Here is a 54,688-nt window from a genome sequence, read left to right on the forward strand (position 1 = left end):
CCAGGCGGCATTCCCACGCAGAGCGTGGGAACGATCATGTCGGTGTCGAGCTCGTCCCCACGCTCCGCGTGGGAACGAGCTGTTACCTCAGGCCTTACGTTTTACAAACAGATCCACCATCAAGAACAGCGCCCCGGCGGTAATCGCAATATCTGCGATATTGAACACCCCGGTATGCGTCGGCCCCACGTTCAACACCATGTAGTCAACGACATGACCGTCGCGAAAGACACGGTCGATCAAGTTGGCGATACCACCGAGGGCAATGGCATAAAGCGGCAAGACTTTACGCAGGGGTTGATTCCAGTTGGACAGCGACCACCCCATCGCCCAGGCCACCACGACGGCAACCCCCACGATAAAAACCAGTTGTTTGACCTGAGGGGGGAGGGCAGCGCCCAGACTCAGGAATGCGCCGGGATTCAGGCTCAGCTCCAACGCAAGGTTGAACGGGGTGGAGCCGATTTTGAAACTGTTGGCTTGTAGTGAAACCAAAGCCAGAAGTTTCACCAACTGGTCCACGGCAATAAAGGTGATGCCGGCGAGGAGGGCGAAGGTGCGGCCTCGCAGTAGGGACGATGTGCTCAAGCGGTAACTTCCTGTTCCGGGTCTGTCGGGAGGGCGCCCGAAGATAGCTCAGGCGCCTGGTGCCGTCCACGCTCACGCCGCTAGGTGAGTGAGATCGTCCCCACGCTCCGCGTGGGAACGCATCCCGTGACGCTCTGCGTCACCACTGCGCGTGATTCGAACCTCGTACTAAGCGACGGGACGCGGAGCGTCCCAGGCGGCATTCCCACGCAGAGCGTGGAAACGATCAGGCGTGACCGCGTAAAGCGCCTGTCGGCCAAGATCGTCCCCACGCTCCGCGTGGGAACGCATCCCGTGACGCTCCGCGTCACCACTGCGCGTGATTCAACCTCGCACTAACTGATGGGACGCGGAGCGTCCCAGGCGGCATTCCCACGCAGAGCGTGGGAACGATCATCTCAGCGTGATGGGGGCTCCACCCAAAAAAATGCGCCCCTGAGGGCGCATTTTTTGTTCAGTCAGCAATTGCTATCAAGCAATCGCATCCCATGCACGATCACCGTGCTCATCCTTGATTCGGGTCGGCAACCCCATCACGTCCAGCGCCTTCAAGAACGGCTCAGCCGGCAGTTCCTCGACGTTGACCATGTGTTTCACATCCCACTCGCCACGGGCAACCAGCAGCGCGGCGGCTACCGGTGGCACGCCTGCGGTGTAGGAGATGCCCTGGCTGTCCGTCTCGGCAAAGGCTTCTTCATGGCACGCCACGTTGTAGATGAACATCTCGTGGGGCTGGCCATCCTTGGTGCCTTTGACCAGGTCACCGATGCAGGTCTTGCCGGTGTAGCCCGGAGCGAGCGACGACGGGTCGGGCAGCACGGCCTTGACCACTTTCAATGGCACCACTTCCACGCCTTCGGCGGTGGTGACCGGCTTTTCCGAAAGCAGGCCGAGGTTTTTCAGTACGGTGAACACGTTGATGTAGTGTTCGCCGAAGCTCATCCAGAAGCGCACATTGGGCACGTCGAGGTTTTTCGACAGCGAGTGCACTTCATCGTGGCCGGTCAGGTATAGGTTTTGCGAGCCGACGACGGGCAGGTCGTCAGTGCGCTTGACTTCGAACATGGTGTTGCTGGTCCACTGGCTGTTCTGCCAGCTCCACACCTGTCCGGTGAACTCACGGAAGTTGATTTCCGGATCAAAATTGGTGGCGAAGTATTTGCCATGGGAGCCGGCATTGACGTCGAGAATGTCGATCGAATCAATGCGGTCAAAATGCTGTTGCTGCGCCAGCGCGGCATACGCGTTGACGACACCCGGGTCGAAGCCCACGCCAAGGATGGCCGTGATGTTCTTCTGTTTGCACTCTTCCAGGTGGTTCCATTCGTAGTTGCCGTACCACGGCGGGGTCTCGCAGACCTTGCCCGGCTCTTCGTGGATGGCGGTGTCGAGGTAGGCAACGCCCGTATCGATGCAGGCGCGCAGCACCGACATGTTGAGGAACGCGGAACCTACGTTGATGACGATCTGCGATTGGGTCTCGCGGATCAGGGTCTTGGTCGCTTCCACGTCCAGGGCGTTCAGCGCGAAGGCTTGGATGTCGGCGGGAACCTTGAGGCTACCCTTGGCCTTGACGCTGTCGATGATGGCCTGGCATTTGGAGATGTTGCGCGACGCGATAGCAATACGACCGAGTTCGTCGTTGTGCTGCGCGCACTTGTGGGCCACCACCTTGGCGACACCTCCTGCACCAATGATAAGAACGTTCTTTTTCAATTGCTTTATCTCTCCTTTATCCGCCAGCTTACGAAAGGCTGGACAGGTAGTCGTCGTAACCAAATTCACGAACCACTTCGACGGTACCGTCGAGTTGTTTCACTACGATGGACGGCATTTTCAGGCCGTTGAACCAGTTTTTCTTGACCATGGTGTAGCCTGCGGTGTCGATGAACGACAGCCGATCGCCGATGGCCAGCGGACGATCAAATTGATACTCGCCGAAGATGTCACCGGCCAGGCAGGATTTGCCGCACACCATGTAGGTGTGGTCACCCTCGCTCGGCGCCAGCTTGGCGTTGAGGCGGTAGATCAGCAGGTCCAGCAGGTGGGCTTCGATGGAGCTGTCTACCACGGCGAGGTGCTTGCCGTTGTAGAGGGTGTCGAGCACGGTCACTTCCAGGGAGGCGCTGTTGGTGATCGCCGCTTCGCCGGGTTCCAGGTACACCTGCACGCCGTATTTCTCGGAGAAGGCTTTCAAGCGCGCGCAGAACGCGTCCAGCGCATAGCCTTCACCGGTAAAGTGGATGCCGCCGCCGAGGCTGACCCACTGGACCTTGTGCAGCAGCTCACCGAAGCGTTCTTCGATGGTGCCCAGCATCTTGTCGAAGAGGCTGAAGTCGCCGTTCTCGCAGTTGTTGTGGAACATGAAGCCGCTGATCTGCTCGATCACGCCTTCGATCTTCACCGGGTCCCACTCGCCGAGGCGGCTGAACGGACGCGCCGGGTCGGCCAGCAGGTAGTCGGAGCTGCTCACTTGCGGGTTGACGCGCAGGCCGCGGGTCTTGCCTTCGCTGCGCTCGGCAAAACGCTGCAGTTGGCTGATGGAGTTGAAGATGATCTTGTCGCAGTTATCCAGCATCTCTTCGATTTCATCGTCGGCCCAGGCCACGCTGTAGGCGTGCGCCTCGCCTTCGAACTTCTGGCGACCGAGCTTCAACTCATACAGCGACGACGAGGTGGTGCCGTCCATGTATTGCTGCATCAGGTCGAACACCGACCAGGTGGCGAAGCACTTGAGGGCCAGCAACGCCTTGGCGCCGGACTGCTCGCGCACGTAAGCAATCTTCTGCATGTTGACCAGAAGTTTCTGTTTATCGATGAGGTAGTACGGCGTTTTGATCATTTTTGAGAGCCTGCGGCGGTGCCTGCCAAAAAAGGACACGCATTGTGCCCGCACTTGGATCAGATCGAAAGGTTAGCGAGCGGAATTCACCGCGCGCGTTTGCAAGTTACGCAGCTTGTGTGACTTTCTATCGCTATGATGGTCCGCCTGGGCACGTGGTCCTGGAGTTGTCGACGGGAGGTCATGATGGATGCATGGACGTTGCACTGGCTGGAGGCGTCTGGCTCCCTGGCAGAGTTTCATCAGGTGTTGAAGGAGGAGTTCGAGCTGGCCTACCGTGCGATTGCCCGCCGTATGCCGCCGCCGCGACTGGATGTGCTGGTCCAGCGATTGCCCGGCGAAACCATCGCTGAACTCGGTCTGGTCGGGCGAGCCTACCGCAGCACGATGTTCTCCATGACCCTGGATCCCGACAATCCGAATTTTGCCGCCAGCCTCAAAGGCGGGGCCGTGCGTCGGCATATCGTTCACGAGGTGCATCATTGCCTGCGCATGGCGGGGCCGGGTTACGGCTGGACGCTGGGTGAAGCACTGGTCAGCGAAGGGCTGGCCGGGCAGTTTGTGCAGCATGTACTGGGTAGCGAGCCGGAGCCTTGGGAGTGCGCGCATGGCCTCGAAGCACTGCAAGCTGCGCCGGTGAGCCTGAGTGAGCTTGAAGCGACTTACTATGATCACAACGCGTGGTTTTTCGGCACGGGAGACAAGCCCAGATGGCTGGGGTACGCGTTGGGTCATCAGATGGTCGGGCGATGGTTGGCGACAACGGGAGCGCCTGACGCGGCCGCCTGGGTCGAGGTGCCCGCAAAAGACATTATCGCCATAGCGATTGATGAAGGACTGCTGCACAACGCCTCAACCTGAATACCTGCGTTCGCCGAACAAACCGAAGGGCTCAACCCAAGCTCCCCGGCGTGCTAACGTCTGCTCCTCTGAATCAGCCTGCGCCCACGTCTTTATGAAAATGCCCGACATAGAAGCTATCCAGGCGTTTGTCCTGGTTGCCGAACTCCAGAGCTTTACCCGTGCCGCCGATGTGATTGGCGGCACCCAGGCGGCCATCAGCCTGAAGATCAAGCGCCTGGAAGAAACCCTCGGCCATAAGTTGCTGGAGCGCACGCCGCGCAAGGTTACGTTGTCTGCCCATGGCCAGATGTTCGTGGCCAATGCCCGGCAATTGCTCGATCACTACCAGAACACATTGAAGTGCTTTGGGCGGCAGAAGCGCACCTTGCGCGTGGGGGTCAGCCATCACATCGTGGGCGCCGACCTCAGTGTCTGGTTGCGCCGCCTGGCCAGCGTCGATCCTGAGGTGGTGGTTGCATTCAGCCTGGGCACCTCGCGTGACATGCTGGTGAACTATGAGCAGGGCAAATTGGATGTGGCAATGATCCTGCGCCATGACAATCGGCGCCAGGACGGAGAAGTGGTGGGGGTCGAGCATTTCGGTTGGATGGCCGCCGAAGGCTTCACGCTGCGCCGGGGTGATGCGTTGCCATTGGCTATCCAGCCCGAGCCCTGCGGGATGCGCAGTATGGCCCTGAGCGCGCTGCAACTGTGCAACCGCGCCTGGGAGGAGGCATTCGTCGGCAGCGGAATTCTTGCCATCGGTGCTGCGGTAGTCGCTGGCATCGGGGTAGGGGTGATGGTGGAGCGCATGGCGCCGAAGGGATGCGTGGATGCGCAGCAGCGGTTTGATCTGCCACCGCTGCCCGCACGTGAGGTGGTGCTTTATACCGCACAGCGCGATGCTCAGGCGCAGGCGCTGATCCAGGCGTTGAGTGCCGACATTCCGGCTTAAAGCCACAGGCGCCCGAGCGAGGCGATCAGCCAGGTAAGGCTGCCGATGCCAAGCAGGGTGGCAGCGAGTGCGGCGAAGTGGGCCAGTAGCATGCTCATCGGTGACATCACGTATTTCCTTACGGGGGAGGAAGTACGAGTATGAAAATCGCCGAGTAGCTGAAACAGCCGCGTCGCGCTATTTCAATGATAAGTAAAACGATGGGTTGCAGGGTGCGCTGCACCCCATCGCCATAAAAGCTTCATCTTCCTGGCACCGTCCTGCCACATTGCGCCGCTACTGTCCTCGCCAATGAGATCGATCTCAAGCGAGCGACAATGACTGACTTGAAAGACGTAGCAAGGCTGGCTGGCGTATCACGCGCCACCGCCGCGCGCACTTTTGCTTCCCCCGACCAGGTGCGACCAGCCACCCGTGAACAGGTGTTCGCCGCGGCCCGTGAGCTGGGGTTCCGTCCCAATCTGCTGGGCCGCCAACTGCGCCTGCAAACCACCCGGTTGATCGGCGTGGTGGTGCCCAACTTGCTCAACCCGGTGTTCGCCGAACAGTTTCAGGCGATGGAGCGTGCGGCACGGCTGCGCGGTTACAGCCTGCTGTTGGCGACCACCGACTACAGCAGCGAGCGCGAAAGCAGTGTGGTGGAAGAGCTGCTGCGCCAACGGGTCGACGGCTTGGTGCTGACCGTCACCGATGCCGAAAGCAATGCGGTGCTCAGTAGCCTGAATACCGAGAAAACCCCGTTTGTGCTGGCGTATCACCAACCGGGCAATCCCGATTACAGCGCTGTGTCGGTGGACAACCGCGCGGGCATGGCGCTGGCCACCCGCTATTTGCTCGAGGCGGGCCACCGACGCATCAGCATGGTCGCCGGTCCCGCGTTGCAGTCGGACCGTGCGCGCTTGCGTTACGCCGGTTATTGCGACGCGATGCAGGAATACGGCCTGCGCATCCGTCCGGTCATCGAAATGCCCGCCCACACCCAGGCCGAATACGCGGTGATCGCGCCGTTTCTGCAAGGCGCGCAGGCGCCCAGCGCACTGGTGTGTTCCAACGACTTCCTGGCCATCAGCCTGATCGCCGAGCTGCGCCGCAACGCCTGGAACGTGCCCGAACAGTTGTCGGTGATGGGCTTTGACGGGATTGCCCTCGGCACCCAGATGCACCCGACTCTGTGCAGCGTGGTGCAGCCCATCGCGCTGCTCGCCAGCACCGTGATTGATCAATTGTTGGCGCAGATCGCAGGTCTTGCCCCGACGTCCCATTGCCTGCCTTGCCATATCCGGCCGGGCGAAAGTACTCAACCCCATCAGGAGACTCTTAATGCGCACACTGCGTAAAACCCTGGCCGCCGTGCTGCTGTTCGGCACCGCCAGCCTGGCCCAGGCCGCCGAGACCGCGATTTGCTACAACTGCCCGCCGGACTGGGCCGATTGGGGCACTCAGTTGCAGGCCATCGCCGACAGCACGGGGGTGCACGTGCCGCTGGACAACAAAAATTCCGGGCAGTCGCTGGCGCAACTGGTGGCTGAAAAAGCCGCACCGGTAGCGGACGTCGTCTACTACGGAGTGACGTTCGGCCTGCAGGCGCAAAAAGCTGCAGTGGTCGACGCCTACAAACCCAAGGCCTGGGAACAAATCCCGGCCGGTCTGAAGGACCCGGCCGGTCACTGGTTCGCGATCCACTCCGGCACCTTGGGCATCATGGTCAATGTTGATGCACTCGGTGGCCTGCCGGTCCCGCAAAGCTGGGCCGACCTGCTCAAGCCGCAATACAAAGGCATGGTCGGTTACCTTGACCCGTCCAGCGCTTTCGTCGGCTACGTGTCGGCGGTCGCGATCAACCGCGCCATGGGCGGCGACCTGGACAACTTCGCCCCGGCCATCGACTACTTCCAGAAACTGGCAAAAAACGCCCCCATCGTGCCCAAGCAAACTGCGTACGCACGGGTGCTGTCCGGCGAGTTGCCGATCCTGGTGGACTACGACTTCAACGCCTACCGTGCGCGCTACAAGGACAAGGCCAATGTCGCCTTCGTGATCCCCCAGGAAGGCAGCATCAGCGTGCCGTATGTCATGAGCCTGGTCGCCAACGCGCCGCACCGCGGCAATGCCGAGAAGGTCCTCGATTTCGTGCTGTCGGACCAAGGCCAGGCACTCTGGGCCAAGGCTTACCTGCGCCCGGTACGGGCGATGAAAATGCCCGCCGATGTTGCCGCGCAGTTCCTGCCCGACAGCGACTACGCCCGCGCCGGGGTGGTGGACTACGCAAAAATGGCCGCCGTGCAGGAAGCTTTCGCCGCCCGTTATTTGAACGAGGTCAAGTAAGTGGCAGCAAAACGCATGACCTGGCCGCTCGCGCCGGCCCTCGCGCTACTGCTCGCGTTCTGGCTATTACCGCTGGCGCATCTGATGCTGCTCGGCGCCGAGAGCCGTGACGGCCAGGGCAGTGGTTACTGGCAGGTGCTCAGCAGCGCGCAGTATCTGGGCAGCCTTGGGCAAACCCTGGTCCTGGCCGTGGTGGTGACAGCGGTCGCGCTGGTGATCGGTGGCATCAGCGGCGTATTCCTCGCTCGCCAGCAATTCTTCGGGCGTTCGGCGCTGGTCGCGTTGCTCACCTTTCCGTTGGCGTTTCCCGGCGTGGTCGTGGGGTTCCTGGTGATCCTGTTGGCCGGGCGCCAAGGACTGTTCGCCGCACTGGGCCTGCAACTGGCCGGTGAGCGTTGGATCTTTGCCTACTCGCTGGCGGGGCTGTTCGTGGGTTACCTGTACTTCTCGATCCCACGGGTGATCCTCACGGTGATGGCGGCGTGCGAGAGCCTCGACCGCAGCCTGGAAGAAGCGGCCCACTCGCTGGGCGCCGGGCACTGGCGCGTGGTGTGCGATGTGATCGTGCCGGGCCTGGCGCCCGCGTTGGCGTCCTGCGGGGCGATCTGTTTTGCCACGTCCATGGGGGCCTTCGGTACGGCCTTTACCTTGGGCACACGACTGAATGTCACCCCGGTGGCGATCTACAACGTATTCACCAACTACGCCAACTTTGCCGTCGCCGCTGCGCTGTCGGTGGTGCTCGGCGCGGTGACCTGGGCGGTGTTGTTGCTCACGCGACGCCTGGTGAAGAACTCGGGGACTGTGCTGTGAAGCGTTCATCTCTGTTTGTCATTCAATTGCTGTTCACCCTGCTGGTATGCGCCTTCATGTTGGTGCCGGTGCTGATGTCGTTGCTGGCCGGGCTGACGCGCAACTTCTTCGTGGGCTTGTCCAGCGGCTTGACCTTCGATTGGTTGCTCCAGGTGTGGCAGGCCTATTCGCCCACGGTGTGGTTGTCGCTGCAACTGGCCCTGGCCTGCGCGGTCGCTGTCTGCGTGATTGGCGTACCTGCGGCCTATGCCTTGGTGCGCATGAACAACCGCTTCAGCCGCGCCTTCGAAGAGTTGATGGTGCTGCCGGTGGCGATGCCGGGGTTGGCCAGTGCGTTGGCGTTGCTGCTGACCTACGGCCAGTTCGGCAGCTTTCGCAGCAGCTCGTTGTTCATCCTGGTCGGCCACGTGCTGTTCACCTTGCCGTTCCTGGTCCGCCCGGTGATGGCGGTGATGCAGCGCCAGCAACTGCCGGTACTGGAGGAGGCCGCGGCAAGCCTTGGCGCGGGGCCGCTCAAGCGTTTCTTCAGCGTGGTGGTGCCCAATTGCCGGGCAGGGATCCTCGCGGGTGTGCTGATGGTGGTCACCCTGTCCCTGGGTGAGTTCAACCTGACCTGGATGCTCCACACACCGATGACCAAGACCTTGCCCGTTGGCCTGGCCGACAGCTACGCCTCGGCGCGTCTGGAAATAGCCAGTGCCTACACCCTTATCTTTTTGCTGATGATCGTGCCGCTGTTGATTGCGTTGCAGGCCATCAGTGCTCGTTTGTCCCGTGGAGAGCGTCGATGACCGCTATCACCCTTGATCTGAAAGGCTGTCGCAAGGCGTTCGCCGACGGCACCGTGGCCGTGCATGACTTGAACCTGACCGTCGAGGGCGGTGAAACCCTGGCGATTCTCGGGCCTTCCGGATGCGGCAAAACCACCACGCTGCGCCTGATCGCGGGGCTTGAGCGCCCGGATGTGGGCCAGGTGTTTTTCGGCGATCAGGATGTCACCCGCCTGCCCATCGAACGTCGCGACGTGGGCATGGTGTTCCAGAACTATGCGCTGTTTCCCAACCTGGATGTGGCCGGGAACATTGTCTATGGCCTGAAGATTCGCGGCCTGTCGGCGCCCGAGCGCAATAAGCGCTGCGAAGAGTTGCTGGAATTGGTGGGCTTGCAGCACCACGGCAAACGCAGCATTCACGAACTCTCCGGCGGCCAGCGTCAGCGGGTGGCACTGGCCCGTGCCTTGGCGCCACGCCCGAAGGTGTTGCTGCTGGATGAGCCGTTGGCAGCCCTCGACGCGCAACTGCGTGAACGCCTGCGCAGTGAGCTGAATGAACTGCTGCGTGGCCTCGGTATCACCAGCGTGTTTGTCACCCACGACCAGGGCGAAGCCATGGCTCTGGGCGATCGCATCCTGGTGATGGAACACGGCCGTGTCGCCCAGCTGGCCAGCCCCCGCGACATCTACCAGAAGCCGGCCAACGCCTTCGTCGCCGGGTTTGTCGGCAACCTCAATGCCTTCTCGGTGCTCGGGCAAACGCCGCACCGCCTGAAAGTGTGTGGCGGTGAACTGCCGTGGCAGGCGTCCGACCAGCCCGGCACGGTGTATTGCCGCCCCGAACACCTGCGGGTGATGGAAGGCGAAGGGCACTTGTACGGCCACGTGGTGGCGCAGTTTTTCCAGGGCGCGCAAAGCCGCCTGATCGTCGAAGTGGGCGGCCCGCAACCGCTGCTGGTCGACAGCCAGGATAACCAGTTGCATGCCGTTGGCGCGCCGATTGCCCTGGCGATCGCCCCGCACATGTTGTTCACCCTGAATGCTTGAGAATTTATGTTGAATCGTCCGTTTCTAGTCGCGCAGATCAGTGACCTGCACCTCAAAGCCGGCCAGCGCCTCACCTATGGCGTAGTCGATACCCTGGGCGCGCTGCGCCGTGCCGTCGACCACTTGAACGCCGCCCACCCACGGCCCGACATCGTGGTGGTCAGCGGCGACCTGGTGGACTTCGGCCGCGCCGATGAATACGCCGTGCTGCGCCCCGAACTCGCGCGCCTGCTCATGCCGTGCTACCTGGTGCCCGGCAATCATGACAACCGCGGGGCGCTGTTGGATGCATTCCCCGAGCATGCCTACCTGCCGGTGTCGGCGGATGGCCCATTGGATTGGGTGGTGGATGAATATCCGCTGCGTTTGATCGGGCTTGACTCCACGATTCCCGGCGGCCATGGCGGCCAGTTGCTGGACAGCCAGTTGCAATGGCTCGACGAGCAATTGTCGTTACGCCCGCACGCGCCGACTTTGCTGATCCTGCACCACCCGCCGTTTATCAGCGGTATTGGCCATATGGACCGTGAGCCCTTCATCAATGCCGCAGCCCTGGAACAACTCGTCTCGCGCCATCCGCAAGTCGAGCGCCTTTTGTGCGGGCATTTGCACCGTCCCATGCAGCGGCGTTTCGGTGGCAGCCTCAGTTGTGTATGCCCCGGCACGTCCCATCAGATCGTGCTGGATTTGCAAGACGCCGCGCCCGCGCATTTCAACCTGGAGCCGGCGGGTTATCTGTTGCATCGCTGGGATGCGCAACACGGCTTGATCAGCCACAACGGCGTGTTCGGGGAATACCCGGGACCGTATCCGTTTTATGACGCCCATGGATTGATTGACTGAGGTCTTACGGAGGTTCACTCGCTCAACTAAGTCTCTGACCGTTCGTTAGCGCACCGGCCCACTCAAGTGCGGTCGCGTGCATCCTGCTGCTTATTTTTTGCGCCCGGAACTTGGATTCCGCGCCGGAGTTCGTCCTGATGAAAGCTACTTTGAATGTATTAAGCGTATTGACCGGCGGCCTCGGTCTGGCCCTGAGCCCCTTGGCCTCGGCTGATTTCCTGGGGGACAGCAAAGCCAACCTGGGCCTGCGCAACTTCTACTTCAACAACGACAACCGTGACGGCGCCGCCGCACCGTCGAAGACCGAAGAGTGGGGCCAGGCGTTTATCCTCAACTATCAATCGGGCTTTACCGACGGTACCGTCGGCTTCGGCCTGGATGCGGTCGGCATGCTCGGGGTGACCCTCGACAGTGGCGCCGGGCGCCACGTCGGCAGCTCGATGATCCCCAGCGATGACGGCAAGGCCACCGACAACTGGGCCCGTGGCGGTGCGACGGCCAAGGCGCGTTTTGCCAAGACCGAAGCGCGTTACGGCTACCTGCGCCCAAACCTGCCGATCCTGGTCAGTAACGATGGCCGCCTGTTGCCGCAGTCCTTTGAGGGCGGGCAAATCACCAGCAAGGACATCGACAACCTGACCCTCATCGGCGGCCAACTGCAACACACCACCGGCCGTGGCTCCAGCGACAGCAGCGGCCTGGCTGCGGCAGGCGGTACCCGGGAAAGCAATAAATTCAACTACGCCGGTGCCGACTACCAAGTGAACAAGGACCTGATGGTCCAGTATTACTACGCCAACCTCGAAGACTATTACCAACAGCACTTCGCCGGCTTGATCCATGTGTTGCCGCTGGGTGACTACGGCTCGCTGAAGACGGATCTGCGCTATTTCAAGACCACGTCCGACGGCAAGAACAGCAGCGCCGCCGGCCGTGCCGAGGGCTACAAGTTCGGCGGCTATACCAAAAACGGCAGCGGTGAAATCGACAACAACACCTGGAGTGCGGCGTTCATCTATTCCCTGGGCCCGCACGCGATTACTGCCGGTTACCAGCAGGTATCAGACGATAGCAACTTCGCCCAACTCAACCAGGGTGGCCTGGTGAACAAAGGCGAGGGCGGTTCCAGTCTGTACCTCTACACCGACCGCACCGTGCAGACCTTCATTCAGGCGGGCGAGCGCACCGCGTTTGCGCAATACGCCTATGACTTTGCCGCCTTGGGTGTACCGGGCTTGAAGGCTTCGGTGATGTACTTGAAGGGTGACCATATCCAGACCGCCAGCGGCCAGGACGCCAGCGAATGGGAACGCGATATTTCCCTGGATTACGTGGTGCAGAGCGGCACCTTCAAGAACGTCGGGTTCGGCTGGCGTAACGGTATGTCACGCAGTGAAGTGGCCAGGGACCAGGATCAGAATCGCTTGTTCGTGAGCTATTCGATTCCCCTGCTGTAAACCCATTGTAGTGAGCGGGCTTGCCCCGCGCTGGGCGGCGCAGCCGCCCCAACAAGGACGCCACGGTGTTTCAGGACGACCGAGGTGCCTGGATTTGGAGCTGCTTCATCACGCGATAGCACCTGCCCCTGAAACAGGACTGTAGTGAGCGGGCTTGCCCGCGCTGGGCGGCGCAGCCGCCCCAACAAGGACGCCGCAGTGTTTCAGGAAGACCCAGGTGCCTGGGGTTGGGGCGGCTGCGCCGCCCAGCGCGGGGCAAGCCCGCTCACTACAACGACCACAAACGTACAAGAGTGTTTCCAATCGCCCTCAGTAGACTCAAGGCATTCTTTTTACTGCAGGTTCCCCATGGATATCTTCCTCTACGCCTTCAGCGTCATGTACAGCCCTGGCCCGGTGAATTTCATGGGCCTCAACGCCGGGCTCACCGGTCAGTTTCGTCGCTCTACCGGGTTCTTCGCCGGCGTGGGGTGCGCGATGTTGGTGTTGTTCGTGCTGTTTGGCTACACCGGCGAAGCGATTATTTCCCACGCGGCATTGCCGTACATTTCCCTGGTGGGCGGGGTGTACACCTTGTACCTCGCCTATCAGGTGTTCACCGCCCGTACGGTAGTGGATGAAGACACTTCAACGGCACCGGCCAAAACCCTCACGTTCTGGAATGGCCTGGTGATCCAGTTGCTCAACCCCAAGGGCATCATGGCGGTGTTGCCGATCACCAGCGTGATGTTGCCGGCGGCGCATATCACCGGGCTGGCCATTGCCAGTGTTTCTGCCGCGTTGGCCTTCGCAGCGTTCGGCGCGCCGTGGATGTATGCGTTGCTCGGGGCTTTGTTGGGGCGGCGGATCAATGGCGCGGCGGCGTTCACGTTGTTCAATCGCTGCATGGGTGTGGCCCTGGCGGTCTGTGCCTATTTCATGTTTCTCGCGTTTTTCAGGCATCTGAGTGCAACGTGAGGAGAACTTGTGTTTGTCTCAAATAGTATGAGTTTGTCTCACTATCGCGCCGCTCCTTTGCTGTTAGGGTCAAGCGATGAAATCCGTGGTTTGACCCAGGGGGAGAGTGATGAGCATGCCTGCACAACCGGCCGAGGCGGTCGTTGAATTTTGGAAACGGGCCGGACCCAAGCGTTGGTTCGCCAAGGATGCTGCGTTTGACGCGGCCTTTCGCGACACCTTCTACGAAACCCATATGCAGGCCGCCCGTCGCGAACTGGAAGACTGGCTGGCGTCGGCAGAGGGCACGTTGGCCTTGCTGATTCTGCTGGATCAATACCCACGCAATGCCTTTCGCGGCACCGCGCATATGTTCGCCACCGACCCCCTGGCGCGGCTGTATGCCCGGCGCATGGTGGACGCGGGGTTGGATAAGCTGATCGAACCTGAGCTACGTGCGTTCTGTTATTTGCCGTTCGAGCATTCCGAAGACCCGGCGGATCAGCAGCGCTCGCTGGCGCTGAATCAGCAACTGGATGCCCGTACCTTTCATTGGGCCAAGGAGCACGCGAACATCATCGAACGGTTCGGGCGTTTTCCCCATCGCAACGCGGTGCTGGCCAGGGCTACCACCGAACCGGAGCAGGCGTTCCTCAAGGCGGGTGGTTTTGCGGGTTAAGCCTCGGTAGGTGTAGCTGTGTTCTTGGGCTCGGTCGAGCGAAATCGCCGCAGACCCTTGAGGTCGATCGCCCAGCGCAGGGCCTCGGTGGCCGAAGGACGGGGGCCTTGGCTGATCGCGTGTTCATCCTGGGTCAATGCGCCGAGGTAGCCCTGGGCGCCGCTGCGCTCGCTCCAATAGTGGGTGTGGCTGAGCCAGGAGCGTGCGAGCCAGCCTTTGCAGCGACCCACAGTGACCGGCAAATCCAGCACGCCATTGCCCATCACCGGCTTGACCGGGCCGCCGACGATGTCGCCAAACAGGCCGTAAGGTGCGGGGAAGTAGAGGTTGGTCCAGCGCGTCACCGCAAACGCGGCGGCATGGTGCAGGTAGAGCGGGGTGAAAGCCTGCCCACCGAGCGTGACCGGTTGGCGGGCGCTGTAACCGTAGCCTTGGTCATCCTTGGTGGGCGGGCAGGCCGGGGCTTCACGACGCTCCATGCGTTGCTGGAAGTCGCTGACGCTGCGGCCCAGCAACAGGCTGGCATGCGCCATCGGGCTGCCCACGGTGACCAGGTCGGTGATACGCCAGGGGTTGCCCAGGTTGCGTTGTTCGATAAAGGCCGCGGCCTGTTGTTCGCGAAATCTCAGGGTGCTGCCCAGGCCGCCATCAAGGGCCGCGCCGGCATCGGGCAGCGCTTGCTTGAGCACCGGTTGCAGCGGTTCGTGGTTGGCGTAGCGTCTGGCCAATTCGTGATTGCTGGGGATGACCTTGTTCAGTTGATCGTGATGCTCGTGCCACAGGTAACCGACGATGTCGTAGGCAATCACGCTGCCCAGGCTGTGGCCGACCACGATGATCCGGTCGTAGTCACCCTGGTTATGCAGGGCGCGCAACAGCGCTACGCCATCGGCGCGGATCTGTTCGCGCACCACGACATTCTGCGGGTTGGGGCTCAGGTATCGCGCCGCATCACCCAGGTAGGACAGGGCGGAATAGCGTAATCCGAGGCCGATGGCGCCTAGTAGCAACGGCACCAGCGCGAAGGGGTTGTCGGTGTGATCGAAGCGGCCCCAGGTCGTGGCCAGGGTGCCGCTGGCGATCAGCAGCAAAAGTATTAGTAGTGTCCAGCGCGTGGTGCGCCAGATCGGCACGATCGCGTCGGGAATATCCCGGCGCGGGCGCTTGAAGAGGTCCCACAACCAGCTCAGCAGGTGGCCAAGCTTGGTGCCCTGCATCTTGTGGGCCCAATAATATTCGTAGAAGTCGGTGGACGTGCGGCCTGGCGACTTCAATACGCGCAGGTCGAAATTGCGCGACAACCGATCCGGCTTGCTCCAGTAGAAGGGTTTTGCGTCGGGCGTGTTCGCCGGGATCATGGCGTCCACAAAGCCATGCAGGGTGTCCATCGGGCGCTGTTCGCCGATGCCGTGGATGACCACAACCGCTTGTTTCATGTGCTATTCATTCCTTGAAGGCCACGAAGGGGGAGCAATGTCGAGAAATCGCGAATAGCCATAATATTGCCACTACCCGTGCTATTCCTGCCAGGAATGCCCCCATAAAAAACCTGCATTTTCTTTACCAACGCATATCTCGTAGCGTGGCACTTCACCCAAGGAGACTCGCCATGCAGCCGTTACGCCTTTACGTTGACGCTCAATTCACCAGCCCCTATGCGATGTCGGTATTCGTCAGCCTGCACGAGAAGGGGTTGGCGTTCGACACCCGTACCCTGGACCTGGACGCCGCACAACAACAGGCGAAGGACTACACCGAGCTGTCGGTGACGCAGCGCGTGCCGACGTTGCTGGACGGTGACTTTGCCCTGTCGGAGTCCTCGGCGATCACTGAATACCTCGAACAGGTCTACCCCGGGACGCCGGTGTACCCGGCTGACCCCAGGCAGCGGGCGAGGGCGCGGCAAGTCCAGGCGTGGTTGCGCAGCGACTTGCTGCCGATTCGTCAGGAACGCTCGACGCTGGTGGTGTTTTACGGCGCGAAAATGCCGCCCCTGTCGCCCGTGGCGCAAGCCGCTGCGCACAAGTTGCTCAGTGCGGCGCAGACGTTGTTGGCGGGCAACGCGGCGTACTTGTTCGGCGAGTGGTCGATTGCCGATGTGGACCTGGCGGTGATGCTCAACCGGCTGATCCTCAATGGTGACCAGGTGCCGGCCGAGCTGGTGGCGTATGCCGAGCGTCAGTGGCAGCGCCCGTCAGTGCAGGCCTGGGTCAACCTGCAACGCCCGGCGCTGTAAGCGGCGCCAGCCATTCGTGGGCGACACGCCGGTCGAGGTCTTCCCAATCAGCCATGCCCAGCACGCGGGTGGTGTTCAAGCCACGCAGGTAACCGCGCAGTTGCTGGGCGCTGGCGTAGCGCTCGTCGGCGTCGGCCGTTTCGTCCTGCAGCACGGCTTCATAATCGACCAGGTAATCGGCGACCCGCTCGCGAAACTCCGGCAGTACGGCTTCGCGAATGCGGTCGAAGGTTTTCTGGTGCGGCTTCATGGCGTGGTCCTTATAAGTTTTATTGAAAGCGGGCGGTGTAACACTATCGGTTCAAATGATAGTCACCATCAAGGATCGCAAGTTCTGTTTTTGCTGGAAAAGGGGAGAATTGCACCATCGAGACGCTGCTCAAGGAAATGCGCGATGAGGACGATAATCCAACTGGGTTTGATGATGTTGATGCTGGGTTCGGTGGTCATGACCACCCCGGTTAGTGCCGATGAACTGCGTACGGGCCATTTGCTGCCACTCGTGGGTAGCGTAGACTCCCTGGCGCACGCGCAGTCGGTGGGGGTGTTGTACAGCGAAAACACCCGCGACAACCTCCGCTACCTTGAGCGCTACCACGCCATGGCCATGAACGGCGCCAAGGATGCCCTTGACGGACGTATCCGCGAGGCATTCGTCAACAGCTCCGATCCGGAGTTGGCCATCGATTGGCTATTGGGTTCGCTGCAGGGCACTTTTTTGTCCGTCACGGTCTATAGCAGCCTGGATGAGCTGGTGCAGGCGCACCCGGACGTAGTGGTGATGCTCGATACCCATAACCAACTGCTGACCCCGCGCAACGACTGGGTGGAAGCAAGCTTTACCGCACGGTTCTATGACGCGGACTTGCAATACATCGCCAAGGCCGAAGGTTCGGTGCACAAGCAGGTGTCATCGGTGTGGGTGCATGACAAGGCGGCGCCCGAGATCGCCGCGCAGATCGAGCAGCAGCGCGATGTGCAGCAAGATGCCTTGAGGCAGTTTGATGTGTCGCTCAAGGCGTTGGTCCGAGCGGGTTGATGTGAACTTTTTTCAGTTATTTTCAGGAATTTCTATGCGCTCTTTTTTCGCCCCGGCCCTGGCCTTTGCTTCTTTGGGACTGACCGGTTGTGTTTCCGCACCCAATGCTCCGACCTTGACCCTGCAAACCAGCAAGACGCCTGAAGGCTATGTGCAGTGCGTATTGCCCACGCTTGAAAAGCACGGCATCACCTCCACCGTGACGCAGAACTCGCGCCACGCCAAGGTGCTGCTGACCAGCAAGTTCGCTGCTGATGATGTGCTGGAAGCCTACAAGTCCCAGGACGGCACCAAAGTGTTCCTGTATGAGCGCAAGCCGCTGGCATCGGCGATCACGCCCTCCCGGCTGGAACAGGCAGCCAAAGACTGCCAGTAACCTGTAGTGAGCGGGCTTGCCCCGCGCTGGGTGGCGAAGCCGCCCTAAACCCTGCCGCTGCGGTGTTTCAGAAAGACCGAGGCGCCTGGTTTTGGGGCTGCTACGCAACCCAGCGCGGGATAAGCCCGCTCACTACAAGGGTCGCAGGGGGAGGGCTCAGGGTTTCGCTTCGCTGCTGAAACTGTCGACCGCCCTGACCAGGCCCTTGGCCGCTAGCGCCACCAACTCACCGCCTTTTTCCACGGTCGCCAGGGCCGGGTCCGAGCCCATGCGTCCGTCGGGGAAGCGTGCGCGGAAGTCCAGCGCCTCGCGGATCGGACCGGTGTTGGCAATCTGCGGCGAATAATCGGCTGACTTGATCGACTCCGGATACGCCCACTGCGTGACCGCGATCTCCGACGGCGTGGCATGGCTGCCATGGCCCACCGGGAACTGGCGGTGCGCCAGATCGCCGACACCTTCAAGGTCCCACCAGTTCACCAGCTTCAGCGCAAACCCGGCTTCGCGACGGGCGTAGCTGGCCTCGGCATACAGTTCGGAAAACGCGGCCTCGATGGTGGCGATATTGCCGCCATGGCCGTTCAGAAACAGGATCTTCTCGAAACCGTGCCCGGCCAGTGAGCGCACCCAATCGCCAATCGCGGCGATAAAGGTGGAAGGGCGCAGCGAGATGGTGCCGGGAAAGCCCAGGTGATGCTGGGCCATGCCGATATTGAAGGTGGGGCCGATCAGGATGTCGGCGTTCTTCTGTGCCTCATGGGCGATGATCTCCGGGCACATCCAGTCGGTGCCCAGGAGGCCGGTCGGGCCATGTTGTTCATTGGAACCAATGGGGATCACGACCGTGCGGCTGCGCTCCAGAAACTGCCCGATTTCGATCCAGGTGGACTTGTGTAGAAGCATGCGGCGCTCTCTTTTATCGGTGGGGACAGGCTATCCACCACGGATTGTACGACTACTGGCCACCTGTTGGGGTTTGCAATTGAGGTAGGTCGAGGACTTCAGCCAATGCCGGTCCGGGTACCAGGAAAACATGAATTGCCCATCCTTGAGCTTGTCCACCACCTGACGCGCCACTTGCGGGCGTACGGCCGGGCAACCCTGGCTGCGACCGATGCGGCCTTCGCGTTTGCTCCAGGCCGGGTTGACGTAGTCGGCGGCGTGAATCACCAGCGCACGGTCGCGGGCCTGGTCATTGAAACCGGGCTCCAGGCCGTCCATGCGCAATGAATAACCGTGGGTGCCCAGGTAACTTTCCTGGGTGCGGAACAGCCCCAGGCTGGACTGGTGGCTGCCCTCGCGGTTGGAAAACTGCGTGGCGAAGTTTTCCCCGGATTTTGCGCCATGGGCCACCAGGTCACGCAGCACCAGGGTTTTCTTGCGCAAATCGAAGATCCACAGGCGACGAGCGGTCGAGGGTTGCGAGTAGTCGATAACCGCCAGGCGATCGGAGCGTTCTTCACCATTATTGACCGCACACTGCACGGCGCTCAGGGCGCTTTTCAATACGGTGGGATTGAGTTCTGGAGCCGAGCGCGCCAGGCTGTTATACAGGGAGGGAGGATTGCCATTGGCGGCGATCGCAGCCTGGCTCAATACAGCCAGGCTCATGGCAGCCAGGCCGAGGCGACGGATAAAAGTCAGCATCTACAGTACATCCCCCCACTGTGGATTGGAGCAAAGTCATTGTTCAAAAAACACGCATGTTACTTGAGCATTTGCTTGCTCGTTGCACCACTGGTCGCGACAGCCGAACTGTTGCCGACAGACGCAGTCCCCGTTGCACCATCCAGCCCGATCCAGCTGGCCCTGGCGCAATTGCCCAGCGTCTGTCCCGACCTGGCGCCACGCATCGACGCTGCCGCACTGCTGCGGTTGCAGGCGTTCTACCAGCAGCAGGGCGACGCTCCGTTGTGGGCAAGCGGTGAACGCCGTTCAGCGTTGCAGGCCCAGCTGCAGTTGCTGGCCGACGATGGCCTGGACCCCACCCACTATAGCCTGCCTGCCGTAGACGCCACGGCCAACGTGCTGTGCAGTGATATCGACAGTAGCCGCCAGTACCTGCAAGCCCTGCAGGACCTGCATTACGGTCGCCTGCAGCAATCGCGGTTCGAGCCGCTATGGCATGCGCTGCCGCCGGCCCGTGACCCGGACACCGTGGTGCTGGCGTTTGCCGCCACGGGGTTGCAAGACATGGCGCAAGCGTTCGATCAGGCCCGCCCCAGCGCGGATTTGTATCGCAGCCTGCGCAATGCTTACGCGACCGTGCGCCTGCAACCCTTGCCGCATTGGGACCCGGTCGCCAACGGCCCCTTGCTGCGCCCCGGCATGGAAGACCCGCGTGTGCCGGAACTGGCGCGCCGCTTGTTCAGCGGCGGCTACCTGGCGAAGGCGAGCCCCGGAAACGGCAAGCAGTACCGGGACGAGTTGGTCAAGGCGGTGAAGGCGTTCCAGGCCAGCCACTCATTGCAAGCGGATGGCGTGATCGGCGCGGGGACCGTCGCCGAACTCAATATCAGCCCGGCCATGCGTCGCGAACAACTGCGCATCAACCTCGAGCGTTTCCGCTGGCTGGCCCAGGACCTGGAACCCGAAGGGGTGGTGGTGAACGTCGCGGCGGCGCAACTGAGCGTCTACCAAAGCGGTATCCCGGTGTGGCAGACGCGCCTGCAGGTGGGCCGCGCCGAACGCCAGACGCCGCTGCTCAAGTCGCGCATCACCCGGTTGACCCTCAACCCCACCTGGACCATCCCGCCGACCATCATGCGCGAGGACAAACTCCCGGCCATTCGTTTGAACCCCGAATATTTGCGCCAGCAAAACTTGCAGGTGCTCGATGCCCAAGGTCATCCGTTGACGGCAGACCAGGTGGACTGGTCGCGCCCGGGCAACATTCTTCTGCGCCAGGACGCCGGCCCGCGTAACCCGTTGGGCCGGATCGTGATGCGCTTTCCCAACCCGTATTCGGTGTACCTGCACGACACGCCCAGCCAGCCGTTGTTTACCAAAGGGCCGCGAGCGTTCAGTTCGGGCTGTGTGCGGGTGGAGCAACCGTTGCTGTTGCGCGACCTGCTGGTGAGCCCGGCCGAACGGACGCGCACCGACGAATTGCTGGCCACCGGCGTGACCCATGAGTTCAGGCTGGCCACACCGGTGCCGGTGCTGCTGGGGTATTGGACGGTTGAGGTGGATCGTCAGGGTGGCTTGGTGTACGCGCCCGATATCTATGGGCGCGACCCGGTGTTGATCAAGGCGATGGGGGCTGTGCTCTAGGGGCTACCCAGCCCCGTTGGGCGGCGTTACTCGGGGATCAATTGCTGGCGGCATTCCAGCACCAGCCGGGCGCCGCCCAGTTCACTGGTGCCGACCTCCAGCTTGAAGCCATGCAGGTTGATGATCGCCGCGACGATCGAGAGACCCAAGCCGAAGCCGCCCTGCTGATCGCTTTCATCCACCCGATAGAAGCGTTGGAACACCGATTTGCGTTCGGCCACCGGAATGCCGGGGCCGGAGTCGAGTACTTCGATCCGCGTGCTGCCCATGTCCGTGGCGGCGCGCAGGATGACTTTGCCCCCGGAGGGGGTGAACTTGATCGAGTTGCTCAACAGGTTGCTCAAGGCTTCGAACAGCAACGCGCGGTCGCCGGTGATCCACGGCAGGGATTCGGGGATCTGCAGCACCAATTCCACTTCGCCTTCTTCCGCCAGGGGCAGGTAGAAATCATGCAGTTCGCGCAGCAGCGGCAACGGGTCCATCACCAGAAAACCCGAGCGCCGCTGGTGGTCTTCCAGCTCGGAGATGCGCAGCAGCCCGCGAAAGCGCGCCATCAGGGTGTCGGTCTCGGCGATGGCGTCATCCAGTTTCACCGCGTGGGCGGAGTCTTCTTCGGCTTGTTGCTTGATGCGGTAGAGCTGGGCGCGCAAGCGTGTCAGCGGGGTGCGCAGGTCATGGGCAATGTTGTCGCAGACGCCCTTGACCTCATTCATCAGTTTTTCGATGCGGTCGAGCATGGCGTTGACGATGGCCGCCAGCATATCCAGTTCGTCACGCCGATTGGACAGCGGCAGGCGGTGCGTCAGGTCGCCGGCGACGATGGCCTCGGCGCTGGCCTGAATCCCGCGAATGCGTCGTAGCGGCTGGCGCCGCAATAGATGCCAACCGGCCGCGCCGGGGATGATCGTCAGGGACAGGGCCCACAACAGGGCATGCCAGATGATCCGGGTGACACCGAACAATGAACCGTTGGCGCGCACCAGTACCAACCAGCGGCCGTCTTCGGTGTGGGTGGCGACGGCGTCGCAGCTGTCCTTGGGCAGCTTGGGGTCGTTGGAGTCGACGCAATTGGCCAGGGCGTGGATCTTGCCGTCCAGGGGCAGGTCGGGCGGCACCGCACGGATCGGCCCGCTCAATGGCCGGAACTGTTCATCGAACAGGCCGTAGGCGTCCACGCCCTTCATGTCGAAGGTCATGCTGGTGGTCAGTGCCTCGACCAGTTCCTCGCCGTCAAAGCGCTGGAACAGGTGTTGACGCTGCATCAGGGAGTGACGCGACAAGTCGCCCAGGTAGCCCGAGACCTCGTAGTACAGCACCCCCATGAGGATGCAGCTCCACGCCACGAACAACGAACTGTACAGCGCCAGCAAGCGGCTGCTGGAGGAGCGCCAGCCCTTAGAGGGGTTCAGCAATGACATACCCGGAACCTCGTACCGTGCGGATCAACGGCGTGAGGCCCGGTGGATCGATTTTTTTGCGCAGGCGACCGATGTGCACGTCGATCAGGTTGGTGCCGGGATCGAAGTGGTAACCCCAGACTTCCTCGAAGATCATCATCCGCGACAGGATCTGCCCGGTGTTGCGCATCAGGAATTCCAGCAGTTTATATTCGGTGGGCAACAGGCTCAGCGGCTGTTCGGCACGGCTGGCTTCGCGGGTGATCAGGTTCAGTTCCAGGTCGGCCACGCGCAGGGCGGTTTCGAGTTCCTTGACCGTGCTTTTGCGCCGCAGCAGCACTTCGACCCGGGCGGCCATTTCATCGGAGGCGAACGGTTTGGTCAGGTAATCATCGCCACCGGCACGCAGGCCGCGTACACGCTCGTCGACGTCGGAGAGGGCGCTGATCATCAGGATCGGCGTCGACACCCCGATGGTCCGCAGCGTGGTGACGATGGCCAGGCCATCGAGTTCCGGCAGCATGCGGTCGAGGGTGATCAGGTCGTAATCCCCGCTCACGGCACGGACCAGGCCTTCGCGGCCGTTGTCTACCCAATCGACATCCAGTCCATGGCTACTCAGCTCGGCGACGATCTCGCGGGCCGTTACGGCGTCATCCTCGATGGTCAAAATGCGTGTCATAGGATTACCTGGTGAGCGTTCACACTAGAAGTGGGGGCATTTTGCCAAGAAATGATAGCGGGCTTACTAAAAAAATATTCATGTTAGGCAAATCGAGCATTCGCTGGGTGGAAGTGCATAACGCCCACCTCTCACGGCTCATTCTTGCAAGTTGCATGATTTCGAGAAGTTCAAGTTATTTAACTGTTTGAAATATATAGGATTTATTTTTGTCGGCGACTGGCATGGTGCCTGCACTGTCCTTTTTGGGACTTGTAACACTATTTTTCATGCCTGGAGCTAAACAACAATGATCACATCCTCATCCACGCTGCAAGAATCAAGCACGCTCTCCGGGGTTTCCTGGGGGGCTATCTTTGCCGGGGCCGCAGCTGCCGCTGCACTTTCCCTGATTCTGGTACTGTTGGGCTTCGGCCTGGGGTTCTCGGCGGTTTCGCCGTGGGCCGACAGCGGGATCAGTGCCAAGGGGCTTGGCATTTCTACCATCGTCTGGCTGGCCTTCACCCAGATCGTCGCGTCCGGGCTCGGTGGTTACATCGCCGGTCGGTTGCGGGTGAAGTGGGCCAATATGCACACGGATGAGGTGTACTTTCGCGACACCGCCCATGGTTTCCTGGCCTGGGCCGTCGCGACGCTGATCACCGCAGTGCTGGTGGTCGGCTCGGTCAGCAGCGTCGTCAGCGGCGGTGTCAAAGCCGGTGCGGCGGTTGCCTCGGGTGCCGCCAGCGGCCTGACTCAAGCAGCCGGCGGTGCCGCCAAAGGCGCCAACAGTGGCGACTTCGATTATTACGTCGACAGCCTGTTCCGCGATGACCGCCCAGCCGCCGTCAGCGATGATGCCGCCCATGGCGTGGTTGCACGTATCTTCACCCGCACCCTGAGCAACGACGGCCAGCTCGCTCCTGAAGACCGGACCTACCTGGCCCAGTTGATCAGCCAGCGCACCAACCTCAGCCAGGCTGACGCCGAAGCGCGTATCGACAAGGTCTACGGCGATGCCCGCAAAGCCATCGAAGACGCCAAGCTCAAAGCCAAGCAAGCCGCCGACACCGCTGCCAAAGTCGCTGCCTACACGTCGCTGTGGACCTTCATCACGCTGTTGATCGGTGCCTTCTTCGCCAGCTTCGCCGCCACGTTCGGCGGTCGCCGTCGGGATGCCGTGGTGTATGTCGAAACCGAAACCTACGTTCGTTAATTCAAGGAGAACACTCTCATGCGCTCATTACTCTTGTGGTTTCTCGGCGTGCCTATCCCGGTCATCATCCTGATCGCGATCTTCATGCACTAACCTGAGCCTGGCTCGGTCCCTTGTGGGGGCGTGCTTGCTCGCGAAGGCGGTCTTTCAGCGATTATCAGCTGACTGACACACCGCTTTCGCGAGCAAGTCCGCTCCCACATTTTGTTTTGCGCAGCGTCAGCCAACCGCTGAGCAGCAACACACTCGCCGCTGACGTCATGATCACCAGCGGGGTTGAAGTGCCATCCGACAGCAACCCGGTGAGCCAGCTGCCCACGGCCGTCAGGAACATCTGGATAAAGAAGAACAGCCCCGAAGCCGTCCCGGCCACTGCGCCGTAGGGCTGCAACACCGACAGCTGGCAAGCTGGAATCGCCATGCCCACCGACACCATGATCACCACCATCGGCAGCACAATCGCCAACCATTCTCCCGGCAAAACAGAAGTCGCGGTGGCAAGTGTCGCACTGCCGACGATGTTCAAGCCGATTGCGGCGCTGATCAACCGGTCGGGTTCGAAACGTTGTACCAGCCGCCGAAACAGGTTCGCGCCGAGCATGTAGCCGCTGATCGTGGCGGCAAACACCAGCGCGTAAGCCGTGGCAGACAAGTGAAAGCCGCGTTGCAGCAAGGCCGACGACTCACTGATGAACGGAAAGTAGGTGCTGTAGACGCAGCCGATGGCGAGCGAATAGCGCAGGAAATAGCGGTCACGCAGCAGTTGGCCGTAGAGCTGCAACAGATTGCGCGGCGGCGCGGCAGCCACCTCTGCCGGGCGGGTTTCCGGCAAGCGCTGATACACCACCAGAGACAGCGCGGCCCCGATCAGCCCCAGCAGCACGAACAGCCCGCGCCAGTCGATCAACGGCAGCAGCAGGCTACCCAGCACGGGGGCGGCCATCGGCGACACGGCCATGGCCATGGAGATCAAGCCCAGCAGACGTGCCTGCTCCTGGCGGTCGAAGTAGTCGCGCACGATCACCCGGCCGATCACCGTGGTGCAGCATCCGCCCAGGGCCTGGAACAAGCGGGCGATGATCAGCACGCCGAGGTTGTCGGACCCGGCGCAGGCGGCGGTGGCCGCCACATACAGGAACAGGCCGCTCAGCAGCACCGGTCGGCGACCGAAGCGGTCGGTCAGCGGGCCGCTGACCAGCAGGGAAATCGCCGAACCCAGGGTGTACAGCGTGAGGGTCAATTGCAATTGGGCGTCGCGGGCGTGGAAATAGTCGGCCATGGCGGGCAGGGCTGGCAGGTGCAGGTCCAGGGTGATGCGCGGCAAGGCGATCAGGAGGGTCAGCAGCACCAGCCAGAATCCCGTGGAGAGGGTGCGTTGTGTCATGGAAAGCCTCGATACCGTTCGTGGAGCCTCGAACTCTACTGGCTTTGTGGTTTAATCCTTTGGGCCACTTATGTCTGGAGTGAATGGACCACTTATGAGTCGAGGAAAAGCCGCATCCGCCTTGGACCTGCCGCGTCCCGCCGCCTTGGACGCAGGCAAGCAGCAGGGCGCTTACGATGCGTTGCGTACCGCCATCCTGAACCGGCAACTGCCGGCGGGCAGTCGCTTGCCGTCTACGCGCAGTCTGGCTGAGCGCTGGTTGGTATCGCGCGGCACCCTCGAGGCGGCCTATGAGCGCTTGCAGGGCGAAGGCTATGTGCAGCGGGTGGCCGGCTCGGGCACGCGGGTATGTGCGGTGATCCCCGAACAGTTCATTGCGGCTGCGGCGCCCAGCGCAAGCGCACGCCGTGCGGCGTTGCCTGATCAGCCTGATGCGGTGGTGCAGAGCCACGTGCCTTTCGTGGCACGGCGCCCGGATGCCGGCCTGTTCGACTTGAAAACCTGGGCGCGTTGCCTCTCCCGTGGCTTGCTCCGCGTGGGCCCTGGTGTGCTGGAAGCCGCCCACCTGGCCGGGCTGCCGGCCTTGCGAGAACAGATCGCCGATTACCTGCGCAGCTATCGCGGCCTGCAATGCGAGGCCGATGAAGTAATCGTCACCACCGGCATTCGCCACGCCCTCGACCTGATCGCCCGCACGCTGCTCAAGCCCGGTGACACGGCCTGCGTTGAAGACCCCGGTTACACACCCGCACGTCGCCTGTTCGGCTTGGCGGGTGCACAGGTCAAGGCCGTGCCGGTGACGGCCGAGGGCCTGGATTGCGCGCAACTGCCTTCCACCGCACGCCTGGCCTATGTGACCCCGGCGCACCAGGCGCCGCTGGGCATGACCCTCTCGGTGTCGCGGCGCCTGGCGTTGCTGGACTGGGCCGCCCGCGCCGACGCCTGGGTGATCGAAGACGACTACGACAGCGAGTACAACTACAACAGCGCGCCCCTGGCGGCGCTCAAATCCCTGGATTGCGGCGACCGGGTGCTCTACTGCGGCAGCTTCAACAAGAACCTGTTTCCCGGTTTGCGCGTGGGGTTCATGGTGGTGCCCAAGGCGTTGCGCCCAGCGCTATTGCGCACCCTGCAACTGACCGGGCATTCGGTGGGCGCCACGGATCAGCTGGGGTTGGTGGAGTTGCTTGGCAGCGGTGCCTTTGTGCGTCACCTGCGCGCTTCGCGCCAGGCTTATCAGGCACGGCGCGACGCATTGCTCGCGTGCTTGCCGGACGGCTGCTCAGTGAGTGGCCAGCAGGCCGGGTTGCACTTTGTCTTGTGGTTGCCGCCGGGTGTGGAAGAACAGGACTTTTGTGAGCGGGCCACTGCCGTCGGGTTGGCGCTGCAGCCCTTGGGCAAGTTCTGCGTAGAGGCCAGCCTGCCGCCGGCGGTGATCATCGGCTACACCGCGCTGACCCTGGCGCAGATCCGTTTTCACGGGCGGGTGCTGACAAAGTTGCTGATCGCAACGTGAGTCGGTGTCTGTCGCTCAGTCTTCGAACCCGACCTGTTCATGAATCTCGTCCACCTTCAATTCCAGGCGATACGCCACTGCAATGAACAGCGCCTGGCACAGGCACAAGGTGGCGCTCAACGAGCGGAAGGCGAACGAGGAACCTTCGTTCACCAACAGCACCGTGTTCGCCCGCTTGGCCAGGGGCGAGAGGTTGCTGTCAGTGATGATCAGGGTCTTGGCCTGCTGGTGCTGGGCGATGCGCAGGCAGTGCTGGGTCTCTTTGCCGTAGGGCGTGAAGCTGATGGCGATCACCAGGTCGTTGGCCCGTACGCTGCGCATCTGCTCGCGGTAGCTGCCGCCCAAGCCTGAGATCAGGTGAATGCGCTTGTTGGTGTGCTGCAGGTTGTAGACCAGGTAATCGGCGACGGCGAAGGAACGGCGCACGCCGACCACATAGATATTGTCGGCATTGACCACCAGGTCCACGGCTTTCTCGAACGCCGCGTCATCGAGTTCCAGCCCCAGGCGCTCGATGCCGGACAGCGTGGCGTTGACGCATTCACGTGCCAGGTCGCCGCCGCTGGCTTTCTGCGACTTGTTGGCGATCATGCTGCGGATGCGCTGCTGGTAGTTCTGTACCGGTGTGGTCTTGTGGGTATACGCCTCGCGAAACAGCGCCTGCATCTCACTGAACCCACTGAAGCCGAATCGTTGCGAAAAGCGCACGATGGCGGAGGGGTGCACTTCGCATTCGCGGGCGATATCGCTGATGCGGTCGACCATGATCCGGTCGCGCTGCTGGCTCATGTAGCTGGCAATGCGCTTGAGCTGACGCGGCAGGCTTTCGTATTCATCGGTGATCAGTTGCAACAGGCGCTCGGCATTGATCGGAGGGCTGGCGAGCGTGGCTTCCAGGGTAGTCTCGGGATCGGTGCGGGACATGGGCAATCCTTCTGGCGTTTTCGTCTGTTGCGCGGGTGGGTGGCGCAAGTCTACAGGGTAGGCGCAAAAAAATACCCCGGCATCACGGCCCGCGCGGCGTGCTGAAACGATGCACGGCGAATGGCGAGCCATTATGTCAGTATATTGGAAAAAATATTCCACAAAAAATAAATATGGAATAAATATTGATTGCGCTCCCCGGACGTTCTAGTCTGCTCCCACCAAGAGCGTTTGCTGTCGCCACGGCAGTACAACGCAGGCTGATAAAAATAACAGGAGCCAGCATGGGCCAGACTCGTTTTGCCAGTGGGCGTCAATTGGATCTGATTTGCCTCGGGCGCCTGGGCGTCGACCTCTACGCACAGCAAGTGGGCGCGCGGCTTGAGGACGTATCCAGCTTCGCCAAGTACCTCGGCGGGTCCTCCGCCAATATCGCTTTCGGCACCGCACGCCTGGGGCTCAAGTCGGCGATGCTGAGCCGGGTAGGGGACGACCATATGGGGCGTTTCCTGGTGGAATCCCTGGCCCGTGAAGGCTGCGATGTCAGCGGCATCAAAGTCGATCCTGAACGCCTCACCGCCCTGGTGCTGCTTGGCCTCAAGGACCGGGAAACCTTCCCCCTGGTGTTCTACCGCGAAAACTGCGCAGACATGGCCCTGCGCGCCGAAGACATCAGCGAAGCCTTTATTGCCTCCAGCAAAGCCCTGCTGATCACCGGTACGCATTTCTCCACCGATGGTGTGTACAAGGCCAGCATCCAGGCGCTGGACTATGCCGCCAGGCACAACGTCAAGCGCGTGCTGGACATTGACTACCGCCCGGTGCTGTGGGGCCTGGCCGGCAAGGCGGACGGTGAAACCCGTTTTGTCGCCGACCAGAATGTCAGCCAGCACGTGCAGAAAATCCTGCCGCGTTTTGACCTGATCGTGGGCACCGAAGAAGAGTTCCTGATCGCCGGTGGCAGTGAGGACTTGCTGAGCGCCCTGCGCAACGTGCGCGAACTGACCCCGGCCACCCTGGTGGTCAAGCTCGGCCCGCAGGGCTGCACGGTGATCCACGGCGCCATCCCGGCGCGACTCGAGGACGGTGCGATCTACCCCGGTGTGCGCGTGGAAGTGCTCAACGTGCTGGGCGCCGGCGATGCGTTTATGTCGGGCTTCCTCAGCGGTTGGCTAAACGATGCGGGCGATGAGCGTTGCAGCCAGTTGGCCAATGCCTGCGGCGGCCTGGTGGTGTCGCGCCATGCCTGTGCCCCTGCGATGCCCACGCCTGCCGAACTGGATTACCTGTTCAACAGCCCGGTGCCCATCACGCGGCCGGATCAGGACGTTACCCTGCAACGCCTGCATCGCGTCACGGTGCCGCGCAAGGTCTGGAAGCCGTTGTTCGTGTTTGCGTTCGACCATCGCTGGCAATTGGTCGACCTGGCGCAAAAGGGCGGGCAGGATCCGGCGCGCATCAGCGATATCAAGCAACTGTTTATCCAGGCCATCGAACGGGTGGAGAAAAAACTTGGCGAGCAGGGCGTCGAGGCCGATGTGGGCCTGCTGGCCGACCAGCGTTTTGGCCAGGATGCGCTCAACGCCGCCAGCGGTCGCGGCTGGTGGATCGCGCGCCCAGTGGAAGTACAGAACTCGCGACCCCTGGCGTTCGAGCATGGGCGTTCGGTCGGCAGCAACTTGATCGCCTGGCCTCAGGAGCAAATCATCAAGTGCCTGGTGCAATTTCATCCGGACGACGAGCCGCTGCTGCGCCTGGAGCAGGAAGCGCAACTCAAGGCGCTGTACGAGGCCTCGCTGGTCAGCGGCCATGAACTGCTGCTGGAGGTCATCCCGCCCAAGGATCATCCATCCCCTTACCCGGAGGTGCTGTATCGCAGCCTCAAGCGCCTGTACAACCTGGGCATCTACCCGGCGTGGTGGAAGATCGAGGCGCAGTCGGCCGAGGACTGGAAAAAGCTCGATGAACTGATTCAAGAGCGCGACCCTTACTGCCGTGGCGTGGTGCTGCTGGGCCTGAACGCGTCGGCGCAATGCCTGGCCGATGGCTTCCAGCAGGCCAGCCACAGCACCACCTGCCGTGGTTTCGCCGTGGGCCGTACGATCTTCCAGGAGCCGAGCCAGGCGTGGATGGCGGGGGAGATCGATGACGAGACCCTGATCCAGCGTGTGCAGGCGACGTTCGAGCAGCTGATCAACGCCTGGCGCAGTTCCCGAACCTGATCACAATTCCAAATATGCAATGCAATCAAATGTGGGAGGGGGCTTGCTCCCTCCCACATAAAAGCAGATCTCAGCGATACCTGAAAAATAAAAAAGGTGCAGCCATGCCCGCAATCCGAATTGGCATCAACCCGATCTCCTGGAGCAATGACGACCTGCCGGCCCTGGGCGGTGAGACTCCCTTGAGCACCGCCCTCAGCGAAGGCAAGGACATCGGCTACGAAGGTTTTGAACTCAACGGCAAATTTCCCAAGGACGCCAAGGGCGTCGGCGATGTGTTGCGCCCCTATGACCTGGCGTTGGTCTCCGGCTGGTACTCCAGCCGTCTGGCGCGGCGTTCGGTGGCCGAAGAAATCGAAGCCATCGCCGGCCATGTCGAGCTGCTCAAACAGAACGGCGCCAAGGTGCTGGTGTATGGCGAAGTCGCCGACTCCATCCAGGGTTCGCGTGTGCGCCTGATCGAGCGCCCGCGGCTGCACAGCGAGCAAGCCTGGCAGGCATACGCCGACAAACTCACTGAACTGGCGCGTTTCACCCTGTCCCAGGGGGTGAGACTGGCCTACCACCACCATATGGGCGCCTACGTCGAGTCTCCCGAAGACATCGACCAGCTGATGCGCCGCACAGGCCCTGAAGTCGGCCTGCTGTTCGACTCCGGCCATTGCTACATGGGCGGTGGCGAACCCATCGAGGTGCTGCGCAAACACATCGACCGCATCTGCCACGTGCATTTCAAGGACGTGCGCAAAGCGGTGGTGCAACTGGCGCGCAACCAGATGTGGAGCTTCCCCGATTGCATCGTCAACGGCACCTTCACGGTGCCGGGTGACGGCGATATCGATTTTGCCGAATTGCTCGATGTGCTGCTGGCCGCGAACTACCAGGGCTGGCTGGTGGTGGAGGCCGAGCAGGACCCGGCCGTGGCGCCCAGCTATATCTACGCCAAAAAGGGTTATGACACCTTGCGTGCACTTCTCGACGAGAGGGTTTGAGTGATGAGCTTGCTGGTCAAAAGCAGCAAACGCGGACAAACCATGGTGGCCCTGGAAGCCGGGCGCCTGGAGTACGTGGGTTTTTCCGCTTACCGCCTGAGCCTGGGCGAAACCCTGCCGGTCAGCGCCGGGGATAACGAGCTGTGCCTGGTGCTGCTCAGTGGCCGGGTCGATATCCAGGGCGAGGGCTTCAACTGGCAGAACCTCGGTGATCGCCAGTCGGTGTTCGAGGAGAAGTCTCCGTTCGCCGCCTACCTGCCGCCCGGCACCGAGGCCCAGGTGACGGCGTTGAGCGATGTGCAAATCGCCGTTTGCGCCGCGCCCGGTGCACCGGGTTTCGAACCGCGCCTGATCCGCCCCGAACAGTGCAGGCGCAGCGTGCGCGGCAAGGGCGCCAACACCCGCTATGTCTGCGACATCCTGCCCGACAGCGAGCCGGCGCATTCGCTGCTGGTGGTGGAAGTGCGCACGCCGTCCGGGCATTCGTCGAGCTACCCGCCGCACAAGCATGACACCGACGACCTGCCGCGCCAGAGCTTTCTCGAAGAAACCTACTACCACCAGATCAACCCGCCCCAGGGCTTCGTGTTCCAGCGCGTCTACACCGATGACCGCAGTATCGACCAGGCCATGGCCGTGGAAAACAGTGACCTGGTGGTGGTGCCCAAGGGCTATCACCCGGTCAGCGTACCGTATGGCTATGAGTCCTATTACCTGAACGTGATGGCCGGCCCCAAGCGTGCCTGGCATTTCCATAACGACCCGCAGCACAGCTGGCTGCTGGACCTTTAAGGGGCGCTTCATGACCACAACCCGACTGACCATGGCCCAGGCCCTGGTGAAGTTCCTGGATAACCAATACATCGAAGTCGATGGCGTGCAGAGCAAGTTTGTCGCCGGGGTGTTCACGATTTTCGGCCACGGCAATGTGCTCGGCCTGGGCCAGGCCCTGGAGCAGGACAGCGGCGATCTGGTGGTGCATCAGGGGCGCAACGAGCAAGGCATGGCCCACGCGGCCATCGGTTTCGCCAAGCAGCACCTGCGCCGCAAGATCTACGCGTGCACGGCGTCCGTGGGCCCGGGTGCGGCGAATATGCTGACCGCCGCCGCGACGGCCACCGCCAACCGCATCCCGTTGTTGCTGTTGCCCGGCGATGTGTATGCCAGCCGCCAGCCCGACCCGGTGTTGCAACAGATCGAGCAGTTCCATGATCTGAGCATCAGCACCAACGACGCCTTCCGTTCCGTGAGCAAGTACTGGGACCGTATCAACCGCCCCGAGCAATTGATGACGGCGGCCATTCACGCCATGCGCGTGCTCACCGACCCGGCCGAAACCGGCGCGGTCACCCTGGCACTGCCCCAGGACGTGCAGGGCGAAGCCTGGGACTATCCCGATTATTTCCTGCAAAAGCGCGTGCATCGCCTCGAGCGTCGCCCGGCCACCACGGCGATGATCGAGGATGCCGTGGCGGCATTCCGGGGCAAGCGCAAGCCGTTGATCATCTGCGGTGGCGGGGTGCGTTACTCCGGCGCGAATGCTGCGCTGCAAGCCTTTGCCGAACGTTTTGATATTCCCTTCGCCGAAACCCAGGCCGGCAAGAGCGCCGTGATCTCCAGCCATCCGCTGAACGTCGGTGGCCTGGGGGAAACCGGTTGCCTGGCGGCCAACCTGCTGGCGCCGCAAGCGGACCTGATCATTGGCGTCGGCACCCGTTATACCGACTTCACCACCTCGTCAAAGTCGCTGTTCAAACATGCCGAGGTGACGTTCCTCAACCTCAATATCAACCCCTGCGACGCGTTGAAACTCGATGGCGTGCAAGTGCTGGCGGATGCGCAAGTTGCCCTTGACGCGCTGGCCGATGCGCTGGGGCATTATCGCGCCGGTTGGGGCGAGCAGATCCAAGAGGCCAAGGCACTGTTCGACGCCGAGGTAGACCGTGTGCACCAGGTGGAATATCAGGGCGACGACTTCGTGCCTGAGGTCGATGACCGCCTGGACCGTGCGGTGCTGCGTGAATTTATCGAGCTGACCGGCTCCTGCCTGACCCAGAGCCGCGTGCTCGGCGTGCTGAACCGGACCCTGGCCGACGACGCGATCATCGTCGCCGCCGCCGGCAGCCTGCCCGGCGACTTGCAGCGTGCCTGGCGCAGCAAGGGCGTCAACACTTACCACGTCGAGTACGGCTATTCGTGCATGGGCTACGAGATCAATGCGGCCCTGGGCGCGAAGCTGGCTGAGCCAAGCCGGGAGGTCTATGCACTGGTGGGCGATGGCTCCTACATGATGCTGCATTCGGAGCTCGCCACCTCAATTCAGGAGCGGCGCAAAATCAACGTGGTGCTGTTCGACAACATGGCCTTCGGCTGCATCAACAACCTGCAACTTGGCAATGGCATGGACAGCTTCGGCACGGAATTTCGCTTTCGCAACCCCGAGAGCGGCAAGCTCGATGGTGGGTTGGTGCCGGTGGATTTCGCCATGAGTGCGGCGGCATATGGCTGCAAGACTTACAAGGTCAGCACGCTGGAGCAACTGGAGGCGGCCTTGGCCGATGCGCGTACGCAGACCGTCTCGACGCTGATCGACATCAAGGTACTGCCCAAGACCATGGTGCATGGCTACCTGTCGTGGTGGCGGGTGGGCGTGGCGCAGGTCTCCACCAGTGAGCGCACGAATGCGGCGGCGAAAAAACTCAATGAACAGCTGGCCAAGGCCCGGCAGTACTAATAACAAGAGGAATGAATCTATGTCGTTGAAGCTTGGAGTGATCGGTACGGGTGCCATCGGCCGGGACCATATCCGGCGTTGCAGCCAGACCCTGCTCAACAGCCAGGTGGTGGCAGTCACCGATATCAACCTTGCGCAAGCCGCCCAGGTGGTGGCGGACTTGAAGCTGGACGCCGAGGTGTACCCGGACGGTCATGCGCTGATCACCTCACCGCAGGTCGAGGCGGTGCTGGTGACGTCCTGGGGGCCGAGCCACGAAGAGTTCGTGCTGGCGGCCATCGCCGCCGGCAAGCCGGTGTTCTGCGAGAAACCCCTGGCAGTGACGGCCGCGGGCTGCCGCAGGATCGTCGACGCCGAAGTGGCGTACGGCAAGCGCCTGGTGCAGGTCGGTTTCATGCGCCCTTATGACGAAGGCTATCGCGCCCTCAAGGCCGTGATCGACAGCGGCCGGATCGGCGAGCCCTTGATGTTGCACTGCGCGCACCGCAACCCGAAGGTCGGCGAGAACTACAAGACCGACATGGCGATCACCGACACGTTGATCCATGAGCTGGATGTACTGCGCTGGTTGCTCAACGACGATTACGTCTCGGTGCAAGTGGTGTTCCCACGCAAGTCGAGCAAGGCGTTGGCTCACCTGCGCGACCCGCAGATCGTGCTGCTGGAAACCGCCAAGGGCACCCGTATCGATGTGGAAGTGTTCGTGAACTGCCAATACGGCTATGACATCCAGTGCGAAGTGGTGGGGGAGACCGGCATCGCCAAACTGCCCGAGCCGTCCCAGGTGCAATTGCGCAGTGAGGCGAAACTGTCGAATGCGATTCTGATGGATTGGAAAGACCGGTTTATCGCGGCCTACGACGTGGAGCTGCAAGCCTTCATCGATGGCGTGCGCGCAGGCCAGGTGGGCGGGCCTTCCGCGTGGGATGGGTTTGCGGCGGCGGTGGCGGCGGACGCCTGTATCGAGGCGCAGGGCAGTGAGCAGATTGTGAAAGTCAGTCTCCCTGAGCGCCCGCACTTCTACGGCTGAGCGAACCTGTGGGAGGGGGCTTGCTCCCGATAGGCCGCGCAGCGGCCTCAAAAATGAGCCTGCTACGCAGTCCATCGGGAGCAAGCCCCCTCCCACATATGGATTGGGTTGGCCGTTCAAGAAGGAGTTGAAGCATGCGAATTGGACTAGTCGGCTACGGCCACGGCGGGCGATTCTTCCATGCGCCGCTGATTGCCACATTGCCAGGGGCCACCTTTGTCGGGGTGGTGACACGCTCAGCGGAACGTCGGCAGCAATTGAACAGCGACCATCCCGGGGTGAAGGCGTTTGACAACATCGGCCAGATCGTCGAGGCGGGTGTCGACGCGCTGGTCATTTCGACCACGCTCAAGGGCCGCCCGGCGCTGGTACTGGAGGCCATCGAACACGGTGTCGCCGTGGTCAGCGACAAACCCTTCGCCGCCAATGCCGAGCAGGCCCAGGCGCTGATTACCGCCGCCGAACGCCAGGGCTCGCTGTTAAGCGTCTATCAGAACCGGCGGTGGGATTCGGACTACCTGACCCTGCGCAAGCTCATCGACGCCGGTGCCCTGGGCGAGATCACCCGGTTTGAATCCCGGGTCGAACGCTACAGCCCGCAAGCGGTGGGCAATGCCAGCGGCGGCGGCTGGCTGCGGGACCTGGGCAGCCACTTGGTGGACCAGGCGCTGCAACTGTTCGGCCCGGTGGACCGGGTGTTTGCACAGCTGCAGTTCAGCCGCGACTACCCCGGCCTCGACCACGGGTTTTTTGTCAGCCTGACCCACGCCAATGGCGTGATTTCCCATTTGTGGGGCAGTGCGCTGCAAAACAGCCAGGCGCCGCGCTTTCGGGTGAGTGGCACCGGAGGGTGTTACACCGTGGACGGGCTGGACGGCCAGGAAGAAGCCTTGATGGCCGGCAAGTCACCGAAAACCGAAGGTGAGCACTGGGGCGCTGAAGAGCACCGGCGCTGGGGTTGGTTCGAGCAGGGGCCGGAGCGCGAGCGCGTGCCGTCGGAGAAAGGCTGCTGGACCGAGTTCTATCGTCAGTTGCAGCGCGCCGTGCAAGGCCAGGGCCCGCTGCCGGTGGAGGCCTGTGACGCGCTGGAAACCACCCGTATATTGGACGCCGCGCGCCTGAGCGCCGAGCGCCAGCAGGTGGTTTCAACAAAAATGGAATAAAATTCCAAAACATATTGATATAGAAATTATTTTCCAATAAAGTCTTTTCCAGGTTGCAAAAAAGTACGTTCGAACCCGATTCGCACGACTCAACAAAAACAAGATCAAAAACAACCAGGTACCGTCAGATGAAAATCTTCAACGCTGTACTGCGAGTTTTACGCCCCGCCTTTGCGTCACGCGGTCTGCCCCGCCCCCGTCCGTTTTACTTCTCTTTCCTGAATGTGCTGTGCGTCGAAAACCAGGGCGCGCTGGTGTGCTGCATTCCCGGCGCACCGGTGGTCCGACTGCCCGCCGAACTCTGATCAACGCAACGTCCAGAAAACCAACAAAAATGTGGAGACAGACCGTTCATGAAGACCCCGATCCGTTTTACCGCGCTGGCCCTGTCCATTCTGCTGACCAGCGGCTTTGCTGCGGCCGCCGATCTCAAGATCGGCGTAAGCATGTCGCAGTTCGATGACGCCTACCTGACCACTGTGCGCGAGTACATGCTCAAGCAGGCCAGTTCCTATCCCAAGGGCGATGGTGTGCAACTGCAATTCGAAGACGCCCGCGCCGACGTGGTCAAGCAACTGAGCCAGGTCGAGAACTTCATCAGCCAGAAAGTCGACGCCATTATCGTCAACCCGGTCGATACCGCCTCCACGGCAAGAATCAGCAAGGAGGCAACCGAAGCCGGCATCCCGTTGGTCTACGTCAACCGTCGGCCGGATCAGAAGGATCTGCCCAAAGGGGTCGCGGCCGTGACGTCGAATGATGAAGAGGCCGGCCGCATGCAGATGCAGTACATCGCCGACAAATTGGGCGGCAAGGGCGCGATCGTGATCCTGCTCGGCGACCTGGCGAACAACTCCACCACCAACCGCACCAAGGGCGTCAAGGAAGTCCTGGCCAAGTATCCGGGTATCAAGATCGAGCAGGAACAGACCGGTGCCTGGCTGCGCGACAGAGGCATGACGCTGGTCAGCGACTGGCTGACCCAGGGCCGTGCGTTCAACGCGGTGATTTCCAACAACGATGAAATGGCGATTGGCGCCGCCATGGCCTTGAAATCGGTGGGGACCAAGCCGGGGAGCGTATTGATCGCGGGTGTCGATGGTACGCAGGACGGTTTGAACGCGGTGGCCAAGGGTGACCTGGCCATGTCGGTGTTCCAGGACGCCAAAGGCCAAGGGGACGGCGCGGTGGAAGCGGCACGCAAGATGGCCAAAGGCGAAACGATCGAACAGAACATTGTCATCCCGTTCAAGCCGATCACCGCCGACAACGTCAAAGATTTCAAGTAGCCCTGGTATAACAACAATAAGCCGGCAGGGCGGTCTCGGCCGTCCTGCAGATGGAGTACTTTTCTATGCTCGCTCAAGCGACTGCTTCGCAGCCTCCGGGTATCCAGCCTGTCGAACCGCAAGAACCCTACCTGTTGGAGATCGTCAACGTCAGCAAAGGCTTTCCCGGTGTCGTGGCCCTGGCCGATGTGCAACTGCGGGTGCGCCCAGGTACGGTGCTGGCGCTGATGGGGGAGAACGGTGCGGGCAAGTCGACGCTGATGAAAATCATCGCCGGGATCTATCAGCCGGACGCCGGCCAGATTCGCCTGCGGGGCAAGCCGGTCAAGTTCGAAACGCCCCTGGCGGCGCAGAAGGCCGGGATCGCGATGATCCACCAGGAGCTCAACCTGATGCCGCACATGAGCATCGCCGAGAATATCTGGATCGGGCGCGAGCAGCTCAACAGCCTGCACATGGTCAACCACCGCGAGATGCACCGCTGCACGGCGCAGTTGCTGGCGCGCTTGCGGATCAACCTGGACCCCGAGGAACAGGTGGGCAACCTGAGCATCGCCGAACGGCAGATGGTCGAGATTGCCAAGGCGGTGTCCTACGACTCTGACATCCTGATCATGGACGAACCAACCTCGGCGATTACCGACAAGGAAGTCGCGCACCTGTTTTCGATCATTGCCGACCTCAAGTCCCAGGGCAAAGGCATTGTCTATATCACGCACAAAATGAACGAAGTGTTCGCCATCGCCGATGAAGTGGCGGTGTTCCGTGACGGCCAGTACATCGGTTTGCAACGTGCCGACAGCATGAACAGCGACAGCCTGATCTCGATGATGGTCGGCCGTGAATTGAGCCAGTTGTTCCCGGTGCGCGAGACACCGATCGGCGAATTGTTGCTCTCGGTACGCGACCTGAGGCTGGACGGCGTATTCAAGAATGTCTCGTTCGACCTGCACGCCGGTGAAATCCTCGGTATTGCCGGGCTGATGGGCTCGGGGCGCACCAACGTCGCAGAGACCCTTTTCGGTATTACCCCAAGCGACGGCGGGCAGGTCACCCTTGATGGCAAGGCGGTCCGCATCACGGACCCGCACATGGCTATTGAAAAAGGCTTCGCGCTGCTGACCGAAGACCGCAAGCTCAGCGGTCTGTTTCCGTGCCTGTCGGTGCTGGAAAACATGGAAATGGCGGTGCTGCCGCATTATTCGGGTAATGGCTTTATCCAGCAGAAGGCCCTGCGGGCGCTGTGCGAAGACATGTGCAAGAAGCTGCGGGTGAAAACCCCCTCCCTTGAGCAGTGCATCGACACCTTGTCCGGCGGCAACCAGCAGAAGGCCCTGTTGGCGCGTTGGCTGATGACCCACCCAAGGTTGCTGATTCTCGATGAGCCCACTCGCGGCATCGACGTAGGCGCCAAGGCCGAGATCTATCGCTTGATCGCCTTCCTCGCCAGCGAAGGCATGGCGGTGATCATGATTTCCTCGGAACTGCCCGAAGTGCTGGGCATGAGCGACCGGGTGATGGTGATGCACGAAGGCGAACTGATGGGCACCCTGGACCGTGCGGATGCGACCCAGGAAAAAGTCATGCAGCTGGCTTCCGGTATGACGGCAGTCCACTGACGCAAGCATAAGAAGGTGATTGGCTATGAATGCGATAACAGAAAACAAACCGGCCACGGCCCCGGCCAAGAACCGTCGACGCCTGCCCACCGAGCTGAGCATTTTGCTGGTGCTGATCGGCATCGGGTTGGTGTTCGAACTGTTTGGCTGGATCGTGCGCGACCAGAGTTTCCTGATGAACTCCCAGCGCCTGGTGCTGATGATCCTGCAGGTGTCGATCATCGGTCTGCTGGCGATTGGCGTGACCCAGGTGATCATCACCACCGGTATTGATTTGTCCTCGGGCTCGGTGTTGGCACTGTCGGCGATGATCGCCGCCAGCCTGGCGCAGACGTCCGATTTTTCCCGGGCAGTGTTTCCCAGCCTGACGGATCTGCCGGTCTGGATTCCGGTGGCGATGGGGCTGGGCGTGGGGCTGCTGGCGGGGGCGATCAACGGCAGTATCATCGCCGTCACCGGTATCCCGCCGTTCATTGCCACCCTGGGCATGATGGTTTCGGCCCGTGGCCTGGCGCGTTACTACACGGAAGGCCAGCCGGTGAGCATGCTGTCGGATTCGTACACCGCAATCGGCCATGGCGCCATGCCGGTGATCATCTTCCTGGTGGTCGCGGTGATCTTCCATATTGCCCTGCGCTATACCAAATATGGCAAGTACACCTATGCCATCGGCGGCAACATGCAGGCGGCGCGTACCTCGGGTATCAACGTCAAGCGTCATCTGATCATTGTCTACAGCATTGCCGGTCTGCTTGCCGGGCTGGCCGGTGTGGTGGCCTCGGCACGCGCCGCCTCCGGCCAGGCCGGCATGGGTATGTCCTACGAGCTGGATGCGATTGCCGCCGCTGTGATCGGCGGCACCAGCCTGACGGGCGGGGTAGGGCGCATTACCGGTACGGTGATCGGCGCACTGATCCTCGGCGTGATGGCTAGCGGCTTTACCTTTGTGGGCGTGGATGCGTATATCCAGGACATCATCAAGGGCCTGATCATCGTGGTGGCGGTCGTCATCGACCAATACCGCAACAAGCGCAAGCTCAAGCGCTGACGCGCAGCCGCAAGTCATGAGCCACAAGCGGCAAGCCGAGCTTTACAGCTTGTCGCTTGCAGCTTGCGGCTTATAGCTGTTTCACGAACTTTCCTGCTATAAACGCACTCCGATGACCGTTCTCCGAGCCCGTCCTGATGCTTCTGGGGGTTATCTCGGAAAAATTGCCTGTCTTTTCAGTTGCTGCGCTCTCAAGTCGGCCTTAGACTGCCGCCCCTCGTAAATTGAGTGCCGGGTGGCGCTTGGAATGGATGGCGCCCTTCCGAGACCTGCAGAGGTCGACCGGAACGCTCCCTTATTCGCCTTAATGCACGTATTTTTTATAGAGAAATCAATGACAAAGGAAAAGTTGCTGGCCATGCCGGCAGATGACTACATGAATGCCGAACAGCACGCTTTTTTCGAGCAGATGCTGCAAGACATGAAAGTGGAACACCACGCGCGCATTGAACAGAACCGCATCGCCATTGAAAGCCTGGACACCCCGGCCGACCCGGCTGACGCCGCTTCCGTTGAAGAAGAGCGCACCTGGCTGGTAAACGCCATCGACCGCGACCAGCGCATGCTGCCGCAACTTGAGCGCGCCCTTGAGCGTATCAAGGAAGATTCCTTCGGCTGGTGTGATGACAGCGGCGAGCCTATCGGCCTCAAGCGCCTGCTGATCAGCCCGACCACCAAGTACTGCATCGAAGCGCAAGAGCGCCACGAGCAGATCGACAAGCACCAGCGTCAAGCTTGATGCGGTGAGCGGGGGGCCGTCCCGTCGGCTCCCCCGAGAAATATCCGTTACACCCTGGTTATTGATCTACTGCAGGTTCTCCCACTAAAGGCCCATGGATAATGGCTCGATAGTGGCGTTTAATGCAGAAACAATAACGACAAGCAGCGGGGTAACGACGATGGCTGGAGACGGATCTCTGATGGGCGCATCAGTGCCGCCGCACACGGTGACGCGCGCGCTCCCCGGCTGGCTGACGCCATTTTTGCAGAGCACTGCCCTGGTGCTGGTACTGCTGGGCCTGGCGTTCGCCGGTTTGCCGATATACCTCTGCCTGCCGCTGGCCTTGCTGGTCATCTGGCTGCCTTCCCTCAAAGCTCGTACACCACGAGTGGCACCGGCCCAGGCCGACGATGCGATAGGCGAGCTGACCCGCGATCTGTCCTATACCACCAGTCATAACGCGCTTTCCGCTGCGGGCGTGGCCTATTCGGTCAAGCAACTGGCGGCGCGGGTGCAGTCGCAGTTGGGGGCCGCCAAGCAGATCGTCAGCAGTGCCGAAGTGATGATCGGTACCGAGCACGTGACCGCCCAACTCAGCCGTCAGGCCCTGGAGGCGGCCAGCCAGGCCCACCAACGCAGCACTGAAGGTCGTGAAGTTCTGGCTGAGTCGATCACCCGCATGCGCCAACTCAGCCAGCGCGCCAATGCCAGCCGCGAGCTGATCGAGGCGTTGAGCCAGCGCAGTGAAGAGATCCAGCGCGTGACCCTGGTGATCCAATCCATCGCCAGTCAGACCAACCTGTTGGCCTTGAATGCGGCGATTGAAGCCGCGCGTGCCGGTGAGCATGGGCGTGGATTTGCCGTGGTGGCCGATGAAGTGCGCGGCCTGGCCGGGCGTACGGCCTCCGCCACTGATGAAGTCGGCGTGATGGTTGCCGATATCCAGCAGCGCACCGCCCAGGTGGTGGAGCAGATTCGTCAGTTGTCGGCGGACCTGCACATCGGCGTCGAGCGGGTGGAGCAGGCCGGCGATCAGTTGGAAAGCATCGCCAGCCTGGCCGCGGGTGTGGAAGGGCAGGTCAATGAAATTGCCCAAGGCACCGATACCAACCAGGCGCAACTCGACAGCCTGTTCCATGCCGTGGAACAGATGCGCAGCGATTTGTCGGAAAGCGATCAGCAAACCCGCCAGTTGGCCGAGGTTGCCGTGCAAATGGAAGGCCAGGCTGAAACGATCAGCGAGCGCCTGGCGCAAGTCGGGCTGGATGACTATCACCAGCGTATCTATGACTTGGCCCGAGAAGGTGCCGCGCGCATTGCCGAACAGTTCGAGGCCGATATCCAGCAGAATCGCATCAGCCTGGAGGACTTGTTCGACCGCAGCTATACCCCGATCCCGAATACCAGCCCGAGCAAGTACCACACGCGTTTTGACGGTTACACCGATCAGGTGCTGCCGGCGATCCAGGAAGCCCTGCTACCACGCCATGAAGGACTGGTGTTTGCCATCGCCTGTACGCCTCAAGGTTACGTGCCGACCCACAACAAGGCGTTTTCCCACGCCCTGACCGGCGATGCCCAGGTCGACGCGGTGCAGAATCGCACCAAGCGCAAGTTTGATGACCGTACGGGGATTCGTTGTGGCAGCCATCAACAAGCCGTGTTGTTGCAAACCTACACGCGTGACACAGGCGAACTGATGCACGATTTGTCGGTGCCGATCATGGTCATGGGCCGGCATTGGGGCGGCTTGCGCCTGGGCTACAAACCCGAAGCCGCGAAGACCCATCGCCAGTGATTGTTGCGGTTTATGCAACGCAGCTATTCCGGGGATAGCTTTTTCCTACTGGCAGAAAACCGTAGCATGCTGAACATTGTTAGCCAGCTAACTAATGCGACGGAGAAGCTCCATGCAAAACAAAGTCGATGTGGCGGTGATGATCGGCAGCGGCGTGCCTGCCACCCTGCGTGAGCTGGGCCAGAAGGCTTGTTGGGTGGTATTGCTCAATGGCGAGCAACGCGGCACGGCGTTCGCCAGCCGCGATGAAGCAGAGGAGTGCAGGGCTGCCTGGCAAGCGTTGATGAACCTGGAAAAGTCAGACAGCCTGCACTGAGGTGTGCGTTATTGCGGTTGATGCAGGCGCTGGTTCAGTTCATCCACCGGGATCGCCCAATCGGCGTCCTCACGCAGTTCTTCCTTGAGAAATTGTGCTTGTTGCGGCGTCCAGAACGGGGCGTCGATCAACTTCACGTCGTCAGGCAGCGGATGGGCGGCGATGAATGCGTCGATGGCTTGCGGCGTCGAGTCCAGGCCCAGTTGTTCGAACAGGGTTTCAAGAGTGGGGATAGGCGCGTCCATGGTGGGGTCTCCATGCAGGATGAGGGTCGTTGTGCATGTGAGGCTTTGGCCCCGGCAGAGTTCTATCGGATTATCCTCAATGGAGCGTGCGCGAATCCAAGGCAGCCCTGAGGGCTGTGTACGCCGTGCCGGTCGGTCATTCCTGCGTCGCAACAATCCCGGCCTGAAAGGCTTGCAGCCCGGCCTCAAGCTGTTTGGCCAACTCACAGGCCTGGATATGGTCGCTGCGAAAGCCTTTGACCCTGCCGCTGGTGACTTCAAGAATATGAAAAAAGTTCTTTCCGGCCGGAACCACCTGATAAAGGACCGAATTCAAGTACCCATCGGGGTTGTGCAGGCAGTAGTATTGGCGCCCATCATGACATGTTGAACGAATGCGCGAAGACGTAGCGTCGTGTTGAGGTCGGTTCATCGTCAGCTCCTGTCGCTCGATCATGTTGACCCATCAGCAGCGTTTCGGGTGGTTTTGTTCGGTGTTGCTGTTTTAGTATTGTCGTCGGCAGTCCACGCCTGGTTCCATGCTCTAGTCTTTTCTTTTGTGTCAGGTGTCAGAAACTGCGTTTTTAATAAGGTTATTCTCTGAAGTTGGTCGACCCGTATTCTCGGGTTGTTGAACCTGTGATCTGCTGTGGTACCGGATGGCCCTTGCACAAGGTCTGTCGCGCCCGACTGTACGAGTCTTATGGCGCCCCAGCGGGGTCTCTTCAGTTTTTTGACGAATGTGTGATCGCGCCGTAACGGCCGTTTTTTTGTGCTGCCCGCTTCAGCGGACAGCGCCTTTTTGATGTGGGGGCGTTTCCTTGGCAGTCAGTAATCTGGATATGCACGCGTTATTCGTGCTGGGTGATTTGCGCGCAAAGTTGGTCAAGCAGTTTCAATCCCGTTTTGTTTATGTCACTGAACAGACGCCGGAAGGTATTTATATCGCCGAGATCGATACCGAAACGGCAATGGTCGTGGACGATAAACCACGCCTGGAACTCAAGGTCGGCGACCATTTTCGCGCAGCCGTATTGCCCAGCCGTGAAGGTGGCAAGTTCGAACTCAAGTTTCGCGATATCAAGTTGACGGTGTACGGCTTGGGCGATTATGCGTTTGTCTCCTCGCCCGAAGGCCAGGGCATCCTGTTCAAGGAAGGCCACAGCGTGATGCTGGTGTTTGCCGCCAATGAGCAATTGCAGGAAGGCCTGACCAAAACCCTCAAGGCCGTGACCGGCAAGGCCGCCAAGTGGCGCAAGGGTGAACTGGTGGCCTTCAAGGCCAGTGAGTAACCCTGAACACGCTGTGTATCTTGCTCTTTTGGAACCTCTACTACAGTTGAGTTGACTTAACTATTCAGAGGCTTCGCGCATTGGCAGCAAAGCCGCCCGCTATGGCTGCGAAAATGCGAGGTGAAGGCATGAAAGGATTGAAATCGCTGTTGGCAGCGTCCCTGACGACCTTGAGTCTGTCGCTGGCCTCGGTGCCGGTATCCGCCGCTCAGGCACCGGTGCATTTTGCCGACCTGAATTGGGAAAGCGGCAGCCTGATCACCGAGGTGCTGCGTTTTATCGTCGAGAAGGGCTACGACCTGCCCACCGATACCTTGCCCGGTACCACCATCACCCTGGAAACCGCCCTGGCGAAAAACGATATCCAGGTGATCGGCGAAGAGTGGGCCGGCCGCAGTCCCGTATGGATCAAGGCTGAGGCTGAAGGCAAGGTGCTGGGCCTGGGCGATACGGTCAGGGGCGCCACGGAAGGTTGGTGGGTGCCGGAATACGTGATCAAGGGCGATCCCGCCAAAGGTCTCAAGCCCCTGGCGCCGGACCTCAAGACCGTGCAGGACCTGGCGCGCTACAAAGAGGTGTTCAAGGACCCTGAGTCACCCGGCAAAGGGCGCTTTCTCAACAGCCCGATCGGCTGGACCTCGGAAGTGGTCAACGCACAAAAGCTCAAGGCGTATGGCCTGGACGATAGCTATGTGAATTTTCGCAGCGGTTCGGGGGCTGCACTGGACGCCGAGATCGCCTCGTCGATTCGTCGCGGCAAGCCGGTGCTGTTCTACTACTGGTCGCCAACGCCCTTGATGGGGCGTTACAAGCTGATCCAGCTGGAGGAACCGGCGTTTGATGCCGAGGCCTGGAAGACCCTGACCGACGCGGACAACCCCAACCCACGGCCAACGCGTTCGTTGGCGTCCAAGTTGAGCATTGGCGTGTCGACGCCGTTCCAGAAAGAACATCCGCAGATCGCGGAGTTTTTTACCAAGGTGCAGTTCCCCATCGACCCGCTGAACAAAACCTTGGCGACCATGAGCGAAAACCACACGCCACCCCGGGAAGCGGCCCAGGCGTTTCTCAAGGCGCATCCCGAAGTGTGGAAGGCGTGGTTGACGGATGATGTGGCGAGCAAAGTCGAGGCAAGCCTGAAATAACGACACGCGCTGCAGCCAAGTGGCGAACCAGATGTGGGAGGGGCAAGCCCCCTCCCACATGTTTGATTAAATTGCAGGTTCAGAACCGGGTTTGCACTGCCAGCTCGAACGTGCGTGGCGCCCCCAGGTAATACGCCGGCGATACATGGGCAAACTCGGCATATACCTCATTGGTCAGGTTGCGCACCCGGCCGGTCACCGAGGTATGGGCGTCCACTTTGTAGCGCAGGAATGTGCCGAACAATGTATAGGCCGGCACCGTGAGGGTATTGGCGTTATCCGCATACACCTCGGCGACGTACCGCGCATCCACACCGCCTTGCCAAGCCTCGGTAAAATCATAGGTCAGCCACAGGTTACCGACGCGCTTGGGCACGTTGGTCGGCGTGTTGCCCTTGCGTGATACCACCGCACCGCTGGCAAGTTTCTCATTGAAGTCATCGTACTCGGCATCCACCCAGGCAAAGTTGCCTTCCGCCAACAGTCGGGGTGTGATCCGCAGTGAGCTGGCCAGTTCGATGCCTTTGGACGATTGCGCCCCCACCGGAATGCTGTTGTTCGGATCCAGCGGGTCGGTGACGGCGAAATCCTTGCGCTCGATCCTGTAGGCGGCAACGGTGGCCGAGCCGCGACCGTCCAGGTAGTCGAACTTGCTGCCGACCTCCCACTGCCGGCCGGTGGACACATCGAAGACTTGGGTGGTGGTCGATGGTTGCTCGGCCGCCGTGCTGTATTGCACATACACATTAGCCGACGGGATGAACTGGTAAGTCAGGCCGACGCGGCCGGTCACCGGTTCCCAGCGGCGCTTGAAGTGACGCGGGTTGGTGGCCGTTATCTGGCGGTGGTTGGTCACGTCGAGGTCGATGGCGTCGTAGCGCAGGCCCGTCAGCAACGAGAGTTTATCGGTGAGGCCCAGGCGGTTTTCCGCGAACAGTGCCTGGGTCGTCACTGCATTGGTCTTGTCCGGCACGAACCCTGGCCGGGTACCCGGGATGTCGTAAAAGTGCCCAGGGTCGTAGTGGTTCGGGTCGACCGTGCTTTTACCCGGTACGTTCAGCGGGTGGTTGGTGGTGCTGTTGACCTTGTATTCAAAACCGCCCGACCAGGTGGTCGAAAGCCCCCACAACGTATTGTCATGACGCAGTTCGAACTGGTTGCCGTTCTGCTCACCCTGGTGGCGCACCTGATACGCGGTCGAGCGATTCACGGCGCTGTTGTCGGCGTTGTATTGGTAAGTTTCCAGGTTTCGATAGTCGCGCTGGCTGTCCAGATGATAGAGGGTGTTTTTCAGCGTGGTGTTGTCGTTGATCCGGTAGTCGATGATCGAGCGCGCCCAGATCGTGCGCTGCTCGTATCGGCCATCGGCGACGTTGTAATTGTTGAAGCGGTTGTGCCGGTCGATCTTCAATTCGCCGGCCTTGGGGTTGAGCACCGGCGTGCCCCAGTAGGGGCTGTCCTCATGCTCATCCTGGTATTCCAGCGCCAGGGTGTGCGACAGGTTGGGCGTCAAGTCGCTGAGCACGGAAAACGCCAGGCTCCAGGCATCGCGCTGGTCGCGGTCGATGTAGCTGTGGTTGGTATTACGGCTGACGTCCAGGCGTGCGTAATGCTGCACCTCGGCGCCGGGTTCGGTCAGGGCGTGGTTGAGGCCCAAGGCCATACCGGCGGTGTCGTAACTGCCGTAGGTGAGCTGGCCTTCAGCCGCCTGTTCTTCGCGGGTTGCCAGTTTGGTCACATAGTTCAACGAGCCGCCCACGGAGCCGGCACCGTTGATTAAGGAGGAGGGCCCGCCGACGAGTTCGACCCGGTCATAGATCCAGGCATCCACTGGCCGCGCCAGGCCGGTGGCGACGTTGATACCGTTGAACATCTGGGTGATCTGGCTGCTCGTAAAGCCCCGATAGGACACAAACCCACCAAACCCCGGCGGTGCGCTGGCGTTGACGCCGGGCAGGGTATTAGCCGCATCGCGGAAGGTCTTGGCGCCATGGCGCTCGATATCATTGCGATTGGCGATGGCCACCGACGCCGGGGTTTCTCGCACACTCAGGCCAAGGCGCGACGCCATGCCGCTGGGCTGATCCAGCGCCAGGCCAGGCTCGGTGCTTTGTTCACCATCAATGGTGGTGGGGGCCAGTTCAAGTGCCCAGCCACAGACAGGCAGGCAGCCGAACAGGCCCGCCAACAGGGGTAAATGTTTCATGGTTGAATCCTGAAAAACTCAGCTTGAAAACAACGCACAGCCGCCCGTAAACCCGAGGGGAACGGTGAGCGGTGCAGATCGGAAAGCGAAGGATCAGGCGACAGCGGGAGGCGCGCGCGGGTGGGCCGTGGGCCAGGTGAAGCGGGCAGGAACGTCAGCGGCAAACACGACCGCCGCAGGCGGCGCGTGCGGTTGTGGCAACACGGCCACATTCAAATGGGTGTTGAGCGCAGGGCCCATGCCGCCGGTGGAGCACAGCGGGCAACCGAACGCCTTGGACAGCGTCGGCAGGTTCTCGTCAGTGGACCGGGTTGGGGTGGGGGCCTGAGTGCGCGGGTCTACCGTACAGAACTGACCACCGATACCGTTGAGCTGCATCCCCAGCATCTGCCCATGGCCAATACTGCAGGCGAACACATTGAACAGGACGCAGCAGTAGAGCATCCAGGCAATGAGCGAGCGGTCGGTACGGGCAAGTTTCATGGGGCGGCACTTTACCATCAGCCGCCGACGAAATGCCTACAAAAAATCCTAGGGCGACTATCCTGAATCGCACATTTTTGGAGAGAGCCAGCCATGAGCTTTTTCATCGCGCGATGGATCGTTGGCGTATTTACCTGCATCAGCATGGTGCATTTGTACTGGGCCGCCGGTGGCAAACTCGGCATGCTCGCTGCCATTCCTCAACTGCCGGGCGAATTCGCCAGCGGGCCGAGGCCGGCGTTCAAACCCTCGGCGCTGGCCACGTTCCTGGTCGCGATGGGGCTGGTGGCGATTGCGCTGCTCGTGTGCTTGCGGGCCGGGCTGTACTTTTCGCCGGTGTCCCATGGGGCGTTGCAGTGGGGCATCAGCGCGATCGCCGTGGTCATGTTTGCCAGGGCGATTGGGGACTCGGAACTGGTGGGTTTTTTCAAGAAGGTGGGCGGGTCGAGGTTTGCACGGTTGGATACGTATGTTTATTCGCCGTTGTGTCTGGTGTTGGGGGTGGGGTTGTTGGTGGTGGCGTGGGGGTGATTGATCGAGACGAAAGTAAATGCCGACGCAATAAGGCAATTTAATGGCCCCTTTGTAACAAAATTCTCGCCAGAATCGCTTTTATTTTCAGGTGGTTAGGTGGGGAAGCGAATGCGCACTGTTGGAATCATGCTGATTGCCTGCTCCCTGGCGGGGGGGGCGGCTGCCGTGCAGGCAAGGGAACTGCGCGAGGGTGACAAGTACATGTGCAGTTGGGGCGCCGGTACGGCGGCCAGGGCTCAGGAGCTCAAGTTGGCGGGTGTGTCTTTGTATGCGGCGCGCCAGAAGATCCAGACCATCAAGTTCAGCAAGTCGTGGATGCGCATGATGGCTATGGGCATCACCGAGCAGACCTATGACAGCCGTTCCCGGCTCAAGCCTGAGGTGATTCGCCAGAGCTTCTATCAGGACTGCTTGCGCTACAAGGTGGCGCGCAAGTAGCCCCTGGGCGCTTTGCACCGGGCAGTGCAAAATCTGCGTAAGCCTGTCCAACTTTCCCCGGAGGCCGCTCGCCATACTGGTGTCAGGTAAACCAGGAGGCACAGGCCATGACCGATTACGTATTCCCCCCCGCGCAAACCCCATCCCTGGCCATACAGGGCAGCGATGCGCGTTTCCCCCTGCGTCGCGTGTTCTGCGTTGGTCGCAATTACAGCGAACACGCCCGGGAAATGGGGCATGACCCGGATCGCGAGCCGCCGTTCTTTTTCATGAAACCTGCGGATGCGGTGGTGCCGGCCGAAGGTGTGATCGCCTATCCGCCGCTGACCACCGACCTGCACCATGAAGTGGAATTGGTGGTGGCCATCGGCAAGGGCGGGGTGGATATCAGCCCTGATGAAGCTTTTTCCCACATCTGGGGCTATGGCGTGGGGATCGACCTGACGCGCCGCGATCTGCAAGCCCAGGCGAAAAAGCTCTCACGCCCGTGGGAATGGGCCAAAGCCTTCGATGAGTCGGCGCCCAGCACGGCGTTGCAGCCGGTGAGCGCGGTAGGGCACCCGTCCACCGGCAAGATCTGGCTGAAGGTCAATGGCGAACAACGCCAGGTCGGCGACCTGGCTGACCAGATCTGGTCGGTCAGCGAAGTGATCAGCCACGCCTCCCGATCCGTCGCGCTCAAGGCCGGTGACCTGATCTTCACCGGCACGCCCGCCGGTGTCGGCGCGTTGCAACCGGGCGATACCGTGACGGCCGGCATCGACGGCGTTGGCGAGTTGAGGTTCACCCTCGGCAACGGTTGAGGCTAAAGTGGTGCCCTGGCCACCCGAGACAGCGCTATGCCCGGCACCCGCGTCACCACCTACGGCATGGAACAACGCAGCGACCGCCCCGACTTCTATATCCGCGACAAACGCGGACGGGCGGCGCTGACCAGCCCCCATCGGCACGAATACTTCCAGATCCAGATCAACCTCGGTGGCGACACCGTGCAGCATATCGGTGGGGCGGTGCGACCGTTTCCGCGTAAAGCCCTGGCGTTCATCCTGCCCCATCGCCTGCATGTGATTCCCCATCCTGAGGATGGCGAGTTCATCCTGATCAACTTCAGCCAGGCGTTTTTCCTGCCGCAACTGAGTTGTGATCCGCTGGACCTGGAGGACATTCCTATCGGCCAGGCACCAGAGCTATCGCCGTTTCGCTTTCAGGAGCAACTGGACTTTATCCTCGATGATGCCGCGTTCGAAGAAGTCAAAACCTGGCTGGCCCATATGCGCGCCCTCGACACTCACCGCACTTTTGGTGCCCGCGAGAGGCTCAAGGGCTACCTGTTTCAACTGATTGGCCTGGTCTGTGAGCAGTACGCCGAGCCGCTGCAAGCGTTTGCCGCCAACAACGCTATCCGGCGCGGGCGTAAGGACGCCTTGGCGCGGGTGCAAGGCTATATCCGCGCGCATATCCACGAACCCAGTCTCAACCTTACCGATACGGCCGCCGCCGCATTTCTATCGCCCAACTACCTGACGCACCTGCTGCGCAAGGAAACCGGGAAACCCTTCTCCCAGTGGGTGCTGGACCGCCGCATGCAACTGGCGCGCACGTTGTTGCTGAACAGCACCCAACTGATCGGGGTGATAGCGCAACGTTGCGGGTTTACCGACGAGGCCTACTTCTCCCGCTGCTTCCGCAAGGCCCAGGGCATGACGCCCGGGCAGTTTCGCCGTAAGCAGCTGACAGAAATGTTGTAGTCACACGGTTTTTACAAATCCACGACAATGAGTAGGTTTCAATGTGCATACAATTCGACGCTTCTAGTCACTCCAGCAGGACGCTTGCGAGACATGAATCAACCAGAACCCCCATCCTCAAGCGGCTTTCGCTCTTTTGCGATCGGGGTTGTGTGCGTGGCGGTGCTGTTGGGCACTTATTTCATGCGCCTCAACGCTGAGGTTGACCGAGAGCGGGAGCAGGTTGCAGAGCGTCTGGCTTTCTGCCAACACCTTGAAAGTGTGACCCGTGTGGCGGCGTCCACGAACCTGGAATCCCCAGAAGCCTGCAAGCAACTCAAAAAACGTTATGCCGAAAGTGTTGCGCCGTTATAACCAATAACCCCAATTACAGAGTGGAAATAAGCGGGCGAAGTGTGCACGCTTAATCAGCGCTTATTGCACCAAAAAGTGGCACTTATGGCGTTGGCTACCTTAAAAAATGTGTGGATATTGAATGACTTACGGCGCTTTTAATCCGACGAAAGGATTAAAATAATCTTGTTGCAGGTTTTAACAACCGTTACTATAGCCGGGCGTTCACCTCCCACGGTTTATGCATTTTTAAATCCCAAGTTTCCATCAGCTACTTGGGATTTTTTTTGCCCGAAATTTGCTCTCGGCGTCAAACTTCTATGTCGGCAAACTCTGCTCGCATCCGGCCATTGTGCTTGGCTTGATAGAGCAACTTATCGACGGATTCGACAAACCCCAACACGTTGCTGTCGGGTGTCACGATGTGGGTGCCCACGCCCAGGCTCAATGTCAGCAGGTTCGACACCGGCGAGAACCCGTGCTCGATCTGTTGTTGGCAAATCAAATGCAGACAACGCTGGGCAACCTGCCGAGCCGATGCGGCATCAGTTTCCGGCAACAGCCAGACAAACTCCTCGCCGCCGATACGGGCAATGAAATCCCGGGGGCGGTTGGCAGCCTGGGACAGGGTGCGCGCCACCTGGCGCAGGCACTCGTCGCCCTTGATATGGCCGTAGTGGTCGTTGTACTGCTTGAAGAAATCAATATCGAGGATGAGCAACGACAGCGGCAACCGGCTGCGCAGCGCACTGGCCCATTCCCGTTCCAGCACGGTGTCGAACATGCGGCGGTTGGCGATGCCGGTGAGGCCGTCCTGGAACGAGTACTCCTCCAGTTGTTTTTGCAGGCGGATCAGGTGTTCCTCGGTCTTTTTGCGTTCGCTGATATCGAACATGAAGCCGATCAACGCCTCCACTTCACCGTCCTTGCGCACGACGTGCACCACATCGCGAATCCACACGTAATCGCCATTCACCGTGAGCGCGCGGTAATCGGCCTCGTGGTCGACCCCGGCACGCGATTGCGACACACAGAAATTCACCACGTATTCACGGTCGTCCGGGTGCATGCGTTCAACCCAGTCATCCACGCTGACCCAGCTTTGCGGCGTCCAGCCCAATAACGTCTCGATCTGCGGGCCGATATAGCTGAAGGTCATGGTCTGCCAATCAATGCGCCAAGGGATAGCCTTGGTCGACTCCAGCAGGGTCTTGTAGACGTCGCTGTCGGGCAGGCGTGGAGCATCGATGTTCATGGGCGGCGGCTCGCATGATGGCTAAAAGCCAACAGCGTCTTGTGAGCGAAGCCCTGAGTCAAGCCTTCGCGAAAGCCGCAGACGAGAGGTCGTGTGCTGGGTTTCTGGCGCCAGCACACCAGTATTTGTTGGGCATAGTGAGGCACAGCTAACACTTTTGAGTTAATTGTTCGGTAGCAGGCAAAAGCTTATCTACGCTGTTTACATCACACATTCAGGGATGCATCCACGGACGGGGCTTTATCATGATTCCGATCGTCGAATTCAACCGCATCATGGCCGCCGGGTTCCTGCCGCTGGCGTGTGATTGCAGCCTCAACAGCGACGGTTCGCTGCGCATTCGTGTGTTCGAGCCGGAGTCTGGCCGTGTCGAGCTGCTGTTGACTCGGGTCTCGCCCCAAGGTCTGGACAGCATCCGTTCCATCTCAAACCTGATTGGCGAGTTGCGCACCGAGATCAAGGCCGGGCGCCGTGGCTTTGCGGTGATGGGTTAGCTGTTGACGGTACTGGTGGTGGGAGTGGCGGCGCCGTAGTAGCGCCAGCAGCAATGCCGGTGTTCCGGCAGGATCACGCAACCGCTGAGGCTCACGATCAACAGGGCGGCGACCAGCATATATAGGCGACGGGACATGATGTTTCCTCTTGGTGTGTTCTGCGTCACTCCTTGAACGCAACCACCGACACAAATCCGTCGCAATGCTTGCAAACTTTTCATCAAGCCCTGTGATTCCCTGGGCAATACTTTCTCTGGGCCACCGTGTGGAAAAAAACCTGTTTTTTCTGCGACGGATTTTCCTGCGCCTGGCGTTCAACCCATCAGCAGCGTGCACTTTCGCTCGCCGTATGAAGGAGTTGCCATGAACTCACTGACCAAACTGCGTTGTGCCGTGCTGGCTCCGCTGGCTTTCGCCGCGTTTGTCAGCACCCCGGTTTTCGCCGAGACCGAAGTGATTATCCGCCAGGCACCACCGGCAGAACGTGTCGAAGTGATCCCCGCCGAGCGCCCGGGATACGCCTGGGATCGCGGCCACTGGCGTTGGGAACACGGTGCCTACGCCTGGGTGCCTGGCCACTGGCAACCGGTGATGCGCAATGCCCGGTGGGAGCCAGGCCATTGGGAATCGCGTGGGCCGAACTGGTACTGGCGCGAAGGGCATTGGATTCGCTGAAACCTAACTCCCCGGACCGAGTATTACCCGATTGAAAGACACTGATCCGGACGTTGAGCTACTGGCACGTATCGGCAACAACGAAGCCGCCGCGGTCAATGAAATGGTGACGCGCAAGCTGCCGCGGTTGCTGGCGCTTGCCGGCCGGCTGTTGGGGGATGCCGACGAGGCCAGAGACGTGGCTCAGGAAAGTTTTCTACGAATCTGGCGCCAGGCGGCCAGTTGGCGTGCCGGTGAAGCGCGCTTCGACACTTGGCTGCACCGAGTGGCGCTCAACCTGTGCCATGACCGCTTGCGTCGACGCAGAGAACGCCCGTTGAATGAGGACGAGGTGCTGGAGCTGGCGGACAGCGCACCGTCCCCTGAGGAACAGTTGGAAACCAGCCAGCGCAGCGCCCGCATGGCCGCCGCGTTGGCGGCTTTGCCGGAGCGTCAGCGCGAAGCCATCGTGTTGCAGTATTACCAGGAGCTGTCGAACATCGACGCCGCGGCCCTGATGAATATCAGCGTCGAGGCACTGGAGAGCCTGCTGTCGCGGGCCCGCCGCCAGTTGCGCAGTCAACTTGCCGACACACCCGGGCTCGCCCGCCCAGGAAGGGGAACACCATGACACTTGAACGATTTGCTTACCTGGCCGATGCCTACGGCGCCAGCCTGCACCGCTGGCCCGTTGCCGATCAAGCGGCGGCCCGCGCCTTGCTCGACAGCGGCGACCCTGGCGCCCGCGAAGCACTGAGTGCGGCGAGTTGGCTCGATCAGCAGATGGACAGCCATCAGCTGGCGCCCGTCGACCCCGCACTGGTGCGC

58 protein-coding genes (1 of these 58 cut by a window edge) are annotated in these 54,688 nt (G+C 61.2%); 41 read left to right on the forward strand and 17 right to left on the reverse strand.

Going from position 1 to position 54,688, the window contains the following annotated elements; translation table 11 throughout:
* Window positions 1-87 precede the first annotated feature (87 nt).
* From ACQRBV_RS24300 to ACQRBV_RS24310, 3 genes are all read right to left on the reverse strand, one after another.
* Window positions 88-588 (reverse strand): signal peptidase II, encoded by a 501-nt coding sequence (locus ACQRBV_RS24300; protein ID WP_060757204.1) that lies wholly within the window; start codon window positions 586-588, stop codon window positions 88-90.
* A 471-nt stretch (window positions 589-1,059) separates the two neighbouring features.
* Window positions 1,060-2,304, reverse strand: coding sequence for a saccharopine dehydrogenase family protein (locus ACQRBV_RS24305; RefSeq protein WP_411985570.1), 1,245 nt, complete (start codon window positions 2,302-2,304; stop codon window positions 1,060-1,062).
* Between the two features lie 28 nt (window positions 2,305-2,332).
* A complete protein-coding gene (locus ACQRBV_RS24310; protein WP_090371620.1) occupies window positions 2,333-3,430 on the reverse strand; it encodes a carboxynorspermidine decarboxylase in 1,098 nt (365 codons plus the stop codon).
* A gap of 186 nt (window positions 3,431-3,616) precedes the next feature.
* Here ACQRBV_RS24310 and ACQRBV_RS24315 point away from each other — a divergent pair, with 186 nt between their 5' ends.
* The 11 genes from ACQRBV_RS24315 to ACQRBV_RS24365 all read left to right on the forward strand — a co-directional run bounded on the left by ACQRBV_RS24315 (window position 3,617) and on the right by ACQRBV_RS24365 (window position 14,100).
* Window positions 3,617-4,291 (forward strand): DUF2268 domain-containing putative Zn-dependent protease, encoded by a 675-nt coding sequence (locus ACQRBV_RS24315; protein WP_411985569.1) that lies wholly within the window; start codon window positions 3,617-3,619, stop codon window positions 4,289-4,291.
* A gap of 100 nt (window positions 4,292-4,391) precedes the next feature.
* The gene (locus ACQRBV_RS24320; protein ID WP_411985568.1) at window positions 4,392-5,228 is read left to right on the forward strand and encodes a LysR family transcriptional regulator; all 837 of its coding nucleotides are present in this window, start codon (window positions 4,392-4,394) and stop codon (window positions 5,226-5,228) included.
* Between the two features lie 317 nt (window positions 5,229-5,545).
* The gene (locus ACQRBV_RS24325; protein ID WP_104993419.1) at window positions 5,546-6,565 is read left to right on the forward strand and encodes a LacI family DNA-binding transcriptional regulator; all 1,020 of its coding nucleotides are present in this window, start codon (window positions 5,546-5,548) and stop codon (window positions 6,563-6,565) included.
* Window positions 6,549-7,553 carry an ABC transporter substrate-binding protein gene (locus ACQRBV_RS24330; protein WP_411985567.1) on the forward strand — a complete coding sequence of 335 codons (1,005 nt, stop codon included), beginning with the start codon at window positions 6,549-6,551 and terminating at the stop codon, window positions 7,551-7,553. Before ACQRBV_RS24325 ends, ACQRBV_RS24330 begins: the two co-directional genes overlap by 17 nt.
* A gap of 15 nt (window positions 7,554-7,568) precedes the next feature.
* On the forward strand, window positions 7,569-8,366 hold the full coding sequence (locus ACQRBV_RS24335) for an ABC transporter permease (RefSeq protein ID WP_060757197.1): 798 nt from the start codon (window positions 7,569-7,571) through the stop codon (window positions 8,364-8,366).
* Complete coding sequence (locus ACQRBV_RS24340) at window positions 8,363-9,157, forward strand: ABC transporter permease (protein ID WP_060757196.1); 795 nt, start codon at window positions 8,363-8,365, stop codon at window positions 9,155-9,157. The genes ACQRBV_RS24335 and ACQRBV_RS24340 overlap by 4 nt, the downstream gene beginning before the upstream one ends.
* Entirely contained in the window at window positions 9,154-10,185 is a 1,032-nt protein-coding gene (locus ACQRBV_RS24345) for an ABC transporter ATP-binding protein (protein WP_411985566.1), read from the forward strand. Before ACQRBV_RS24340 ends, ACQRBV_RS24345 begins: the two co-directional genes overlap by 4 nt.
* Before the next feature lie 9 nt (window positions 10,186-10,194).
* Window positions 10,195-11,028 (forward strand): phosphodiesterase, encoded by an 834-nt coding sequence (locus ACQRBV_RS24350; RefSeq protein ID WP_060757210.1) that lies wholly within the window; start codon window positions 10,195-10,197, stop codon window positions 11,026-11,028.
* Window positions 11,029-11,165: 137 nt separating this feature from the next.
* Window positions 11,166-12,485 carry an OprD family porin gene (locus tag ACQRBV_RS24355; protein WP_161549455.1) on the forward strand — a complete coding sequence of 440 codons (1,320 nt, stop codon included), beginning with the start codon at window positions 11,166-11,168 and terminating at the stop codon, window positions 12,483-12,485.
* Window positions 12,486-12,833: 348 nt separating this feature from the next.
* Window positions 12,834-13,442: a LysE family translocator gene (locus ACQRBV_RS24360; RefSeq protein WP_411985565.1), complete on the forward strand. Its 609-nt coding sequence runs from the start codon at window positions 12,834-12,836 to the stop codon at window positions 13,440-13,442.
* Window positions 13,443-13,557: 115 nt separating this feature from the next.
* On the forward strand, window positions 13,558-14,100 hold the full coding sequence (locus tag ACQRBV_RS24365) for a DUF924 family protein (protein WP_411985588.1): 543 nt from the start codon (window positions 13,558-13,560) through the stop codon (window positions 14,098-14,100).
* Here the strand turns inward: ACQRBV_RS24365 and ACQRBV_RS24370 are convergent.
* Window positions 14,097-15,536 carry a hypothetical protein gene (locus ACQRBV_RS24370; RefSeq protein ID WP_411985564.1) on the reverse strand — a complete coding sequence of 480 codons (1,440 nt, stop codon included), beginning with the start codon at window positions 15,534-15,536 and terminating at the stop codon, window positions 14,097-14,099. The two genes, ACQRBV_RS24365 and ACQRBV_RS24370, sit on opposite strands and share 4 nt — an antisense overlap.
* 173 nt (window positions 15,537-15,709) lie before the next feature.
* Here ACQRBV_RS24370 and yfcF point away from each other — a divergent pair, with 173 nt between their 5' ends.
* On the forward strand, window positions 15,710-16,336 hold the full coding sequence (gene yfcF / locus ACQRBV_RS24375; RefSeq protein ID WP_411985563.1) for a glutathione transferase: 627 nt from the start codon (window positions 15,710-15,712) through the stop codon (window positions 16,334-16,336).
* Here yfcF and ACQRBV_RS24380 read toward each other — a convergent pair.
* Window positions 16,311-16,586, reverse strand: coding sequence for a hypothetical protein (locus ACQRBV_RS24380; RefSeq protein ID WP_411985562.1), 276 nt, complete (start codon window positions 16,584-16,586; stop codon window positions 16,311-16,313). The two genes, yfcF and ACQRBV_RS24380, sit on opposite strands and share 26 nt — an antisense overlap.
* A 144-nt stretch (window positions 16,587-16,730) precedes the next feature.
* Here ACQRBV_RS24380 and ACQRBV_RS24385 point away from each other — a divergent pair, with 144 nt between their 5' ends.
* Window positions 16,731-17,375, forward strand: a complete 645-nt coding sequence (locus tag ACQRBV_RS24385; RefSeq protein WP_060757188.1) for a hypothetical protein — start codon at window positions 16,731-16,733, stop codon at window positions 17,373-17,375.
* A 34-nt stretch (window positions 17,376-17,409) separates the two neighbouring features.
* On the forward strand, window positions 17,410-17,751 hold the full coding sequence (locus ACQRBV_RS24390) for a hypothetical protein (RefSeq protein ID WP_090371598.1): 342 nt from the start codon (window positions 17,410-17,412) through the stop codon (window positions 17,749-17,751).
* Window positions 17,752-17,907: 156 nt separating this feature from the next.
* Here the strand turns inward: ACQRBV_RS24390 and ACQRBV_RS24395 are convergent, their stop codons facing one another.
* Both ACQRBV_RS24395 and ACQRBV_RS24400 read right to left on the reverse strand, forming a co-directional pair.
* Window positions 17,908-18,654, reverse strand: a complete 747-nt coding sequence (locus tag ACQRBV_RS24395) for a creatininase family protein (RefSeq protein WP_060757186.1) — start codon at window positions 18,652-18,654, stop codon at window positions 17,908-17,910.
* A 30-nt stretch (window positions 18,655-18,684) separates the two neighbouring features.
* Window positions 18,685-19,398, reverse strand: coding sequence for a murein L,D-transpeptidase catalytic domain family protein (locus ACQRBV_RS24400; protein WP_060757185.1), 714 nt, complete (start codon window positions 19,396-19,398; stop codon window positions 18,685-18,687).
* 39 nt (window positions 19,399-19,437) lie between these two features.
* Between ACQRBV_RS24400 and ACQRBV_RS24405 the strand changes: the two genes are divergently transcribed.
* Window positions 19,438-21,024, forward strand: a complete 1,587-nt coding sequence (locus tag ACQRBV_RS24405; protein ID WP_161549458.1) for a L,D-transpeptidase family protein — start codon at window positions 19,438-19,440, stop codon at window positions 21,022-21,024.
* Between the two features lie 26 nt (window positions 21,025-21,050).
* On the opposite strand, the gene ACQRBV_RS24410 is transcribed toward ACQRBV_RS24405, so the two are convergent.
* A complete protein-coding gene (locus ACQRBV_RS24410) occupies window positions 21,051-22,442 on the reverse strand; it encodes a sensor histidine kinase (RefSeq protein ID WP_060757183.1) in 1,392 nt (463 codons plus the stop codon).
* Window positions 22,420-23,103: a response regulator transcription factor gene (locus ACQRBV_RS24415; RefSeq protein ID WP_060757182.1), complete on the reverse strand. Its 684-nt coding sequence runs from the start codon at window positions 23,101-23,103 to the stop codon at window positions 22,420-22,422. The genes ACQRBV_RS24410 and ACQRBV_RS24415 overlap by 23 nt, the downstream gene beginning before the upstream one ends.
* A gap of 289 nt (window positions 23,104-23,392) precedes the next feature.
* On the opposite strand from ACQRBV_RS24415, the gene ACQRBV_RS24420 reads away from it, so the two are divergent.
* Window positions 23,393-24,298, forward strand: a complete 906-nt coding sequence (locus ACQRBV_RS24420) for a hypothetical protein (protein ID WP_060757181.1) — start codon at window positions 23,393-23,395, stop codon at window positions 24,296-24,298.
* A 157-nt stretch (window positions 24,299-24,455) separates the two neighbouring features.
* Here ACQRBV_RS24420 and ACQRBV_RS24425 read toward each other — a convergent pair whose 3' ends face one another.
* Window positions 24,456-25,682 (reverse strand): multidrug effflux MFS transporter, encoded by a 1,227-nt coding sequence (locus ACQRBV_RS24425; protein WP_411985561.1) that lies wholly within the window; start codon window positions 25,680-25,682, stop codon window positions 24,456-24,458.
* A gap of 94 nt (window positions 25,683-25,776) precedes the next feature.
* On the opposite strand from ACQRBV_RS24425, the gene ACQRBV_RS24430 reads away from it, so the two are divergent.
* Complete coding sequence (locus tag ACQRBV_RS24430; protein ID WP_205345240.1) at window positions 25,777-27,198, forward strand: PLP-dependent aminotransferase family protein; 1,422 nt, start codon at window positions 25,777-25,779, stop codon at window positions 27,196-27,198.
* A 15-nt stretch (window positions 27,199-27,213) separates the two neighbouring features.
* Here ACQRBV_RS24430 and ACQRBV_RS24435 read toward each other — a convergent pair whose 3' ends face one another.
* A complete protein-coding gene (locus ACQRBV_RS24435; protein WP_060757178.1) occupies window positions 27,214-28,122 on the reverse strand; it encodes a MurR/RpiR family transcriptional regulator in 909 nt (302 codons plus the stop codon).
* A 284-nt stretch (window positions 28,123-28,406) separates the two neighbouring features.
* Between ACQRBV_RS24435 and ACQRBV_RS24440 the strand changes: the two genes are divergently transcribed.
* From ACQRBV_RS24440 to ACQRBV_RS24500, 13 genes are all read left to right on the forward strand, one after another.
* A complete protein-coding gene (locus tag ACQRBV_RS24440; RefSeq protein WP_205345241.1) occupies window positions 28,407-30,344 on the forward strand; it encodes a bifunctional 5-dehydro-2-deoxygluconokinase/5-dehydro-2-deoxyphosphogluconate aldolase in 1,938 nt (645 codons plus the stop codon).
* Between the two features lie 104 nt (window positions 30,345-30,448).
* Window positions 30,449-31,336, forward strand: coding sequence for a myo-inosose-2 dehydratase (gene iolE, locus ACQRBV_RS24445; protein ID WP_161549463.1), 888 nt, complete (start codon window positions 30,449-30,451; stop codon window positions 31,334-31,336).
* 3 nt (window positions 31,337-31,339) lie between these two features.
* A complete protein-coding gene (gene iolB / locus ACQRBV_RS24450) occupies window positions 31,340-32,128 on the forward strand; it encodes a 5-deoxy-glucuronate isomerase (protein ID WP_060757175.1) in 789 nt (262 codons plus the stop codon).
* A gap of 10 nt (window positions 32,129-32,138) precedes the next feature.
* A complete protein-coding gene (gene iolD / locus ACQRBV_RS24455; RefSeq protein ID WP_411985560.1) occupies window positions 32,139-34,070 on the forward strand; it encodes a 3D-(3,5/4)-trihydroxycyclohexane-1,2-dione acylhydrolase (decyclizing) in 1,932 nt (643 codons plus the stop codon).
* Window positions 34,071-34,089: 19 nt separating this feature from the next.
* The gene (locus tag ACQRBV_RS24460; RefSeq protein ID WP_244698532.1) at window positions 34,090-35,100 is read left to right on the forward strand and encodes a Gfo/Idh/MocA family protein; all 1,011 of its coding nucleotides are present in this window, start codon (window positions 34,090-34,092) and stop codon (window positions 35,098-35,100) included.
* 134 nt (window positions 35,101-35,234) lie between these two features.
* Window positions 35,235-36,263 carry a Gfo/Idh/MocA family protein gene (locus tag ACQRBV_RS24465; RefSeq protein ID WP_411985559.1) on the forward strand — a complete coding sequence of 343 codons (1,029 nt, stop codon included), beginning with the start codon at window positions 35,235-35,237 and terminating at the stop codon, window positions 36,261-36,263.
* A 128-nt stretch (window positions 36,264-36,391) separates the two neighbouring features.
* Window positions 36,392-36,568 (forward strand): hypothetical protein, encoded by a 177-nt coding sequence (locus ACQRBV_RS24470; RefSeq protein WP_162843538.1) that lies wholly within the window; start codon window positions 36,392-36,394, stop codon window positions 36,566-36,568.
* Window positions 36,569-36,616: 48 nt separating this feature from the next.
* Entirely contained in the window at window positions 36,617-37,552 is a 936-nt protein-coding gene (locus tag ACQRBV_RS24475; protein ID WP_411985558.1) for a sugar ABC transporter substrate-binding protein, read from the forward strand.
* 65 nt (window positions 37,553-37,617) lie between these two features.
* Window positions 37,618-39,171: a sugar ABC transporter ATP-binding protein gene (locus ACQRBV_RS24480; RefSeq protein ID WP_411985557.1), complete on the forward strand. Its 1,554-nt coding sequence runs from the start codon at window positions 37,618-37,620 to the stop codon at window positions 39,169-39,171.
* Between the two features lie 25 nt (window positions 39,172-39,196).
* Window positions 39,197-40,219: an ABC transporter permease gene (locus ACQRBV_RS24485; RefSeq protein ID WP_060757169.1), complete on the forward strand. Its 1,023-nt coding sequence runs from the start codon at window positions 39,197-39,199 to the stop codon at window positions 40,217-40,219.
* 334 nt (window positions 40,220-40,553) lie between these two features.
* Complete coding sequence (locus tag ACQRBV_RS24490; RefSeq protein ID WP_060757168.1) at window positions 40,554-40,958, forward strand: TraR/DksA family transcriptional regulator; 405 nt, start codon at window positions 40,554-40,556, stop codon at window positions 40,956-40,958.
* Between the two features lie 544 nt (window positions 40,959-41,502).
* The gene (locus ACQRBV_RS24495; protein ID WP_427877930.1) at window positions 41,503-42,738 is read left to right on the forward strand and encodes a methyl-accepting chemotaxis protein; all 1,236 of its coding nucleotides are present in this window, start codon (window positions 41,503-41,505) and stop codon (window positions 42,736-42,738) included.
* A gap of 112 nt (window positions 42,739-42,850) precedes the next feature.
* A complete protein-coding gene (locus ACQRBV_RS24500) occupies window positions 42,851-43,054 on the forward strand; it encodes a hypothetical protein (RefSeq protein ID WP_060757166.1) in 204 nt (67 codons plus the stop codon).
* An 8-nt stretch (window positions 43,055-43,062) separates the two neighbouring features.
* Here ACQRBV_RS24500 and ACQRBV_RS24505 read toward each other — a convergent pair whose 3' ends face one another.
* Window positions 43,063-43,299, reverse strand: coding sequence for a DUF2789 domain-containing protein (locus tag ACQRBV_RS24505; protein ID WP_060757165.1), 237 nt, complete (start codon window positions 43,297-43,299; stop codon window positions 43,063-43,065).
* Between the two features lie 136 nt (window positions 43,300-43,435).
* Entirely contained in the window at window positions 43,436-43,711 is a 276-nt protein-coding gene (locus tag ACQRBV_RS24510; protein WP_244383731.1) for a hypothetical protein, read from the reverse strand.
* A gap of 409 nt (window positions 43,712-44,120) precedes the next feature.
* On the opposite strand from ACQRBV_RS24510, the gene ACQRBV_RS24515 reads away from it, so the two are divergent.
* Complete coding sequence (locus tag ACQRBV_RS24515; protein WP_411985587.1) at window positions 44,121-44,570, forward strand: hypothetical protein; 450 nt, start codon at window positions 44,121-44,123, stop codon at window positions 44,568-44,570.
* Window positions 44,571-44,698: 128 nt separating this feature from the next.
* The gene (locus tag ACQRBV_RS24520; protein ID WP_411985555.1) at window positions 44,699-45,715 is read left to right on the forward strand and encodes an ABC transporter substrate-binding protein; all 1,017 of its coding nucleotides are present in this window, start codon (window positions 44,699-44,701) and stop codon (window positions 45,713-45,715) included.
* A 79-nt stretch (window positions 45,716-45,794) separates the two neighbouring features.
* Here ACQRBV_RS24520 and ACQRBV_RS24525 read toward each other — a convergent pair whose 3' ends face one another.
* Together ACQRBV_RS24525 and ACQRBV_RS24530 are read right to left on the reverse strand one after the other, a co-directional pair.
* On the reverse strand, window positions 45,795-47,921 hold the full coding sequence (locus tag ACQRBV_RS24525; RefSeq protein WP_411985554.1) for a TonB-dependent receptor: 2,127 nt from the start codon (window positions 47,919-47,921) through the stop codon (window positions 45,795-45,797).
* 93 nt (window positions 47,922-48,014) lie between these two features.
* On the reverse strand, window positions 48,015-48,404 hold the full coding sequence (locus tag ACQRBV_RS24530) for a DUF2946 domain-containing protein (protein WP_060757161.1): 390 nt from the start codon (window positions 48,402-48,404) through the stop codon (window positions 48,015-48,017).
* A gap of 93 nt (window positions 48,405-48,497) precedes the next feature.
* Here ACQRBV_RS24530 and ACQRBV_RS24535 point away from each other — a divergent pair, with 93 nt between their 5' ends.
* The 5 genes from ACQRBV_RS24535 (at window position 48,498) to ACQRBV_RS24555 (ending at window position 51,478) form a co-directional block, all read left to right on the forward strand.
* The gene (locus tag ACQRBV_RS24535; RefSeq protein ID WP_060757160.1) at window positions 48,498-48,935 is read left to right on the forward strand and encodes a DUF3995 domain-containing protein; all 438 of its coding nucleotides are present in this window, start codon (window positions 48,498-48,500) and stop codon (window positions 48,933-48,935) included.
* Between the two features lie 111 nt (window positions 48,936-49,046).
* Complete coding sequence (locus tag ACQRBV_RS24540; RefSeq protein WP_060757159.1) at window positions 49,047-49,376, forward strand: hypothetical protein; 330 nt, start codon at window positions 49,047-49,049, stop codon at window positions 49,374-49,376.
* Between the two features lie 107 nt (window positions 49,377-49,483).
* A complete protein-coding gene (locus ACQRBV_RS24545) occupies window positions 49,484-50,179 on the forward strand; it encodes a fumarylacetoacetate hydrolase family protein (protein ID WP_060757158.1) in 696 nt (231 codons plus the stop codon).
* Between the two features lie 36 nt (window positions 50,180-50,215).
* Window positions 50,216-51,124: a helix-turn-helix transcriptional regulator gene (locus tag ACQRBV_RS24550; protein WP_244383728.1), complete on the forward strand. Its 909-nt coding sequence runs from the start codon at window positions 50,216-50,218 to the stop codon at window positions 51,122-51,124.
* A 93-nt stretch (window positions 51,125-51,217) separates the two neighbouring features.
* Window positions 51,218-51,478, forward strand: a complete 261-nt coding sequence (locus ACQRBV_RS24555; RefSeq protein ID WP_060757156.1) for a hypothetical protein — start codon at window positions 51,218-51,220, stop codon at window positions 51,476-51,478.
* A 289-nt stretch (window positions 51,479-51,767) separates the two neighbouring features.
* On the opposite strand, the gene ACQRBV_RS24560 is transcribed toward ACQRBV_RS24555, so the two are convergent.
* A complete protein-coding gene (locus ACQRBV_RS24560) occupies window positions 51,768-52,712 on the reverse strand; it encodes a sensor domain-containing diguanylate cyclase (protein WP_198761911.1) in 945 nt (314 codons plus the stop codon).
* A 245-nt stretch (window positions 52,713-52,957) separates the two neighbouring features.
* On the opposite strand from ACQRBV_RS24560, the gene ACQRBV_RS24565 reads away from it, so the two are divergent.
* Window positions 52,958-53,206, forward strand: coding sequence for a DUF1652 domain-containing protein (locus ACQRBV_RS24565; protein ID WP_090371558.1), 249 nt, complete (start codon window positions 52,958-52,960; stop codon window positions 53,204-53,206).
* On the opposite strand, the gene ACQRBV_RS24570 is transcribed toward ACQRBV_RS24565, so the two are convergent.
* Entirely contained in the window at window positions 53,203-53,343 is a 141-nt protein-coding gene (locus tag ACQRBV_RS24570) for a hypothetical protein (protein ID WP_178126884.1), read from the reverse strand. The genes ACQRBV_RS24565 and ACQRBV_RS24570 overlap by 4 nt on opposite strands.
* A gap of 226 nt (window positions 53,344-53,569) precedes the next feature.
* On the opposite strand from ACQRBV_RS24570, the gene ACQRBV_RS24575 reads away from it, so the two are divergent.
* The 3 genes in view from ACQRBV_RS24575 to ACQRBV_RS24585 are tightly spaced (at most 31 nt apart) and all read left to right on the forward strand, a layout consistent with a single transcriptional unit that may run on beyond the window.
* Window positions 53,570-53,881 carry a YXWGXW repeat-containing protein gene (locus ACQRBV_RS24575; RefSeq protein WP_244383726.1) on the forward strand — a complete coding sequence of 104 codons (312 nt, stop codon included), beginning with the start codon at window positions 53,570-53,572 and terminating at the stop codon, window positions 53,879-53,881.
* A gap of 31 nt (window positions 53,882-53,912) precedes the next feature.
* A complete protein-coding gene (locus ACQRBV_RS24580; RefSeq protein ID WP_411985553.1) occupies window positions 53,913-54,491 on the forward strand; it encodes an RNA polymerase sigma factor in 579 nt (192 codons plus the stop codon).
* A protein-coding gene (locus ACQRBV_RS24585; protein WP_060757151.1) for a hypothetical protein crosses the window boundary here: on the forward strand, window positions 54,488-54,688 show its 5' end (the start). It continues 231 nt past the right edge of the window; 201 of the gene's 432 nt are visible here — the first part of the coding sequence; it begins with the start codon at window positions 54,488-54,490; its stop codon lies off the right edge, out of view. Before ACQRBV_RS24580 ends, ACQRBV_RS24585 begins: the two co-directional genes overlap by 4 nt.

This window comes from Pseudomonas sp. R11F (assembly GCF_050312575.1).
GTDB classification, from domain to species: domain Bacteria; phylum Pseudomonadota; class Gammaproteobacteria; order Pseudomonadales; family Pseudomonadaceae; genus Aquipseudomonas; species Aquipseudomonas palleroniana.

Bases quoted from the DNA above. Each gene is read 5' to 3' on its own strand.
- ACQRBV_RS24320 (WP_411985568.1), top strand. From the start codon at position 4,392: ATGCCCGACATAGAAGCTATCCAGGCGTTTGTCCTGGTTGCCGAACTC.
- ACQRBV_RS24500 (WP_060757166.1), top strand. From the start codon at position 42,851: ATGCAAAACAAAGTCGATGTGGCGGTGATGATCGGCAGCGGCGTGCCT.
- ACQRBV_RS24505 (WP_060757165.1), bottom strand. From the start codon at position 43,299: ATGGACGCGCCTATCCCCACTCTTGAAACCCTGTTCGAACAACTGGGC.
- ACQRBV_RS24365 (WP_411985588.1), top strand. From the start codon at position 13,558: ATGCCTGCACAACCGGCCGAGGCGGTCGTTGAATTTTGGAAACGGGCC.
- ACQRBV_RS24550 (WP_244383728.1), top strand. From the start codon at position 50,216: ATGCCCGGCACCCGCGTCACCACCTACGGCATGGAACAACGCAGCGAC.
- ACQRBV_RS24335 (WP_060757197.1), top strand. From the start codon at position 7,569: ATGACCTGGCCGCTCGCGCCGGCCCTCGCGCTACTGCTCGCGTTCTGG.
- ACQRBV_RS24470 (WP_162843538.1), top strand. From the start codon at position 36,392: ATGAAAATCTTCAACGCTGTACTGCGAGTTTTACGCCCCGCCTTTGCG.
- ACQRBV_RS24570 (WP_178126884.1), bottom strand. From the start codon at position 53,343: ATGTCCCGTCGCCTATATATGCTGGTCGCCGCCCTGTTGATCGTGAGC.
- ACQRBV_RS24575 (WP_244383726.1), top strand. From the start codon at position 53,570: ATGAACTCACTGACCAAACTGCGTTGTGCCGTGCTGGCTCCGCTGGCT.
- ACQRBV_RS24525 (WP_411985554.1), bottom strand. From the start codon at position 47,921: ATGAAACATTTACCCCTGTTGGCGGGCCTGTTCGGCTGCCTGCCTGTC.
- ACQRBV_RS24420 (WP_060757181.1), top strand. From the start codon at position 23,393: ATGATCACATCCTCATCCACGCTGCAAGAATCAAGCACGCTCTCCGGG.
- ACQRBV_RS24360 (WP_411985565.1), top strand. From the start codon at position 12,834: ATGGATATCTTCCTCTACGCCTTCAGCGTCATGTACAGCCCTGGCCCG.
- ACQRBV_RS24555 (WP_060757156.1), top strand. From the start codon at position 51,218: ATGAATCAACCAGAACCCCCATCCTCAAGCGGCTTTCGCTCTTTTGCG.
- ACQRBV_RS24565 (WP_090371558.1), top strand. From the start codon at position 52,958: ATGATTCCGATCGTCGAATTCAACCGCATCATGGCCGCCGGGTTCCTG.
- ACQRBV_RS24510 (WP_244383731.1), bottom strand. From the start codon at position 43,711: ATGAACCGACCTCAACACGACGCTACGTCTTCGCGCATTCGTTCAACA.
- ACQRBV_RS24515 (WP_411985587.1), top strand. From the start codon at position 44,121: ATGCACGCGTTATTCGTGCTGGGTGATTTGCGCGCAAAGTTGGTCAAG.
- ACQRBV_RS24545 (WP_060757158.1), top strand. From the start codon at position 49,484: ATGACCGATTACGTATTCCCCCCCGCGCAAACCCCATCCCTGGCCATA.
- ACQRBV_RS24370 (WP_411985564.1), bottom strand. From the start codon at position 15,536: ATGAAACAAGCGGTTGTGGTCATCCACGGCATCGGCGAACAGCGCCCG.
- ACQRBV_RS24325 (WP_104993419.1), top strand. From the start codon at position 5,546: ATGACTGACTTGAAAGACGTAGCAAGGCTGGCTGGCGTATCACGCGCC.
- ACQRBV_RS24440 (WP_205345241.1), top strand. From the start codon at position 28,407: ATGGGCCAGACTCGTTTTGCCAGTGGGCGTCAATTGGATCTGATTTGC.
- ACQRBV_RS24430 (WP_205345240.1), top strand. From the start codon at position 25,777: ATGAGTCGAGGAAAAGCCGCATCCGCCTTGGACCTGCCGCGTCCCGCC.
- ACQRBV_RS24560 (WP_198761911.1), bottom strand. From the start codon at position 52,712: ATGAACATCGATGCTCCACGCCTGCCCGACAGCGACGTCTACAAGACC.
- ACQRBV_RS24530 (WP_060757161.1), bottom strand. From the start codon at position 48,404: ATGAAACTTGCCCGTACCGACCGCTCGCTCATTGCCTGGATGCTCTAC.
- ACQRBV_RS24425 (WP_411985561.1), bottom strand. From the start codon at position 25,682: ATGACACAACGCACCCTCTCCACGGGATTCTGGCTGGTGCTGCTGACC.
- ACQRBV_RS24465 (WP_411985559.1), top strand. From the start codon at position 35,235: ATGCGAATTGGACTAGTCGGCTACGGCCACGGCGGGCGATTCTTCCAT.
- iolB (WP_060757175.1), top strand. From the start codon at position 31,340: ATGAGCTTGCTGGTCAAAAGCAGCAAACGCGGACAAACCATGGTGGCC.
- ACQRBV_RS24315 (WP_411985569.1), top strand. From the start codon at position 3,617: ATGGATGCATGGACGTTGCACTGGCTGGAGGCGTCTGGCTCCCTGGCA.
- ACQRBV_RS24495 (WP_427877930.1), top strand. From the start codon at position 41,503: ATGATCGGTACCGAGCACGTGACCGCCCAACTCAGCCGTCAGGCCCTG.
- ACQRBV_RS24355 (WP_161549455.1), top strand. From the start codon at position 11,166: ATGAAAGCTACTTTGAATGTATTAAGCGTATTGACCGGCGGCCTCGGT.
- ACQRBV_RS24490 (WP_060757168.1), top strand. From the start codon at position 40,554: ATGACAAAGGAAAAGTTGCTGGCCATGCCGGCAGATGACTACATGAAT.
- ACQRBV_RS24415 (WP_060757182.1), bottom strand. From the start codon at position 23,103: ATGACACGCATTTTGACCATCGAGGATGACGCCGTAACGGCCCGCGAG.
- ACQRBV_RS24410 (WP_060757183.1), bottom strand. From the start codon at position 22,442: ATGTCATTGCTGAACCCCTCTAAGGGCTGGCGCTCCTCCAGCAGCCGC.
- ACQRBV_RS24485 (WP_060757169.1), top strand. From the start codon at position 39,197: ATGAATGCGATAACAGAAAACAAACCGGCCACGGCCCCGGCCAAGAAC.
- ACQRBV_RS24535 (WP_060757160.1), top strand. From the start codon at position 48,498: ATGAGCTTTTTCATCGCGCGATGGATCGTTGGCGTATTTACCTGCATC.
- ACQRBV_RS24520 (WP_411985555.1), top strand. From the start codon at position 44,699: ATGAAAGGATTGAAATCGCTGTTGGCAGCGTCCCTGACGACCTTGAGT.
- ACQRBV_RS24480 (WP_411985557.1), top strand. From the start codon at position 37,618: ATGCTCGCTCAAGCGACTGCTTCGCAGCCTCCGGGTATCCAGCCTGTC.
- iolD (WP_411985560.1), top strand. From the start codon at position 32,139: ATGACCACAACCCGACTGACCATGGCCCAGGCCCTGGTGAAGTTCCTG.
- ACQRBV_RS24540 (WP_060757159.1), top strand. From the start codon at position 49,047: ATGCGCACTGTTGGAATCATGCTGATTGCCTGCTCCCTGGCGGGGGGG.
- ACQRBV_RS24310 (WP_090371620.1), bottom strand. From the start codon at position 3,430: ATGATCAAAACGCCGTACTACCTCATCGATAAACAGAAACTTCTGGTC.
- ACQRBV_RS24345 (WP_411985566.1), top strand. From the start codon at position 9,154: ATGACCGCTATCACCCTTGATCTGAAAGGCTGTCGCAAGGCGTTCGCC.
- ACQRBV_RS24395 (WP_060757186.1), bottom strand. From the start codon at position 18,654: ATGCTTCTACACAAGTCCACCTGGATCGAAATCGGGCAGTTTCTGGAG.
- yfcF (WP_411985563.1), top strand. From the start codon at position 15,710: ATGCAGCCGTTACGCCTTTACGTTGACGCTCAATTCACCAGCCCCTAT.
- ACQRBV_RS24435 (WP_060757178.1), bottom strand. From the start codon at position 28,122: ATGTCCCGCACCGATCCCGAGACTACCCTGGAAGCCACGCTCGCCAGC.
- ACQRBV_RS24330 (WP_411985567.1), top strand. From the start codon at position 6,549: ATGCGCACACTGCGTAAAACCCTGGCCGCCGTGCTGCTGTTCGGCACC.
- ACQRBV_RS24380 (WP_411985562.1), bottom strand. From the start codon at position 16,586: ATGAAGCCGCACCAGAAAACCTTCGACCGCATTCGCGAAGCCGTACTG.
- ACQRBV_RS24390 (WP_090371598.1), top strand. From the start codon at position 17,410: ATGCGCTCTTTTTTCGCCCCGGCCCTGGCCTTTGCTTCTTTGGGACTG.
- ACQRBV_RS24475 (WP_411985558.1), top strand. From the start codon at position 36,617: ATGAAGACCCCGATCCGTTTTACCGCGCTGGCCCTGTCCATTCTGCTG.
- ACQRBV_RS24460 (WP_244698532.1), top strand. From the start codon at position 34,090: ATGTCGTTGAAGCTTGGAGTGATCGGTACGGGTGCCATCGGCCGGGAC.
- ACQRBV_RS24400 (WP_060757185.1), bottom strand. From the start codon at position 19,398: ATGCTGACTTTTATCCGTCGCCTCGGCCTGGCTGCCATGAGCCTGGCT.
- iolE (WP_161549463.1), top strand. From the start codon at position 30,449: ATGCCCGCAATCCGAATTGGCATCAACCCGATCTCCTGGAGCAATGAC.
- ACQRBV_RS24385 (WP_060757188.1), top strand. From the start codon at position 16,731: ATGAGGACGATAATCCAACTGGGTTTGATGATGTTGATGCTGGGTTCG.